A 57,671-nucleotide genomic window follows, 5' to 3' on the forward strand; every position below is an offset into this window, starting at 1 on the left:
CGGGCCGACCAGGGACCGGGGAGCGGGGCCGTTGCCATGCTGAACAGACCGGCTTGACACCAAATCCATCCACCATCGATTCTACGGCCGCGCCCGCCCGCACAAAAGTGCCTCTCGCTGCCGAAAGACCTTGCCAGGTCACGACTTTCTCCTCGTTGGCGGAAGGCTGGCGCCGCCCCTCCGTCGCCCAGACGGCACCGAACTAGATGAGGTCAGCTGACGGCTCCACAACCCCCCATCTCTGCACCCGCCCCGTGATCACGAACGTGCTCGAGGGCTATGCCGTCATTGATCATCGGGGCATTGTGCGCCGCCTCGGGCCGTAGCCGGGCCGGACGCGCCGACTTCGGCTGAGCACCTGACCATTGGGCGCCTGCGCCCATACCCACGACTCCGAAAGCTGACGCTGCCTGCGAACGCCGATTTCCCCACAGATCCGAAAGATCACCGATAGGGGCTGGCCTTGCATCGATCCGCCCGGGTATCGACCGCATGCAGCTGCTAGCTGTCCTCGCGAAAATTTTTGCTTGCTCGTGCTATTTTTGCTTGAGTAAGCAAAATTGCAAGTGGATGCACTGGAGTGGTCATGACGTATGCGCCGGACAGGGAATCGCTTGGGGCGCGGCCGATTCCGGAGTGGTATGGGCAGGCGAAGCTGGGCATCTTCGTCCATTGGGGCCTGTACTCGGTGCCTGCCTTCGCGGAGCGCACCGATGCGGACTATTCGGCGTTCATGCAGAACCTGGCGGCGGGCAAGACCACCGCTGACCGGATCCCCTATGCGGAGTGGTATCTCAACTCGATGCGGGTGCCGGGCTCGCCGACGGCGGTGCATCATGCGGCAACCTACGGTGCGGAGGTTCCCTATGCCGATTTCCGATCAGCGTTCGACGAGGCGGCGGGGTCGGTCGACTTCGCCGACTGGGCGCGGCTCTTCGCCGAGGTGGGTGCCCGGTATGTCGTCATGGTCACTCGTCATCTGGACGGATATCCGTTGTGGCCCACCGGTATCGAGAATCCACATGTCCCCGGCGCCTTCCGTTCCCGTCGCGATCTGGTGGGTGAGCTGACCGAGGCGGTGCGGGGACAGGGCATGCGGATGGGGCTGTACTACTGCGGCGGGATGGACTGGACGTTCCGGGAGCAGCCGCTCAGGACTATGACCGACCTGATCCGGCATCAGGCGCTGGGTCCGCGATACGCCCGGTATGCGGCCGCGCAGTGGCGGGAGCTGATCGACACCTATCGGCCCTCGATCCTGTGGAACGACATGGGCTGGCCCGCCGAGATCGACCCGCACGAAATCATGGCCCACTACTACGACACGGTCGGCGACGGCGTGGTCAACGATCGCTGGATGCAACCGAACCTGCCAGGCAACCGCCTCGCGCGCGCGGCGTATCTCGGGTTCATCGGTATCGCCCTGAAGGCAATGGCGAAGCGGGGCAGCGGGATTCCCGAGCCGGTCAAGAACTTCCACTACGACCTGGCAACCCACGAGTACTCTCCGCCCGCCACCGCACCGACCGGGGCCTGGGAGCTGACCCGGGGTCTGGGGAGGTCTTTCGGATACAACGCCGAGGAGACGAGCGCCGACACCCTCACGGGAACCGAGTTGATCCATCTGTTCGCGGACGTGGTCGCCAAAGGCGGCAATCTGCTGCTCAATGTCGGTCCCGATGGCGCCGGCCGGATTCCGGAACTGCAACTGCGCCCCTTGCGTGCGCTCGGCGCCTGGCTCTCACGAAACGGGGACGCGATCTACGACACCACCCCCTGGGAACAGACTGCGACCACCACGACCGCAGGCGATCAGGTCCGGTTCACACGCAAGGACGACACCATATTCGCGATCGTGCTGGCCGACCAGCACACCGGCGAGATCACCCTGCGCGACCTTCGAATCCCGCCGTCGTCCACGGTCGAACTCATCGGCGAGGCCGCGGAACTGCGCTGGCACCAGCACGATGACGACCTCACGATCCAATTACCGCCCGACGCGAATCCCCAACAGCACGCCTACGTCCTGACGATCACCCGGCCATGACGAGAAAGCAGGGGGAGCCCACGGCCATCGAGCGGGCCCGCCGGGCGCAGATCGTGCGGGCCGCGATCGACACCATCGCGGAAATGGGTTACGCGCGTGCGTCATTCAGTGCCATCGCGCGCACCGCCGGGTTGAGTAGCACCGGCCTCATCTCCTATCACTTCGCGAGCAAACAATGCTTGATGGCCGAGGTGATGCGCACAATCCTGGCCGAATTCACCGCGTTCGTCGCCGCGCGCAGCGACCACGGCACCCCGGCCGGACGCCTCGCCGCTTTCGTGACGGCCAACTGCGAGTTCATGCAAGGTCACCGCAACCACCTGGTGACGATGCTGGACCTGCAATCCGCCGCTCCGGATACCGAATCCCGTGATCGGCAGGCGAACTCGGATCGAGCGAAACTGGCCGAACTGCTGACAGACGGGCAGCACGAAGGCGATTTCCGGGACTTCGATCCGGACCTGATGGCCGGATTCATCCTCTCGCTCCGCAACGGTGTCATCCTGCGCGCCGCCTCCCAGCCCGGGTTCGATCTGGCCGCTTGCACCGACGAACTGCTCACCACGATCCAGCGCGCCACCAGCCCACAGCCAGCGCCACCAACGGCTTGATACATGAGTGAATGCCGACACGGCAGGAAGTCAGTGGCGTTACCCCGACGATCTGGAGTGGCACCGGAGCCACTACCTTTCGGCACAGTGTGCACGCTCTTCGGAATGGCGGTGCATCCCGCCGCGGTGCCGGCCTGAGGCGTTCGGCCGGGCGCTCAGCGGCATAGAGCGGACGTTGACTTTTGGTCATAGGGCTGACATTTCGGGCTCACCGACGATCGTGAGACCGACCTGCGCGGCCAGCCATGCCGCTCGTTCGGGATAGAAGGGGGCGGCATGGATATGGACGGTGTGATCGGTGCTCGGCTCATCCGGCCAGATGGTGCGCGCATTGAGGCTGACTGCGAGGTAAGCGCATTTCCCAGAGGTTCACCGAGCTGGTCGGGTGCGCGATCAACGGCGTCGAGAGCCAGGCTACGCAGGGTGCCCGGATTCAGAGTGCGATGAGTCCCGCGCTGGTCGACTGGAATCCGCAGGCGTCGAAGTAGAACGTCCGTAAGTGATCGTCGAAGTCGACGTGCAGCCATTCACACCGCGCAGCGCGCGCTCCCCGGACGGCGGCGGCGACAAGTTCGGCTCCGATCCCGCTCCGGCGCAGCTCACGGCTGACTAGAGTGTCCAGGACGAACGCATGGACGCCGCCGTCCCATGCGACATTGACAAAGCCGACGAGTTCGCCATCCTGCCGAGCACAGACCCAGCCGAGACTGTGGCCGTGGACCTGCGTCAGCCAGTCGATGTCGAGGACCGGGTGATCGAAACCCTCGGCATGCAGTATGTTGACGGCCGAGTTCTCGAAGTCGCCTCGCCACTCGTACGCGATCGTCATATCGCTAACCTAAGTCACATATTGTTTGCGACACAATTGATTTCCGTCGAGCGAAGTGTGTGCATTATTCCGCGAGTCAGACGGCCCATAAGTGGTGTGGCGAGTATGGTTGCGGCCGCCGAACCCATCAGACTCGAGGCCACCGGGCTGAAGGCGTCGTTAGCTTCCGCGCGGTTTCCAGCGCGGCCCGCGAAAGGTCAACGGGCCGAGCGATTCCCGACCACCGACAGTGCGCGCTCGTCATCCGCCAAGCAGTCGCCATACGACCAGAACTTCTGCGTATCTGCCTGTATGCGCGTGGGATTGGATGCACGTGCTGAGCGCGGCCCCGACTCATCCGTGGATGAACCGGGGCCGGGTAGTGGTCACGTCAGGGGTTGGCGAAGAATTCCTGTCGCGCTGTGGCGGCGTGCAGTGGATCGGGTTGGTCACGGGCCGCGAAATAGGTTGAGAAGGCTTGGTATTGCTGAATGAGTTCGGTTGATCCGGCCTTATACGCAAAGCTTTGTCAGACGGTCGGTGGCCTCGTGCGGGGTCAAGTCGACACCCTGTCGATAAGCGGCGTCGTAGTCGGTGCGGCCGAGCAATTTCGCGAGGACTTCCGCGCAGGCGCGCAGCTCGGTGTCGCCGTGGTCGAAGGAGCCGCGGATGGCCTGACTCAGGCCGAGCGCGGTGGCCGCGCCGGCCGGATCGCCCTCCAGCAACAGCAGTCTGGCCAGGAGTTGTGCAGCGACGGGGGCATCCATGATCGCCTGCGCCGCGTCGGCGGCGCGGGGCAGTAGTTCGCGGGCGCGTACGGCATCGCCTGCGGTGAGGAGGTTGGCGACCCGGGCAGGGAGCAGTCGAGCTTCGATAGTATTCGTGGGCAGGGTCAGCTTGCCGAGGAGTGCCTCCATCCGTTCGAGTTCTCGATCGGCGCGGTCGATATCTCCGGAGCGGCGATACAGTTCGGCCAGGATGCCGAGAATCTCGATCTCCAGCACCGCATGACCTCGCTGCGAGGCGGCTCGCTTTGCGGTGTCGATGTCGCGCTTGGCGCCGGAGAGGTCGCCGGCGCGCATCCGTTCGGTGGCGAGCCCGAGCCGGGTGGAGACCTCGTCCTGCGAGCCGAGGTCGGTGGCGATCACGATGCTCTGCTCGTAGGCGGCGATCGCCTGGGCGTGGTCACCGGCGATGGTGTGGATCTGGGCCAGACCGTACAGCGTCTTCGCAGTCCACCACCGATCGCCCAGCTCCTCGAACAGGCGCAGCGCCGCGGCCATCGCGGTCATGGAATTCTCTCGGGCGCCCCGTTCGCGATGCAGCATGGCTTCGATCATGAAGGTGCAGGCGATTGCCCAGCGGTCCGAACCGCTGCGCGCCCGGGCGACCTCCCGGGCGAGCAGTTCGTCCAGCCCGAGCATCGCCGCCAGCACCACCACGGTCGTCAGCAGCATCGGATAGCGGCGCAGCGCGCCGGTGCGCGCGCAGTCGTCGATGACCGCGCGCAACCGCTCGGGGTCGGTGAGCGGCCGGCCCTCGACGCCCATCAGGTGCAGGGCGGTGAAGGCGGCCCTGGCGTCCGGGGGGAGTGCGTCGCCGAACTCGGCGACCTTGGCGATGTAGTCCTCGGCCCGAGCGTCGTAGCGGAGCATGACCCAATACCAGTACAGCGGCCCGAGAATCCGGGCGGCGCTCGAAGCGTCACCGCTGTCGATGGCTGTCTGCAGGGCGAAGATCAGATTGTCGTACTCGGCCTGGAACAGCCGCAGCGAACCCAGCTGCTGGTCGGAGCGCAGCAGCGGCTCGTGTTCTTCGGTCAGGTCGGCGAAGTATCGGATGAGCCCGCGCCGGACGGCTTCGTCCTCGCCGGCAAGCCGGAGCTTGTCCGCGGCGTAGGCGCGGATGGTTTCCAGCATCCGGTACGCGTCACCGGCGCGTTCCACGATGGACTTGTCGACCAGGGAGTCGAGGAGGTAGACGATCTCGTCTGCGGGTAGTACCCCCGCCGAATCGGCGCAGACCGCCTCGATCCCGGCGGCATCTGCCCACGCCGGAAATATCGACATCCGGGCGGCCAGCGCGCGCTCTTGCGCGCTGAGTAGATCCCAGCTCCATTCGATGACCGCGTGCAGGGTCCGCTGGCGCGGTTGCGCGGTTCGGTTGCCGGTGCTGAGCAGCCGGAAGCGGTCATCCAGCCGTCGCGCGATCTGCTCGGCGCTCATGGTCCGCAGGCGCGCGGCGGCCAGTTCCAGGGCCAGCGGTAGCCCGTCCAACCGGCGCACGATGTCCAGAACCGGGGCCGCGGTTGTCCGGTCCAGAGCGAAGCTGGGTTGTACGGCCGCGGCCCGGTCGAGAAACAGCCGCACCGCGGCCGACTCGGAAGCGCGAACCGGATCTGCGTGCGCCGGGGGAAGATCGAGCGGGCCGAGGCGGCACAGCGTCTCACCCATGACCTCGAGCGGCTCTCGGCTGGTGGCCAGAATGGTGAGGTCCGGCCGGTGCTCGAGCAGATGCCCGGCGAACTCCGCGACGTGCGCCGAGATCTGTTCGCAATTGTCCAGTACCAGTACGCCTTCCCCGCCGGCGAGCAGGTTGACCACCCGCTCCAGCGGCGTGCCGGATAGCTGGGGATCGGCGGCGCCGAGGGTGCCCAGCACCGCCTCCGGCAGTCCGTCGGCCGTGCGCACTCCAGCCAGGGCAACGAGCCAGACCCGACCGCGCCGGTGAGCCCGATGCCGGCTCACCGCCTCTACGGCCAGCCGGGTCTTGCCCACTCCTCCGGGTCCCACGACGGTGACCAGCCGGGAGGTTTCCAGCGCTCCGGCCAGCAACTTCAGCTCGTCCTCCCGGCCGACGAAGCTGGTCAGCTGGGCGGGCAGACGTCCTCGCACCGCCTCCGGTCGAGATTGTTCGGCCCGGGGCTCACCCCGGAGTACGGCGAGGTGGGTGTTGCGAAGGTCCGCGGAGGGGTCGACGCCGAGCTCCTCGGCCAGCGTCGCGCGGACCTGCTCGAACACGGCCAGCGCCTCGGACTGGCGACCCACCGCGTGTAAAGCCCGCATTCGCAGCCCGGCCAGCCGTTCCCGCAACGGATGTGCCGCGGCCGCCGCGTCCAGATCGGCCAGGATCTCGCCGTGCCGGCCGAGCCGCAGCTTTGCCTCGAAGCGGTCTTCGACGGCCCCGGCACGCAGCTCTTCCAAGCGCGCGCCGGCCGCCCGGGCGAACGGGATGTCGCGCACGTCGGCCAGCGCGTCTCCCCGCCACAGCGCCAGCGCCTCGTCCAGCAGCGGGGCCGCCCGCTGCGCCTCGCCGGCGGCCAGTTCGCGGCTGCCTCGCTTCGCCAGTTCCTCGAACCGGGCCGCGTTGACCTGTTCGGTGCGTACGCGCAGGCGATACCCGCCGGCCACCCTCTCCACCACTGCGGCGTCGCCCAGGGCCTTGCGCAGCCGATGCACCAACGCGTGCAAAGCGTTGACGGTGCCGCCGGGCCCCCACAGCGCGTCGAGCAGCGCGTCGACCGACACCACTTCACCTGCGGCCAACGCCATTCTGGCCAGCAGCGCACGGATCATGGTGCCGCCCAGGTCGATCGACTCGCCCTCATCGGTATACGCCAGAACCGGCCCCAACACCTCGATCCGCACGCGCTCCAGGTTACCGATCGAGCACGGCCTTATGGCCCGCCTACGGGGCTGGAAGCGGGATATAAGCCGTCTGTCAGAGCTGCCGGAGATCGTTGCGGGACATCGGAAGAAACAACCCGGAAGGCAATGCAATGGCAGCGAACGAGAAGGTACAGCGGGTGCTCGACTGGTCGGTGGCCGAGATCGCCATCCCCGGCATCGTCGCCGAGGTCAAGAACGGCGACCAAACCTGGTTCGGCACCGCGGGCGTCGCCGACATCGAGACCGGCTCCCCGCGGGTGCCGGGCGAATACCTGCACACCGGCAGCAGTGGCAAAGCCTTCACCGCCACGACGATGCTGGCCTTGGAGGCCGAGGGCCGCCTCAGCCTCGACGACACGGTCAACACCTATCTGCCTGGCGTGCTGGACGTCGACGGCTACGACGGCGACAAGATCACCATCCGGCACCTGCTCAGCAACACCAGCGGACTGTTCGCCACCGGCCTGGCCCCGGAGGTCAGCTACCGCTACGCCACCCGCTCCGGTTTCGACCAGCATCGCTACGACACCTTCAGCACCGAGGAACTGCTGCGGGTGGCAGTGTCCCAGCCGCCGGTCTGTGCGCCCGGCGAACGCTTCGAATACTCCAACGGCGGCTTCTATATCGCCGGCGCGATCATCGAAAAGATCACCGGCAACAGTTATGCCGACGAAGTCGACCGCCGCGTCGTCCAGCCCCTCGGCCTGACCCACACCTGGGTACGGCCTACCACTGACACCGACTACCCCACTCCGCACCCGCACGGCTACTCACATCAGTTCCTGAAGGACGGCGCCGACCCGGCCACACTCACCCCCGAGAACTGGCAATCGCTGATGGAGGAGCCCGGCCTGCCGCCCCTGGACGTCACCGTGCTCAACTCCTCCCTGGGGTATGCGGCGGGGAACGTCGTCTCCACCACGGGTGACATGATCCGCTTCTTCAACGCGATAACCACCGGCAGCCTGCTACCGCCCGCCCAGCACCGGCAGATGTGGACCACCGTCTCCACCGAGGGCGGCTACTGGATGCCGCATGCCCGCTACGGCCTCGGTGTGTTCGAGTTCGACAAGCAAGCGACCGGTGGCCGGATGCTGCGCGGCATCGGCGGAAGCTTCTGGGGCACTTACTTCTTCGCGGTCGGTACCCCGGACGGTCAGCACACCGTCGCCGTCCACACGAACACCGAGTGGAAGTCCTGGGAGCCCATGCTCGAGATCATCGAAGCGGAGTTCGGCGTTTCCGTCGGCGCGTAAGTCCCCAAAATAGAAGACCCCGTCGCCCAGGGCGACATCGCCTTATGCGGCGGATGCGCTGGGGAGCCGACCTGCCGGTATGGCTTCTCCAGCGCGCCAGCACTTTTCGATTGCTGCCAAACCTGAGCACCGTTAGAGGAGTCCCCGACCATGCCCGCCTTTGCCCCCCTCGCCGCCCTCGCAACCGTGTCGATCACCGCGACGATTGGCCTGGCCGCCCCTGTCCAGGCGGCTCCGCCCGCCGAGTCCGACTCAGTGCCAATCGGTTTCACCGCCGATGCCAACGACACGTCGGCCATCATCACCCTCGACTCCGGCGCGCTCACCATCGAACATGGCGTGCTCGCGGTCGAAACAGCCACCGGTTCGGTGGTCGCGGGGACCGAATTATCCTTTCGTATAGACGATTTCGTTTTCCCCATCGACGCCGAGATCGATGGCCGTACCGCTACCTTGACCCCACTGCTGGATCCGGCGCACGCGGTCTACCGACCGGTCGCCCTACCTTTCGAGGACACCGCGCCGTTCAAGACACCGTACGAGCGTGAGCAGGCCGCCTGGGCGCGGATGGTGAGCACCCTCGGCGTGGGTGCAAGCATCGGCACCCTGGTCGGCGGGATCGGCGGCGCGGCCGTCGGCTGTGTGCTCGGCGGAATAGCCGGCGCCACGGTAGCGGCAGCGACCATCGTGGGCTTGTTCGGGCCGTTCATCCCCGCCGCCGCAGTCGGCTGCCTCGGCGGGATCGCCGCGCTCGGGGCCCTGGGCACCGTCGCCGGGCAACTGCTGGTGACCGCACCCATAGCAATCGCGGCAGCCGCACAGTATTTCGCCACCATCAACGCACCGATGCCGTCAGCCCCGGCTCCCTGAACGCGGAACCGGCGATGCTGGCCCGAGATGCCTTATGGGTCAACGGTTCTGATATCGAGATACCCAGAATGGCGCGGCCACCGTGCTATTGATCAGCGCCACGGTTTTCGACAGAAACCCACGAGATTCTCGAGGGCACTGCGCGACGAGTCCAAGGTGATCTGGCTGTCGCAGACCATCTGCTACGCCACCCAGAACCGTCAGGTCGCGGTGAAGGCGATGGCGCCGGAGTGCGATCTGGTGATCGTGGTCGGCTCCCGCAATTCGGCCAATTCGAGGCAGTTGGTGGCGGCGGCCAAAAGCGCCGGTGCGGCTGCGGCTCACCTGGTCGACTTCGCCCGCGAGGTGGATCCGGCGTGGCTGGTGGATGCGCGCACCGTCGGCGTCACCTCCGGTGCGTCGGTGCCGGAAAACCTGGTGCAGGGTGTGCTGGAAATGCTGGCCGAGTACGGTTTCGACGATGTGCGATCGGTGACGACCGCCGACGAATCCGTGGTGTTTGCGCTACCACGTCAGGTCCGGGGAAAGTGAGTTCGGTGCTGGATCCGTCGTCGCAATCATGAAATCCCGCAGAGGCCGCGGGGAGCTACGCTGCGTGTAGCCGTATCGGATTGTGCAGAAATCCGCGGCAAAGACCTGGAAGCGCAGCGGCACACAACAATTCGCCGCGCGGCGAGCACGTTAGACTCACGTGCAGCCTTGCTTGACGAAAGGTGATCCAGTGGCTGTCGATGATTTGGCTTGGGCGGACGGTGGGGAACGAGATTCGCTGGGGGAGATCTACTGTCTCACCTTCATCCGTGATGTGGATGCTGCGGAGGCGTTGCGGCGAATGGGCGGTCTGCCCGGTACGTTTGCGACCCGCACGTGGTCCGATGTCGGGGACCTGGACAACTTCGACGATGGATATCCCGAGATGGCGATGGCGTTACCGCTGGGTGGATGGACCGTCGTATACGAGTCGTACGGGTTCAACGGCATCAGCCTGACCTCCGCGCTGTCACACGGAACCGAGGCGCTATCGGTGCTGCGGCACGACTACGCGTCTGATGCGTTCGCTTATGCAGTCGATGGCGTGTTGATCACTGGGTTCGATCCGACCTGCCCTTACCCGCACCTACGGTACGGCGCCGATCCCGACCGCCTGCTCTCCCACATGCTCGACGTCGGATTCGCTATGGGAGACAACAAGGACGACGCGGACGACATTTTCGACGAGGATGGCGATTTCTACGAGGACGACGCTTTCGACACCAATCACGACCGCCCCCAGGGGCGTTGCCTACGGTTGATCGAACAGTTCACCGGCCGTCTGCCTACGTTCGAGGCACTCGAGGGCCCCTTGATGAGTGCACAGATCGAGCCCTGGTTCGCCCAAGCACGCAACGATCCGGCTGTTCGACCCGGCTACGACGGCCCTGTCGATGCGGTCACCGAAGTACGACGGCTTACCAGTCTGCACGGCTTGACCGACACTCCCGGCCTCGCTGACGCACTCGCCGCAGCAGAACGCGGAGAGCCGGTCTCGATCGCCCCCGACAGTTCACTCGGTGAGCATGTGCGCAGCTGGCTTACCGAGGACCGGCGCGCCCATAGGGCATTGAATGGCGGTGCAGGACGGTGGCGGATGACCGAGATCGAACGTGACCGCGCGTCCGACCTCGGGTTGTTCGCCCGCGCTCTCGGCGCCGCCATCCAACCCGGCCGCACCGCTGCGGGTTGACCGCACCAGAGCTGATCAACTCGGCAGAGTTCGTTTTCGGAAAGGTCCCAGCCCTGCGCGCGGGCGCGTCCGGGCATCTGGCAGCGCTCAATCTCGCCGCCGCACCGGAGCGGATGCGTCCGGCGGTCACTTTCCTGACCCTGTTCGTAGGTGTCGCTGCGGGCACCCTCTCCATGCAGGGCATCGAAAACCAGTACGGCGCCGCGGGCGGTGACGGGCAGCCGATGGCCGCCGTCAACTATCTGGTGGTGATCCTCATCGCCGCGTTCATGGCAATCGCGCTGTCCAACAACCTCATTGCCTCCATCGCCCGGCGCCGCACCGAATTCGCCTCGAGGCACTTGATCGGGGCAACGGTCGAGCAGTCGCGGCGGATGCTCGTCTGGGAAGCCGCCGCCGCCATCACTGTCAGCGCCGTCGCGGGCTGCCTCGGCGCGTTCGCGGGCACCGTGCCTTTCGCGATCGCCAAGACCGGCGACCCACTCGCAGCACTGGCGCCGCTGCCGTATTTGCTCGCTATCGCCGTCGGCACGGGCATCACTCTCGGTGTGACCGCACTGGCGGGCCGCCGCGTAATCGACACGGCCGCTGCATGACCGGAGGCCCGGACTGATTCTATGGCCTCGGGCAGATGAGGACCAACGCACGCACTGCCGATGTGCGTTCACTGATCCGTGTGATGTGGCGCCCGGCGTGGTGAGCTGATCCTCGTCGATGGTCATCGTTGACTGGACCTATGACCGCTATCGCTTGTGGAAGGAATCGATCATGAGCAGAGCCCGAACCAAATTCGTCGGGCCGGTTGGAATGGGATCTCGTCGGCGGGGGATGTGCACGGCGTTGGCGGTGACCGCGGCGATGTTGTGTGCCGGGATCGGTGCCTCGGGACCCGCCTATGCGGAACCCCCGTGGGAGGGTAAGTGCACGGGCAAGTACGTTTCGAAGGCGTCGGAGAAGGGGTTTGTCATTCAGGCGTGTCAGCGCGCTTACAGCGCCGCCGCTCGCGCACTCACCATCGCCGAAAATGAAGCCGTCGCCGAAGCCGTCGCCGAAGCTCTCTTCAAGGCCGATGAAAGTGCCGAGAACGTTCGCAAACTCACTCAGCAGCTTCTCGTGCATGCGGCAGATGCCTCACAGGCCGCCGACCGCGTCGACGAATGCTTCGACGCCGCCGGTGCCGTCGACGCTGCCGCGAACGCCGCCATCGAGGCCGCCGACCAGGTCGATATCATCATGCGAGCCAAGGCCGCCATCGACCTCAGCGGTGCTCGCTCTGCCGCCGACGCCGCCCAGAAGGCTCAGGACGAGCCCACGGATTCGGCGCTTGCCGACAAGGCAGCGGAGGCAGAGGAAAAGGCTGTCGAAATATTGAATAAGAGTGCGGGTAGTCCTGAGCTGGTGAGAATCCCGCGCCTTACTCCCACAGAGTAGTTGAGCTTTAGGGGGCATGACCAACGCCCGCAAGTCAGCGTAAGACGAGCGCTGAGTCGCATCCGCGGCCGTCCGCATCGGCCGAGTTGAGTGCGAAAGCTGGTGGCGCGGGGCTCTTCCCGCGCCACCCCAAGCTCACGACATCGGGCTGCTTCACAGTCAGTTTGTTCGGTGCCTTACTGTCCCCGGGAAGCGTTCGCGGCCTTGATGAAATCGATCTGGGCTGGTGACGGACCGCGGAACTCGTTCTGGATTCGTTCTGCGTTGTCGGCTTGCATCCGGTACAAACTGTCGCGCAATCCGGTATCACCACCGTGGAACTCTTCCAGCAACCGCATCCATCGCGCGGCCAATTGCTGAGCCTGCGGAGATGCCGGGTCCAGCCCGGCCTCGATTGCCGCGTCGACCTGCGAGATCAATTCGCCCCATCCTGCTTCGACCTGCTCGACGTGGGGCTCGCCGGATTGCTCCCGGCGGTGAGCGAGCTGTGCCAATTGCTCTTGCGTGAAATATTGCTTGACCGTGTCGTCGACCATGACAGTCCTCCTGATCAATTCCAGAAAGCGATCCGCGGAGATGTCGGGCCGGTTCTGCGCCGTTGCCGCAAGCGCGGCCACCAGAGCGTGCAGGGCTTGCGTCGCAGAGACCTGAGCAGCCAGAAAATCGCGATGCGCGGCCAGCACCTGGGTGATTGCCATGGTGCCGGCGAGCACGTTCGCGATCTGGTCCAGTCCCAGGCCCAGTTGACGCAAGGCCACCACCTGATACAGGTGCTGGACATCGGCTTCGGTATAGAGCCGGTGCCCGGTATTGGTGCGCCCAGCCGGGCTTACCAAGCCGATGCGGTCGTAATGATGCAACGTCCGGACCGTCAATCCGATCTCGGACGCGAGCTCACCGACCTTCCACACCTGCCCATTTCCCGGCTTGTCCATCCGCTTCCACTCGCTTCCACCGCCGCACCTCGCGCCGGTAACGCCGACGCTATGACCTGACGCTACGTCAGGAGCAACCGCGAATTTTCTGCTGGACCTCACAACAGCAGCGGCATGGAAACATCCAGCGGGCATGGTCCGGCACTGGCTGCGTACTCGGCTCGGTTAAGCATCGAGGGCGCTTGCCGGAAGTGCTGGATGGTTACGCGCCTATGGGCGTTTTGCAGTCGAACCCAAACACATTGCCATCTCCCTCGCCCGCATCCACGTCATTGCAAGTTGTGCCGAACATTTGCTTGTATTCCGTTTTCGTTTCATCTTTCCAGATAGTTTCAGCATTCTTGCTGAAGAATGACGCCATCCCAACCTTGCCGCTGGCAGGGGTTGAATCATTAGATGGCTTGCAACCTGTGGCGAGAAGAGTGTAGGTGGGGATAGTTACCGAGTAGTCCACCTTCTCTTTCTTGCCATATACGGTGGCTGAACCGGAACGCTGCTCCTGCACCGTGCCGCTCTCTGTTGCGGTCACCATTTCGCATCGATACTGGTATCGATCGTCAGCATTCGCCGTAGCTGACGGCACCACTAATGCTGCTGCGGCGGACAGCATGGCGATACTCGAACAGGTCCTCGAGATGATCACTGGCGCGCTCCTTCGTCGATCGAATAAAAGCGTCTGACCTGCGCAGAGTATCCCTAACTGCCATAACCAGCCGAGGCGACATTCGCCACTGGCGAGACACATCCGACGACGTCCCGCCAACCTGTCCAACCTGTCCAGCGCCGCGTCCGTGTCACAAGGAAGAACTCTTCGCCTCGCGCTGACCGAAAGCCCCGAGCAAGGTCGCCGCCGCGCACGAGGCGATCATCGCGGCACATCTCCACGACGGAGTCACGGCCGCGAACGCCGGATCCGGCGTCCCTCGGGCAATTGACGTCGCCCCACGCGAAACGCAAACGAGCCGGGATGTATCGCGGGAGTCCGGATTAGGATATGCCGGTGGCTTCTGATCTCGGGTCGGGTCAGATCGCTCGATGGCAGCTACCTGTTCTAGCTGGCGGGCCGCCACGCTCGTCTTGTCGGGTCCTACGCCACGGGCGATCGTCGACAACGTGGCCTCCGATTGATCAGATGGCGGCATCAAGGCACGCCAACTCGACTCATCAGCGCCCTTTTTGGACCGTGAGGCGAGTGATGCTACCGACTCAGCGCGGACCCGAGCACCTGAGGCCTGTTCTTCCGGAGGCGATTTCACGATCTTCACCCGGCTGGAGTTCGCAGCGATTAGGTTGTGCGACCGGGGTAGCCGAGCTGTGATGAGCAACGAAGGGATCGTGTGTCTGTGCGCGTTGTGATCCGGAAATCCGCAAGGCGAGTGTTGGCTGTCGCATGGGTCGCAGCGTTGGCGGTCGCTCCGGCGGCGTGCTCCGGCGACAGTGATTCGCCCTCGGCGGCCCCGTCGTCTCCGGCGACAGTGATCGTCACTGTTCCTGTGTCGGGCCCCTCCACGACTGTCTCGGGTCAGCCGACGAAGACTGCCTTCGTCGCGGCGCCCGGGTCGGTGCAGGGTTTCGCCGCCCCGCGCAGTGTCGTGGTGGTGGACAACACGTGGTTTGTCTCGAACCTCGGGCTGAATCCTGCGGTTCCTGAAGGCGCGGGATTTCTGTCTGTGCTCAGCGACGCGGGAACGGTCACCAACCGCACCGCTGTGCCGCGGGCGGGCGAACCGCCGCTGACTTCACCGTCGGGGATGGCGTATGTGAACGGGACTCTCTACGTGGCCGACACCGACCGTGTGGTCGGGTTCGATCCGCGCACCTATGCCCGAGTCTTCGACGCGCCGGTCGGCGGTGCGGCTCCCGCGCGATTGTCCGGAATCGCTGCCCTCGATGACAAAACGCTTCTCGTGACCGATTCCGTAAGCGGCACGGTCTACCAATTGCACACCGAGGACAACAGATTCGATGTGCTTGCCACCCAGATCCCGGGCGCGAAGGGTATTGCTGTCGACCAGGCTCACCGCGTGGCCTATGTCGGGGCGTCCGGGTCGCAGTCCGAAGGCGGCGACCTGTACCGATTGGAACTGGGCGCCGGGACCGTCACGTCGAAGAAGGTCGGCAGCGTCCGTGGTCTGCTGGATGGAGTTCTCGTGCTGCCCAACGGCAATATCGCCGTCTCGGACTGGGTAGGCCCTGACCAGCCGGGCACGGTGCGGGTTTATCGCCCGGATGGCACGGAAGTCTCGAAGGTGTCGTTGCCGGCCGCCCTGCGTGGGCCGGCCGGAATTGCCGTCGATGCCGCCGGCAAGAATCTTCTGGTGCCCGCCCAGCCCGATAACACGCTGACCATCGTCGCGCTGAACTGAGCGTCGTCGCGTCGCGTCGCGCGAGTCGACGACCGTGGTCGTTGGCATTACGACCCGATAGTTGCCGACCCGCGGTGCGGGAAGTATCCAAGGTGGCCCAGTACCGCCTCGAACGCCTACTGCACCCTTCACCTCGAAAGGGCAGTGCGCCAACCGAACGCAGTGAGCTTCAACTGGGCACTGGCTCTTGATAGTCAGCTTGACTTTCTCGCTACGTCAATTTCTAGCGTTCGGTGGTGTGAGCCAGCTCCACCCCTTTGTGATCACGGCCGACCGCATCTTCGATGGCATGACCGTCCGCACCGAGACGCACCTGCGTGTGGATCGGGGTGTTGTCGTGGCGATCGGTGGGGCGGAACTGATCAGGCTCGGTGATGAGATCGTCGATGGTGCGGGTGCGACGTTGCTGCCGGGCCTGCTAGACGCACACGTGCACCTGGCGCCGGAGTGCACTGTGCTCGGCGCTCAGTTCGGGGTGACGACGCTGATCGACCAGTTCAGCAAGCCGGATGTTATTGCGGCTGAGCGCGATACGGTGCTGACCGTAGGCGGGCCGGCGCGCGCGGACTTCGTCACGTCGAGCATCGGTGCGACGGCTCCGGGTGGGCATCCCACAATGGTGTACGCGCCCTTCCCGTATGTGACAGGGCCCTGCGATGCAGGGCCGTTCGTGGCTGGGCGGATAGCTGAGGGCGCGACGCATCTGAAAGTGTTCTATGACGAGGGGCGGGGATCGATGCTGGATCTGCCCACTCTGGATGAGGCCACAATCCAGGCACTGGTTACCTGCGCTCACGAGGCGGGGCTGCCGGTCGTCGCCCATGTCACGAGTGCCGGGGGAGCGGTCGTAGTTGCTCGGTGTGGGGTCGACATGCTCGCGCATGTGCCGTTCGTTCCTATGAGCGAGGGCCAGCTGGACGAAGTGGCCGCGGCCGGGCTCGCCGTCATCGCTACTTTGTCGATTGTCGACGGCTTCGCGCCCGCGGGTGTGATGCCGCTGCGCGAAGACGCACTGCTCGATGCCCGCCTGACCGCGGCTTGGCGCGAGGTACTCGACGACCAGGCCCGCGGGTGGATGCCGCCCACTCGTCCGGATTCGGTTGCGGCTTCGGCCAATGTCTTCGAACTCGCGCGCCGCGGCTGTGCGGTCCTCGCCGGCACAGACACTCCGAACCCCGGTCTGATCTTCGGCGCCAGCTTGCACCGTGAGCTCGCATATCTGGTGGCCGCCGGCATGAAACCCGTCGATGCCCTGCGCGCGGCGACCTCGATACCCTCGCGTCTGTTCGGTCTCGAGGATCGCGGGGTCCTTGGCGCGGGGAAACGAGCTGACCTTGTCCTTGTCGACGGCAACCCGCTCGCGGTCATCTCCGATACCGCTCGAGTGCGCCGGACGTGGGTCGAAGGGCGGGCTGTGGATCCTGTGGGCTACGCGGGTAGTTCGAGCGAGACCGCGACCATCACGTGGTTGTCCGAGACCCAGGCGAAGATCGTGGCCGCCGTCACCGAAAGATGGCCGGAGTTCCCCGGCTACGGATCTGGGCGACCCGATTGATCCCACCGGATGCTGCTGCCACCGCACATTTGCTTGCGGTGACAGCACAGCCGTGCGCTAGCGTCCCGTTCCCCGCTGTGAACAGGCCGAACACGGCGTCGCGGGCCGTGTCAGCTTCGTGTCAGGGCGGTGTCAGGCCAGACGCAGATAGTTCTCGGCATGACACAGAGCAGCACCTCTCCCGAGACCATCACCCTGACCGACCATGACAAGGCCACTCTGCGCAACGCCGCCTACGGGGCGGTGTCGCTGATGGCCGCCGCTGATGCCACCGGCAAGCCCGGCAAGGTGGCCGTGAACGGTTCCATCGCCTTGTCCTCCGCTACCGGGCTGGTCGGGCACGTGCTCGCGGCGAAGTCGAAGGACATCAAGCTGGACGGTAAGTCTGTAGCCGAACTCGCCGATCACGTACTGCCGGCCCTGACTGCCGCCATGGGTCTGCTGAAGAAGCTCGACTCGTTCGAGGCCGACAACTTCCGCGGCACCGTCCTCGTCGCCATCGAAGCAGCCGCCGGCACCCACCCGGGTGGGGCCAGCCCAATTCTGGCCGAGATGACCCGCAAGATCACTGCTGCCCTCGACGCTGTTTGACGGGATCCGTCCCACTCGGCTGCGGCGAGAAAGCTTGAAGCGTCACTGAGTAGTAGGGAGGTGGTTAATGGGCATGCCCGCGACCGTCAAGGCCATCCACCCGAATTCGCTGTGCCAGAACCGATCACGGCTACGTCGACCACCACGGCTGCCGGATTCAGGTTTCGGATCTCTAGATAGGACGACAGTATGGAACGCACAACCAGCGGGGGACCCGGGCATGGAAGCTTTGGGCGCAGAACCCTGTTCAAAGGCGCACTGAGTGTCGGAGCGTTAGCCGGCTTCACAAGTCTCGCCGGCTGCGGCAACGACTCCGGGAGCCGTGGTGACAATCGGGGCGGTGTCGAGGAAGGCTGGGGAAAGGTTGCTGACGCGTTCCGCGCGAACTTCAACCGAAACCCCGGCGAGATCGGCGCAGCGTGCTGCGTCTATGTGGGCGGCCGCCGTGTCGTCGACCTGTGGGACGGCCTCGCCGATCGCGCCGCGAACCGACCGTGGGTTGAGAACACTACTGTCCGAGTGGCATCGACGTCGAAAGGCGCTACCGCGATCTGTGCCCACCTGCTGGCACAACGCGGTGAGCTGGACCTGGACGCCCCGGTCGTCCGATACTGGCCCGAGTTCGGCGCTGCCGGCAAAGAGCGGATTCCAGTGCGCTGGTTGCTGTCCCACCAAGCCGGTCTGCCGCTCATCGACGGACCCCTGACATTCGCGCAAGCGTGCGCATGGGACCCGGTCATCAAGGCACTCGAAGCGCAGCCGCCACTGTGGCAGCCGGGCACCGAACACCTTTATCACAGCGTCACTTTCGGTCATCTGGTCGGCGAAGTCGTACGTCGAATCTCCGGCAAGTCGCTCGGCAGATTCTTCGCCGACGAGGTGGCTACCCCGCTCGGGCTCAGCGCGTGGATCGGGTTGCCCGAGCGTGAAGAGCACCGACTGGCACTGGTCGAATACGCCGCTCCGTTCAGTCTGGAGGAACTGATCGCCGGGCTGGTGCAGGCGACCGGGCTCGACGCGGACACGGTCAACGCCTGGATCAAGTCCGGGTGGGGTCCGAACTCGGTCGAAGCCCGCGCAGGCTCACTCGGCGGAGCCTTGGACAACGCAGCGGACCCCGCGACCGCGTACTACACCACGCGCGCCTGGAACGCGGCAGAGTTCCCTGCCGCGAACATGATCGCGGACGCACGATCGGTGGCCCGGATGTATGCCGCCACGGTCAGCGATGTCGACGGCGTTCGACTGCTCGACCCGTCAACTGTCCAGCGGGCCACCGTCGTTCAGACCGACAAGACGCGCTTGCACGGGCTGCCGCCGGAGCTGAACCTCCCGGCCGACCGCTCCTTCAATATGTCGCTCGGCTTCTGGCGGGCCTGCCCGCCGTATCCGATGGTCGGGCCAGGGTCCTTCGGCCATCCGGGCTCCGGCGGATCGGTCGGCTTCGCGGACCCCGATGCCGGTGTCGGCTTCGGCTACGTCACGAACCTCTGGAACCTGCGCCCAGACGACCCGCGAGCGGCGAGCCTGTCCGAGGCCGTCAGGTCCTGTCTCGGCTGACCGCGGCTTCCCGCACCACCAATTAGTCATACCTCCAACACATCTCACGCCTAGCCAGAGGAACCACTGCTGTGTCCGCACTCGCCCCCGCCACCACGATCGCCGCCGCGCTGATCACCGCGACCGTCGGCATCGGCGCGGCTACCGCGCAAGCCGCACCCGACGCCTCGGCGCCGGTCGGCTACACCGCCACCGCCGATACCAACTCCACCACCATCACCGTCGACTCCGGGACGCTGACCGCCGCGGACGGCGTGCTGACGATCAAGGCCGCCGACGGTACCGTGCTGGCGGGAACCGAATTGTCCTTCCGCGTGGACGATTTCGTCTTTCCGATCGCCGCCGAGATCACTGACCGCACCGCCACCCTGACCCCGCGCTTGGATCCAGCACACGCGGTGTACCAGCCGGTCGCCCTGCCGTTCGAGGACACGGCGCCGTTCCGGACACCCTACGAACGCGAACAGGCCGCCTGGGCGCGAATGGCCAGCACAATCGGACTCGGTGTCAGTATCGGCGCCCTGATCGGCGGACTCGGCGGCGCCGCCGTCGGCTGTGTGCTCGGTGGACTCGCCGGCGCCACCGTGGCAGCCGCGACTATCGTCGGCATGTTCGGGCCGTTCATCCCGGCGGCCGCGATCGGCTGTCTCGGCGGGGTCGCCGCTGTCGGCGCGCTGGGGACGATCGCGGGGCAATTGTTCATCACCGCGCCGATAGCCATCGCCGCCGCCGCGCAGTACTTCACCACGATCACCGCGCCGATGCCTTCCGCCGCGCGGTGAGGGAAGCGCTGCCACTGGCCGGGCCACGTAGCATCGTTCGGTGTCAGCTTTAACGCCCCGTCAGTCGTTTCGGGATCCTGGCCAGCCGGATGCGGCATTGACGCGTGTGCCCGGCCATGGGCGGGTGATCGTGGATTGTGCGGTCTATGTCGACGGATTCCGGCTGCCCGGTCTGCTCACTCCTGCCGACGCACTGGCGGAGGTGCGTTCGCGCGGAACGGGTTTCGTGTGGGTGGGACTGCATGACCCCGACGAGAAGCAAATGACCGAGATCGCGAGAACTTTCGGGCTGCACGCGCTGGCGGCCGAGGATGCGGTCAAGGCGAATCAGCGGCCGAAACTCGAACGCTACGACGACACCCTGGTGTTGGTGATGCGCACGGTCGCCTACGTCGAGCACGAACTGCACAGTGTCAGCGAGATCGTGGAGACCGGCGAAATCCTGCTGTTCACCGCACCGGAGTTCATCATCGCGGTACGGCACGGCGAACACTCCGGCCTGGCCGGTGTCCGCCAGGAGCTCGAGGCCGATCCCGATCGGCTCCGCCTGGGTCCGGGTGCGGTGCTGCATGGGATCGCCGACTATGTGGTCGATTCCTACCTCGAAGTCGGCGAATCGGTGGAGCTCGACATCGATGCGATGGAGGAGGAGGTTTTCACTCCGGGGCGTTTCGTGGCCATCGCCCCGATCTATCACCTCAAACGCGAGATCGTCGAACTGCGTCGCGCGGTCACCCCGCTGGCGGTCCCGCTGCAACTGCTGGGCAAGCCGGGTGTGCCGCTGCCCAAGGAGGTTCGCCGCTACATTCGCGATGTCGCCGACCACCACACCAAAGTCGCCGAACGCATCAGCGACTTCGATGAGGCACTGACCACCTTGATCAGCGCCGCGTTGGCCAAGATCGCCGTCCAGCAGAGTACCGACATGCGCAAGATCTCCTCCCTGGTCGCCCTCGCCGCGGTTCCGACGATGATCGCCGGGATTTACGGCATGAACTTCGACCACATGCCCGAACTCAAACAACCCTGGGGATACCCGGCAGTCCTGCTGGTGATGGTGACCATCTGCACCGGCCTGTTCCTGGCCTTCAGGCGCAACCATTGGCTGTGACCGACAGTTGATTCCGGTGACCGAATGCCATCAACCCTTTGCGGTCGATCGACCGCAGATGTCGGCCAGGGCTTGATAGGCGTGCTTGGGCGCGAGGGAATGGTCGGGCATGACCTTGCAGACGCCGAAGGAGGCCAGGTCGGTGTCATATTGCGGGTTCGGATGGTGTGGGAGGTGGAAGCTGGCGAAGGTGTGCCAGAACGCGGTGTCGACCGACTCGGCCTCGAAGAAGTCGAAGAGTTCGCGCATATAGCGGACCTGTTCGTCCTCATCGCGGCGGTAGTCGCCCTTGGTGCGGGGCGGGTCGGTGTCGTAATCGATGATGTCCCAGCCGAATCCGCTGAGTTCGGCGGCGCCGCGGTAGGTGCAGCAGCCGACCTCGGTCACTGCGATCGGCTTGCCGGCCGCGCATAGGGCTTGCAGGCCCTGGCGGTATGCGGGGTGGCCGGGGTCGCCGTAGGCGTCGATACCGATGATGTCGAACGGTGTCCAGTCGATGTCTTCCCAAAGGCCTGCGGCGTAGGTGAGCTTGCCGCGGAAGCGCTTTCGCACCGTGGCCGCGGCATCGGCCAGTGCGGAGTTGATCCGGGCGTTGGCGTCGGACAGGCCGGCCAGCACCGTTGGATCGCCGCTGGTGAAGGTTTCGATCCTGGCCAAGGTGTCCGGACCGGGCAAGAAGCCGGAGCCGAACAGACTCAGTTCGCAACCGGCGACGAATACCTCCGCCCCTACCGCTTCGGCGCGTTCGGCGCAGTCTTCGAAATACGGCAGCAGCTGCTCGTGGGTCAGTTCACAGGGGAATGGTGAGAACCAGACCTCGAGCCCGGCATCGACGGCGTGCTGTGCCGCGACGGTCAGGCGTTCAGGGTCGCCGCCGGTGATGCGCACGGCATCGCAGTGCAGTTCCTCGGCAATGATGCGCAGTTCCGCGCGCGCCGCATCCGGGTCGAAGAACGACCGCGTGCTGCGCCCGCTCGGAGTGCAGCCGGTGTCGTAGGTGATGCCTCGTGCTCGCATCGGCGAGCTCCTTCCAGTGATTCGCCCACCTCCTGGGCTGGTCCGAACCTTAGGATCAATCGAAAGATCAACTCAATCGAGCTCGGGTGGTATCCGGCGCATATCGGCAGTTAGTGGCGCTATTTGCCGTTGCAACGACAGTGCCGATTAATGCACAAAGGAGCAGGGGCATTGCAACGATCGGCGATGGGGCTACATACTGGCCCGGTGCCAGGACGCAGATTGACCAGGACCGACCGGCAGCAGATCGCCAGCGGTTTGGCGCACTGTCTGGATCACGCCGAAATCGCCCGCCGGCTTGGCCGCCCGACCTCGACGATCAGCCGCGAGATCGCGCGCAACGGCGGCCCGGGCCGCTACCGCGCGGACCTGGCGCAACTCGCCGCGACCCAGCGCGCCCGGCGCAAACCACGCCCCGCCGAGGCGGCACCGATCATCGATAACGCCGGTCCAGGACCCGAAGTCGCGGCCGCGATCGCCAGCGACCTCACCGCGGCCCTCATCGCGACCGGCGTACCACGCACCGCCGCAGGTGTGATGGCCTGCCTGTACACCGCCGAGACCGGCAGTCGCACCGCCGCCGAACTCGCCGGTCAGCTCCAGGTCAGCGCGGCCACCATCTCACACGCGGTCGGACTGCTGGAAGAGCAGGGCATGCTGCTGCGCGGTAGCGACGAAAACACCAGGCGCCAACGGTATTTCATCGACGCGGACGCGGGCTTGCGCACCGTCGTGGCCAGCGCCCGCGCCAACCAGCGGATCGCCGCGGCCACGCTGCGCGGCGCGCACGCCTTCGGCCCCGATCATCCCGCCGGCGCCCGGCTTGCGGCAGCGGCCCAGTTCCTCGAACAAATCAGTACCGACATCATCCGCTCCGCCGAACGCTGGCTTGGCGCGGGCGGCTTGCGGGACGGGCCAGGTGTGGCGCGCTCCATGCCGCTAACCGCTCACGCTGAATGAGGTTCTCACTGGGTGGGTTCACGGTTGTAGAGCTTCTTGGCCCACAGGTAGCCGCCCAGGGTGATGACGGCGCACCAGGCGATGGCGAGGATCGCGCTGTGGCCGATCGGGGTGCCCATCAGCAACCCGCGCAAGGTCTCGATGAACGGGGTGAACGGCTGGTACTCGGCGAACCATCTGAGCCCGGCCGGCATCGAGTCGGTGGGAACGAACCCACTGCCCATCATGGGCAGGACCATCAGCGGCGTCAGCATGTTGCTCGCGGCGGCGACGCTCTTGGCGACCATGGCCAGTGCGACCGACAGCCAGGTGAGTGCGAGGATGATCATCACGAGAACACTGACCGCGCCGAGCCATTCGCCGAAGTCCGCGGTCGGCTCGAATCCCACCAGCAGTGCGACCCCGATGACGGCAGCGATACTCAGCAGGGTCTGGAGCAGGCTGCCCAACACATGACCGGTGAGCACCGAGACGCGGGCAATGGCCATGGTGCGGAACCGAGCGACGATGCCCTCGGTCATGTCGATCGCTACCGAGATCGCAGTGCCCTGGGCCGCGGTCGCCACCGTCATCAGGATGACGCCGGGGACGACGTAGTTCACGTAGGCGTCCCGGCCGCCCGACGGCCCGCCGAGGCCGGTGCCGAGGATGCCGCCGAGAACGTAGACGAACAGCAGCAGGAAGACCACCGGGACCCCGGCCGCGGTCAGGATGAGCGTCGGATAACGCAGCATGTGCCGCAACTGGCGGCGCAACATGGTGGCCGAGTCGGCAAAGGCGTTGGAAACAATACTGGAAACGGTACTCATCGGGCGGGCTCCTGTTCGGTGACTGGGTTGCCCGTCAGAGCGAAGAAGACGTCATCGAGGTCGGGGGTGTGGACTTGGAGTTGGTCCACTGTGAGCGAGGCGTGGTCGAGCCGATCCAGCAGCGCGCGCAACGACCGGACATCGCCCTGGCTGGGGATCTGGAGGGTGCATGCGTCATCGCTGCGGGACGCCACGCCCAGCATCTGGGCCGCGTGGTCGTAATCGCGTGGGTCGGCGAACCGCAGGGTGATGTGGCCTCCGCCGACCTGTCGTTTGAGCTCCTCCGGGGAGCCCTCCGCGACCAGTTTCCCCTGGTACAGGACCGCGATCCGGTCGGCGAGCCGGTCGGCCTCTTCGAGGTACTGGGTGGTGAGGAAGATCGTGACGCCTTCGTCGGTCACCAGACCGCGGATGATCTCCCACATGGTCCGCCTGCTGCGCGGGTCCAGCCCGGTGGTCGGCTCGTCGAGAAAGATCACGCGGGGCCGGCCGACCAGAGTCATCGCGAGGTCCAGGCGGCGGCGCATCCCGCCGGAATACGTCGCCGCGGGCTTGCGGGCCGCGTCGATCAGATCGAACCGCGCCAGCAGATCAGCTGCACACTGCCGCCGTTGTTTGCGGGGCAGGCGGTTCAGGTCGGCCATCAACAGCAGGTTCTCCTCGCCGGTGAGGAAGCTGTCCACCGCCGAGAACTGGCCGGTAACCCCGATCGCGGCACGGACCGCGTCCGGATTCCGGACCACATCGTGGCCAGCGACCCGCATTTCTCCGGCGTCGGCGCGGATGAGCGTCGACAGGATCTGCACCATGGTGGTCTTGCCGGCGCCGTTCGGGCCGAGCAACGCGAAGATAGATCCCGCGGCGATGTCGAGGTCGATACCGCCCAGCACCACGTGGTCGCGATACGCCTTGCGTATCGCAGTCGCCGCGACCGCCGGTTGATCGAGCTTGGTATTCATAAGAATTTCACTTCCTTCGCTGGAATCCACAGTCACGCGCGACCGATCATGATGTCGCCGCGGCGTCCTCGTGGACGCCGAAGGTCGGCCTCCCGACAGGTGTATGGTGATGCCCTTGGCGCGCAGGTGATCTCTCCTACCGGAGACGTAGCTCACCGAATGATGTTGTCCGGCTGCTGGACCCGAACGTTAGAGCCGAGTCGAAATACCGGTCAACGGCGATGCTCCCGGATTCGAATCGTTTGAGCTGATCAACCCTGCAATCATCGATTGCAACGACGATGCCCGCTAATGCATGTCGATGCATTGCGCTGCAACCGGTTACCTGTTCGCTGCGATCGACGGGCTACCGTTGCAGTCATGACCGATGCAGAGTTGATCGAGCTGCGCAAGCGAGCCGCTGCAGGCGATACTGATGCTTGTCCAGCTTGCGTCTGAGCGTGGTGACGAAGCCGAACTGCGGCGACTGGCCTCCGCCGGCAACCAGGATGCGACAGACGAACTCGTTCAACTCGCCTCAGAGCGCAACGATGTCGGCAAACTGCGTCAGTTCGCCGCTGCGGGCAATCGCGACGCCGCCGACCTCCTCGATGAACTGAGCGAGGAGTAGTCGGGTCACCGTCGCGTAGACCATCGTCATATACCGCCACTGGATCTACTGGGGTGATCACAGCAACTCGGGACGGTATGGATATGACCGACATCACCGGTCCCCGGCCGTCAGCATTGCGTTAAGCCCTCTGGTGTGTGGCGGGTGGAGCGCTGAGACTCGCGCAGATGACCGATTTGTTGTCGTCCGCGAAGACCGAACCGAAGAAGCGCGGCTTGACCGTGCCGACCGGTCTGGCCGGACTCTCTCTCGATGCGATGGCGTCTGTGTCCTATGGGCCGGAGGCCATTGTGCTGGTGCTGGCCGCCGCAGGTGGTGCGGGGTTGGGGCTCACGGTGCCGGTGACGCTCGCGATCGCCGCGTTGCTCGCGGTGCTGGTCGCGTCCTATCGGCAGGTGATCGCGGCGTTCCCGGACGGTGGCGGCGCCTACGCGGTGGCCAAGGCTTACCTGGGCAGGCGTACCAGTCTCACCGCGGCGGCGTCGCTGATCGTCGATTATGTGCTCAATGTGGCGGTGTCGATCGCGGCTGGTATCGCGGCGCTCACTTCGGCGTTCCCGGTGTTGCACGGATACACGGTGGAGATCTGCCTCGCGGTGCTGGTGGGCATCACCGCGCTGAACATGTTGGGCATCACCGAGAGTGCGCGGGCGTTCATGGCTCCGACGGTAGTGTTCGTCGCCGGTATCATGCTGGTGATCGTGGCGGGACTGGTCCGAGGCACCCCCGCGGTCACCGTCACCGGGTCCGCTGCGGTGCCCGCGGATTTGCAGACCGTCGGTGTGCTGCTGCTGTTGAAAGCATTCTCGAGTGGATGCGCCGCACTGACCGGCGTCGAGGCGATTGCCAACGCGGTACCCAGTTTCCGGGCGCCGCGGGTGCGCCGCGCACAGGGTGCCGAGGTGGCGCTGGGCGCGCTGCTGGGTGTCATGCTGGTCGGGCTGGCGGTGTTGATCGAGAAGTTCCAGGTGCATCCGATCGAGGGCACCACTGTCCTGTCACAGCTCACCTCGGCCGCGCTCGGCGACGGAATCGGTTACTACATAGTGCAATTCGCCACCGTCGTGTTGCTCGCGTTGGCTGCGAACACTTCCTACGGTGGATTGCCCACGCTGACAAGAATTCTGGCGGACGACAATTGCCTGCCGCACCGATTCGCGGTGAGCTCTCGCCGGCAGGTGTATCGGTACGGTGTGCTGACGCTCGGTGTCAGTGCGGGTGTGTTGCTGATCGGGGCGAATGGCGAGATGAATGCGCTGGTGCCGTTGTTCGCGATCGGCGTGTTCGTCGGTTTCACCATCGCGCAGGCCGGGATGGTCCGGCACTGGCTGCGTACTCGCGGCCCCGGCTGGCGGTGGCGGCTCGCCCTCAACGCTTTCGGCACGACACTGACCTTTGCCGCCGCGATCATCACCGCAGCGATGAAGTTCACCGAGGGCGCCTGGCTGGTCGTCGTCATCTTGCCGACCCTGGTGGTGGCTATGGAACGGGTGCGGCGCGCCTATCATCGGATCGGGGAATCCCGTCGCGCGGTGGATGATTCGCGTCCCGGCATGCCTGCCCGTCCGCAGCCGGGTGCGGCGGCGCTGGTCGTGGTTCCGGTTTCGGAGGTCTCGGAGCTGAGCTGCCAGGCGCTGTCGGCGGCGATGTCGATCGGACGCGACGTCGTCGCGGTGCACGTCTGTCTCGACGGCGGGCCGGCGAAGGCATTCACGAAAGCTTGGGAGGCTTGGCATCCCGATGTTCGGCTGGTGTTGCTGGAAGACAGTGACGCCACCGTCGGCGGACCAGTCGCACGCTATGTCCGCGAAACTTTTCCGGGCCGGCGCAAAGTCGTGGTGATCGCCGAGCTCGACCCGCCAGGTGGTTGGCAACGGGTGCTGCCCAGCCACCGCAGCCAGGAACTCGAGAAGCAGCTGCGGCGACAGCCCGACACTGTGGTGTGTCATCTGCGCGTGCCTGTGGAATGACCAGACGATGACGCCGCGGATCCCGGGACGGGTCCGCGGCGTCGCCACCTTCCTCGTTCTCCGTTCCGGTTCAGGCGGCCAGGGTGAGTTGGTTGGTCCACGTCGCCAGCCGCGCGCGCGTCCGCGAATTGCGCACCAGGGCAGCTGATTTAGCTGGCTCGGGACCCTCGTAGTAGCCGCCGTTCACAACCACCGTCTCCGGCGCACTGAGGACGGTCAGCAATGCCGCCGGGCCATCCAGTGGAGCCTCGCGGTGGATGCGGTTGTCCGGCATATCGATTTCGAAATCGGCTGGGTCCACGTTCACCACGGTGAGTCCGGCCGGGCCGGTTTCGGCGAGGCTGCGGCCGAACATGGTCAGCGCCAGTTTCGACTGTGCGTACACCGCCAGCGGGGTGTAGATACCGCGGCTGCGATCCAGATCCGAGTAGTCGACATTGCCGGACAGATGCAGCCGCGAGGTCACGTTGACGATCCGGCCCTGCGCGGCGGCGATCTTTTTCGCGAGCGCCATGGTCAGCCGCTGGGGTGCGAGATAGTTGACCTGGAAGGTCAATTCGTGGCCGTCCTCGGTGTGGTTCTTGCGCTGCGTAGCCGGGCTGGACGCGGCGTTGATCAGGGCGTCCAGGCGGGGGATGGTCGCGAGTAGTCTGCCGAGTTCATCAACCTCGGCCAGTTTGCGGAAGTCGGCGTATACCGGGCACAGCCGAGCCCGGAGCGCGCCGTCGTGGACCAGGCGGCCGATCGCCTCGTCGGCCTCGGCTTCGGTCTGAGCGTGCACGATGACATTGGCGCCGTCCACCGCCAGGCGCAATGCCGCCGCGTAACCGAGACGCTCGTCGCCGCCGGTAACTACTACGGTCCTGGCATCGGACGAGAATGTGGACATGATTCTCCCATCGGGTGTGGGCGCGCGCGGCTCTCCGATCGAGGACGCCGACTGCGCGCGAAGGTATTCGCGGAGGAAAGCCGCGAAGTATCAATTGAATTCACGCACCAGCGCGAAAATGACCGGGACTGCTCAGCCGCGACTCGGCGGCTCGTCCTCGCTCCCGAAACCCACCAGCTCCAGCGCAGACGGCACTGCCAGACGATATGCGGCACTGCCGGATTCCGTGCGGCAGGCACGGGGTCCGGAAGCTGCGGTCATGTCAGTGATCCAAGCTGATGGCATTCCGGCAGGCAAGATCCGCGCGACCGTATTGACGAATTCCTAGCGGTCGCTGCGCTGATGCGGGCGGCCATGCGACTCGGCAGCCGGAGTGCGAGACCCGTCAAGGATCTGTCAACAATCGCCGATGACGCCGGCTCGGCCTGCGCCCTCGAGACCAGCGGATTCGGACTTGCGTTCGAGGTTGCGGCTGCGGCAGCCGGGTGTCAATGAGTCGCAAATTCGAACTCCCATGTCTGGCAACGGAATCCGGTGCCATGTCATCGTCTGACACCGACTCGTGGTGAAAGGGATGTCGGTGACGCTGAAGGTCGGGGTGACCCCGGGGCAATTGCGCAGTGCCGCAGGCAAAATGGGCGATCTGCGGGATCAGATGAATGAGATTCTGCGCACGTTGGAGCACGCACTGGCCGCGAAGGGGGCGGCCTGGGGTGGCGACGGCTACGGCAGCACCTTCGCCGACGGTCCGCAGGGATATCTGGCTGCGTGGGAAAACCTGACCGAGGGGATCGGCAACACCGCCACGACCCTGGACTCGTATTCCGACGGGCAGTACGAGGCCGCGAAGCTGCTCGCGAGTACAGACCGGTTCTCCGCGCAGAATCTCCGGTAACGGGGTGTCGATCACCATTCCCGGCGAGCTCGAGTGGCTCGGCTGGCTCGCCGGCTCGGACTGGCCCGACGGCGACGAAGACAAAGTGTGGGCGATCGCCGAGGATTGGCGTAAAGCCGCCGCCGACATCCGCCAACTTCTGCCCGAACTTGCCGCGGCCCGCAAAGCGACCCTGGAGGCATACCCCTGGGGCGCGGGTATCGAGGCCATCACCGCACGCCTCGACGAACTCGACCACGGCCCGCAGTCGCTGGAGCGTCTGGCCGAGGTGATGGATCTGGTGGCCGAATCCGCCGACGCGCTGGCCACCGAAATCGAGTACACGAAAATTCTGGTCATCAGTTCGCTGGCCATGCTGGCCTTCGAAATCGTTGCGGCATGGGCGTTTCCGCCTACCGCGCCGTTGGTCGAGGCAGCGGCGATCGCGTTGACCCGGGTTGCGGTGCGCCTGCTCGGTCAGCGAGCAGTCAGTGCTATCGCCGGGTTCGCCGCCAAAACCGGTATCGCCGCGCTGACCAAGTTCCTGGCCAAACATGTGGCTTTCAGTACCGTGCTCGGCGCCGGTCAAGATCTCGCCATCCAGGCTTATCAGGTCGGTGCGGGCAGCCGCGACGACATCGACTGGAAGCGCGTCGGAACCACCGCCTACACCGCCGCCGCAGCGGGTGCGGTGGGTGGGCCCGCCGGTGGCCTGCTGGCGAAGGGGGCGGCGAAAGTCACGCTGCCAGGCGGACGTTGGGGCGATGGATTGAAGGGCGCGATGGTTGGAGCGGGATCGGGGATGGCCGGTGCGCTGGGCGCATGGGGCGTCGGCGGGATCGAAAACGGGTGGACCTGGGATCCCCGTCTACTCGCCAGCGGCGGGGCATACGGTGCGTTGACCGGCGGCAGCAAGGGCTTCCGCCATTCCGTATCCGGAACACGCCCCAGCGCAGGCGGTTTCGACGCGGCCCGTCCGGCGGACTTCCGTGGTGACGGCAGCGCACCCGCCGTCGCGCCCCGCAATGGGGCTTCGGTGGGGACTCAGCCCGGTACCTCGACGACCAGCAGTGGCGGCAATCCGATTGGGGCACCGCCGAACTCGGGCAGCGCTGCCCGCGGCGGCACCTCGACGGACGCTTCCAGCGGAATCCAGAGCGGAGTTCGTGGCAATGAGTCACCTACCGCCGGTCTGCGGACCCCCGCAGGAGATATCTCTAGTAATGGTGCGGGCAATAGCCGGGGCGAGGGGGTCGATGGTCGCGCTGGAACACCGCACCCGGCAGCCACGAACGGGTCCGACGCTTCGCAGGCCGATGCCGGGATTGTGGCAGGGCACAGGGAAACTCCTGCGCCTGTCTCAGGTGACGGAGCGGACGCTGCTATGCCACGCGAGGTCACCGCGCAGCCGCCCGCCCAGCCACAGTCGGCCACTTCGGCCGCCCCTGCGGCAGGGGAGAGTGTTAATCCGTTGGCAAGCGAGCACGGACCGTCCGAGCAATCGCCGGAGCCGGCGCAGCAGGCGTCCGAACAGTCTCCGGGGAGTACCCGCGGGGACGGAACAGCAGACGTGAAAGAGCGCTCACTTGACCAGAACTCACCAGCCACGCAGGGGCAGGCACCCGCGCCGACTGTCGGCGACGGCAGTCGGCCGCAACCACTCGCCGGTGTGGACGGTGGCACGCCCACCCCGGAGGCCCGGACCGGCGACGCTGGTGGCGTCCGAGCCGCCGCGACCAACGACAGCCGCCTACCCGCGGGCGAGGCACGCACTCAGGCCAGCCCCGGCGCCGCGCAGTCGGCGCCGAGGACCGGGACCAGCGAAACCCGCCCAATCCCGGTCGAATCGCGTCCAGGCCTACCCGAGCATCGCCCCAGCACCACAGCAGCCGGTCCAAACCAGGCTGGATCGCCCGGCGAGGGTGGCAGTCGTGGCAGCGTCGGTGATTCGGTTCGGAATGGGTTGCGGCAGTTGGGTGTCAATCCAGATGGCATGACTCCCGAGCAGATGCGGCAGGCGGGCGATGCGGCCCTGGCGCATGCGGTAGACGGTTTCGCGGAGAGAATCGCCGCGCTCGAGGGCGCCGGGCTGCGCCCCGGCGAGTTCGCCGTCGAGCGCAGGCAACTGCAGCATCAGATCAACGAATTCCTGGGCCTGCGCCAGGCTTTGCGGGCCGATCTCAACCAGATCGGCAATCCGGATGTACCGCGGCTAGACACCGGGATGGCGATCGAACCTGCGCAGACAGCCGCGCCGGAACAGGTGCCTGATTCCCATGGCGCATCTGAGGGTGAGCCCGCAGGCCGGGGTCTTGCTGACACGACTTCAAAAATTCCGTACACACCAAGGTATTTCGGTGTCTCGCCGATACCGGAATACGAGGCTGCCTCCCCGCCGAACGAGTCCGTTTGGGCACCGCGCCACTCGAGCGAACCCCAGCCGGCGCCCGATCCGCGCCCGGAGCCCCACCCCCAGCCGGAACCGGAACATCGGCCGAAACCGAAACCGACGGAGCCGAGGCCCGAACCGGAGCCAAAGCCTGAACCCGAGCCGGAGCCCGAGCCGGAGCCGGAGCCGGAGCCCGACCCGGAGCCGGAGCCCGAGCCCGAGCCCGAGCCGGAGCCGGAACCGGAACCGGAACCGGACCCCGACCCCGACCCCGAGCCGGAACCGGACCCCGACCCCGAGCCGGAACCCGAGCCCGAGCCCGAGCCGGAACCCGAGCCGGAGCCGGAACCCGAGCCCGAGCCGGAGCCCGAGCCGGAGCCCGAGCCCGAGCCCGAGCCCGAGCCCGAGCCCGAGCCCGAGCCCGAGCCGGAACCTGAGCGGCGCGAGCCGCAACCGAGGCCAAAAGCCTGAGCTGAAAGGGGATTTGAGCCAACATGAAACCGACCTGGGGTGCTACACCGCACCTGGGCCCGCTCGCTGTACTCACACAACGACCGAATCACGATCGGTCGGCCTTGCCGACGTTCACAGTTCGTCAACCGCCCGGGGCGAAAGCGGCGCGGCGCGGTGGGACGTGCCTGCTCCGACTACGCATGATGAGGCACGCCGCACGGCGGCCGTGGTACCGACTGACCGTTATCCCGTAATACGCCGCTGATAGTGCCCGCTGGTACTCACGTCTCCGTGGCTCCCGGCGCCGCTCGGCCGCCGGGCATCGGGGTTCTGACTCACTGCTGGAAGCGGTAGCCCATGCCCGGCTCGGTAATCAGATGCCGCGGCTTGGCGGGATCATCTTCGAGTTTGCGCCGCAGCTGGGCCAAATAGACACGTAGGTAATGGGTTTCGGTTGAATGCGCCGGGCCCCACACCTCGCGCAGCAGTTCCTTGCGCCCGACGAGCTTGCCGCGATTGCGGACCAGCATTTCGAGCATGCCCCACTCGGTGGGTGTCAGATGTACGCTCGCACCGTTTTTCGTGACTTTCTTCAGGGCGAGGTCGACGGTGAAGGTCTCGGTTTCGATCACGGGCTCGTGTGTCCCGGCCTCGGCCGCGCCGCGACGGATCGCGGCGCGGAGCCGGGCCAGCAGCTCGTCCATGCCGAAAGGTTTGGTCACATAGTCATCTGCGCCCGCATCCAGCGCTGCGACCTTGTCAACCGAGTCGGTGCGGGCCGACAACACGATCACCGGAGTCGAGGTCCAGCCCCGGAGCCCGGCGAGTACCTCGATGCCGTCGATGTCAGGCAGCCCGAGGTCGAGGATCACTACGTCGGGTTGTTTGTCGGCGGCGATGCGCAACGCCGCGGCGCCGGTACCCGCGGTGAGCACCTCGTAGCCGCGTACCGACAGGTTGATCCGCAGGGCACGCACGATCTGGGGCTCATCGTCCACGACCAGCACTTTGGTGGCGAGGGCGCCCTTTTCGGGGTCAGCACGGTCATCCACTTTCGTCATTGCGGGTCCATCGGATCGTTGGCTGGGCGTCGGGCCTCGGCCGTGGTGAGTTCGGGCCGGGCGGTCGCCGCCGAGTCCGGCGCGGCACCCGTCGGCAGATCCACCAACATGGTGAGGCCGCCGCCCGGTGTTTGTTCGGCCTGCACGGTGCCGTCCATCGCCTCCACGAAGCCCCGCACCACCGCCAGGCCGAGCCCGACGCCACTGGTGTTGTCGCGGTCGCCGAGACGTTGGAAGGGTTCGAACAGTTGATCTTCTGCACCCTTGGCGATGCCGGGCCCGGTGTCGGCGACCGCGATCGACACCCGTTGCCCCTTCGCGTCGGCGGTGACCCGTACCGGTGCATCACGTGGGGAATGCCGTAGCGCGTTGTCGAGCAGGTTGGCCAGGACTCGTTCGAGCAGTCCGGCGTCGGCCTGCACCGAGATCTCGCCGACTTCGACCTGTACTCGGTTCATCGCGGCGCGCCGCAACCCGCGCGCACCCATCCCCACACTCACCAGCGCCCGGTGCACGACCTCATCCAGATATACCCGGCGCAGCTGCGGCGTCACCACCCCGACGGCGAGGCGGGAGGAGTCGAGGAGGTTGCCGACCAGTGCGGTCAGCTGATCGACGGATTCCTCGATGGTTTCCAGCAATTCGGCGGTGTCTTCGGTGGAGAACTCGATGTCGTCGCTGCGCAGGCTCGATACCGCGGCCTTCGCCCCGGCAAGCGGGGTGCGCAGATCATGGCTGACGGCCGAGAGCAGCGCTCGCCGCAGCCGGTCGGCTTCGAGTAGTGCCGCCGCCGCTCCTGCTTCTTCGGACAACCGGGCTTGGCGCACCAGTCCGGCAGCTTGATTGGCAACGGCGCCGAGCACGGGCCGGTCTCCGGATTCGATGGCACGCCCGGCCAGCAGCAACTGACTCGAGGCGTCCCTCGCTTCGACCGTGGTCTCGGCGTCGGAGGGTCGTTGCGGCGGGTCCTCTCCGACAGTGGCGATCACCTTCTCACCACAGAGCAGGCTTACCGCGCGCTGACCGTAGGCTTCGCGGACCTGTTCGAGCAGATGTGGAAGATCCGCACCCTGCAATACCGCGCCCGCGAACATCGTGAGCAGCTCGGCCTGGCGAGAAGCCTTGCGGGCCTGTCGAGTTCGCATCGCCGAGGTGTCCACCAGAGCGGCCACCGCGACCGCCACGATGAGCAGCACGACAACGGTGACGAAGTTGTCCGGTTCGGCCACCGCGAAGCTGTGACGCGGTGGGGTGAAGAACCAGTTCAGCAGCGCGCCGGACAGCAGCGCCGAGCACGCCGCCGGCACGATGCCACCCAACAGGGCGACGGCGAGCACACCGATGAAGAACACTGCGCTCAGCCCGCCGAGCTCGAGGTGTTGCTCGATCAGCAGCACGCCGAGGGCAGTGATGGTGGCAGGCACCGCGACAGCTGCGACCCAGGCGAGGACCGATTGCCGCGGTTGCCAGGCGCGCCGGCGCTTGCCCACGTTGGCGTGTTCGTGGGTCACCATGTGCACGTCGATCTTCCCCGATCGCTGCACGACGGTGGATCCGATGCCCTCGTCGAGCATGCGCGCCCAGCGGGAGCGTCGAGACGTGCCGAGGACCAGCTGGGTGGCGTTCACCTCGCGGGCGAATTCCAGTAGCGCGGTAGGTACATCGGACCCGGTGACGGTGTGCAGGCTCGCGTTCAGACTGGCTGCCAGCTCGCGCAGCCGGTTCAGTCGCTCGGTGGATACCCCGGCCAAGCCGTCGCCGCGGACTACGTGCAGCAGGACCAGATCGGCGCTCGACTTGGTGGCGATGCGGCTGGCGCGGCGCACCACCGTCTCCGATTCCGGGCCGCCGGTGACGGCGACGACTACGCGTTCGCGGGCCTCCCACAGTTCGGTGATCTTGTGGTCCGCCCGGTATTTTGCCAATGCGGCGTCGACCTGGTCGGCCAGCCACAGCAGCGCCAATTCCCGCAGGGCGGTGAGGTTTCCGGGCCGGAAGTAGTTGCGCAGTGCGGCGTCGACCTTCTCGGCCTTGTAGACGTTGCCGTGGGACATCCTGCGCCGCAACGCTTCCGGTGTGATATCGACCAGTTCGACCTGTTCGGCGCCGCGTACCACCGCGTCCGGCACCGTCTCCTTCTGCTGGATGCCGGTGATCTGCTCGACCACATCGTTGAGGGACTCCAGATGCTGCACGTTCACCGTGGAGATCACATCGAGGCCGGCCTCGAGCAGGACTTCGATATCTTGCCAGCGCTTTTCGTTGGTGCTGCCGGGAGTGTTGGTGTGCGCCAGTTCGTCCACCAGCACCACATCGGGTCGCCGCGCGAGTACCGCCTCGACGTCGAGTTCGGGCAATTCGGTGCCGCGATAGACGAGCATCTTCGGTGGTATCCGCTCGATACCCTCGAGTGCCTCGGCTGTCTTGTGGCGGCCGTGCGTTTCGACTACCGCGGCCACCACATCCGCGCCCCGTTCGATCCGGCGATGTGCCTCTCCGAGCATCGCGTAGGTCTTACCGACTCCGGGAGCCGCGCCGAGGTAAATGCGCAGCTGGCCGCGTTTCACCGGTTCAGAATCGCGCGACCGACGGTAGCCGGCTGCCGCCGCGCTGACGCATCTGCTTGGTCCATGCGGGCACCGATCACCCGCAAGGCCAGCAGGCCACAGAAGAACCCAACAATCACGATCACCGCGACAGCCGACATGGCAAAACCTTTCACATCCGAAGGCCGAGCGCACTGACGCAGTCCGGCACTCACTTCTTACCTGCACGGAACGGCATCATCAGGATCTTTACGGTGTGTTGACGCTTCCGTCGGCTTCTTTGACGGCATCCTTTCAACAGCCCGCCGGTGCGTGTCAACGAAACGTAAATGCGGGGGACCACAGCGCTAAAGACTCGTAAGAATCCTCGGTTCCACGCGGTTCGGGAGCTTCACTCACCTTGGCGCACCCCACACCCGGAGGTGCGAATGGAGGTTAGGAATTCATGTCTGTCGTGGTGTTCACGGTCCTCACCGTGGCGATTTTCGCGCTGCTGGGATTGATCCAGCGCGGGGTGGAGAAGCTGTGATCGCGAATCTGATCGGTCTGATTCTGGCCGTCGGTGTCGCGGTGTACATGGTCGCGGCGCTGCTCTTCCCCGAGAGGTTCTAGGTGAACACGACAACCGCAGGGATCGTTTTCCTCGTCTCCCTGATCCTCGCGCTCGCCCTGGTGCATGTGCCGCTGGGCGACTACATGTACCGGGTCTACAACAGCACCAAGCATTCCCGCTTCGAGAAGATCATCTACAAGCTCGTGGGTGCGCAGCCCGGCGTGGAGATGACCTGGGGCGTCTACGCCCGCAGCGTGCTCGCGTTCTCGGCAGTGGGCATCCTGTTCCTGTTCTTCTTCCAACTGGTGCAGGGCAAGCTGCCGCTGCATCTGAACGATCCGGCCACCGAGCTCACCCCGGCCCTGGCCTGGAACACCGCGGTCAGCTTCGTGACCAACACGAACTGGCAGAACTACAGCGGTGAATCCACCCTGGGACATCTGGTCCAGATGGCCGGTCTCGCCGTGCAGAACTTCGTCTCCGCGGCCGTCGGCATGGCGGTGGCGATAGCGCTGGTCCGCGGCTTCGCGCGCCGGCACACCGGCGATCTCGGCAACTTCTGGGTGGACCTGGTGAGGGGTACCATCCGGATCCTGCTCCCGATCTCCTTCGTCGCGGCCGTCGTGCTGGTCGCGGGCGGTGCGGTGCAGAACTTCATGCTGAACGACCAGGTCGTGGAGACCATCACCGGTGGCACGCAGACTCTGCCCGGCGGGCCGGTCGCCAGCCAGGAAGTCATCAAGGAACTGGGCACCAACGGCGGCGGCTTCTACAACGTGAACTCCGCGCACCCATTCGAAAATCCGAACACCTGGACCAACTGGCTCGAAATCTTCCTGCTGCTGGTGATCGCCTTCTCGCTGCCGCGCACCTTCGGGCGGATGGTCGGCAGCAAGAAGCAGGGCTTCGCGATCGTGTCCGTGATGAGCACCATCGCGATCATCAGCACCTCGCTGACCATGTTCTTCCAGCTGCGCAGCCACGGCACCGTCCCGACCGCGATCGGTGCGGCGACCGAAGGCGTGGAAACCCGTTTCGGCGTGGGTAACTCGGCGGTCTTCGGAGCCGCGACCACACTCACCTCGACCGGCGCGGTCGACTCCTTCCACGACTCCTACACCAGCCTCGGCGGCATGATGCTGATGTTCAACATGCAACTCGGCGAAATCGCTCCCGGCGGTGTGGGTTCGGGGCTTTACGGCATGTTGATCCTCGCTGTGATTACGGTGTTCGTGGCGGGCCTGATGGTCGGGCGCACCCCGGAGTACTTGGGCAAGAAGATCACCCCGCGCGAAATCAAACTCGCAGCGACCTACTTCTTGATCAGTCCGCTGATCGTGCTGGTGGGAACCGCGCTCGCGATGGCGCTGCCCGGACAGCGGGCGTCGATGCTGAACAGCGGACCGCACGGGCTCTCGGAAGTGTTGTACGCCTTCACTTCCGCCGCGAACAACAACGGTTCGGCTTTCGCCGGGCTCACGGGCAATACCGAGTGGTTCAACACCGCGCTCGGGTTGGCCATGGTGTTCGGCCGGTTCCTGCCCATGATCTTCGTGCTCGCTCTGGCCGGTTCGCTGGCCCAGCAGGGTCACACTCCGGAGTCGATCGGCACGCTGCCCACGCACCGGCCGCAGTTCGTCGGCATGGTCGTCGGGGTCACGTTCATCCTGGTCGCGCTCACCTTCCTGCCCGCGCTCGCGCTCGGGCCGCTCGCCGAGGGAATCCACTGAAATGTCCAGTCCCACAGTAGAAATGCCTGCAGTCGCCACCCAGGCCGCAGCACCGAAACGCAAAGGCCCGCGAAGCGGGGTCTTCGATCCGAAACAGCTGCTGAAGTCGGTTCCGGACGCGGTGCGCAAACTCGATCCGCGCATCATGTGGCGCAATCCGGTGATGCTCATCGTCGAGATCGGCGCGGTCTGGTCGACCGTGCTCGCCCTGATGGATCCCTCGTTCTTCGCGTGGGCGATCGTGGTGTGGCTGTGGCTCACCGTGGTCTTCGCCAACCTGGCCGAGGCAGTCGCGGAGGGGCGCGGCAAGGCACAGGCCGACACGTTGCGCAAAGCCAAGACCGATACCGTGGCCCGGCGGCTGGTCAACTGGTCACCCGGTGCGCGGATCATCGAGGAGAAGGTCGGTGCACCCGACCTTCAGCGCGGCGACTTCGTAGTGGTCGAAGCCGGCCAGATCATCCCCGGTGACGGCGATGTCGTCGAAGGCATTGCGTCGGTGGACGAATCGGCTATCACCGGTGAATCCGCCCCGGTGATCCGGGAATCCGGCGGTGACCGTTCCGCGGTCACCGGCGGCACCACCGTGCTCTCGGACCGGATCGTCGTGCAGATCACCCAGGAACCCGGCGCCAGCTTCATCGACAAGATGATCGCGCTCGTCGAAGGCGCATCGCGGCAGAAGACGCCGAACGAGATCGCGCTCAACATCCTGCTCGCCGCGCTGACGATCATCTTCGTGTTCGCTGTGGCCACTCTGCAGCCGATGGCGATTTTCTCCAAAGCGAACAACCCTGGCGTTGCGGATACTTCGGCACTCGATCAGTACGGCATCACCGGCATCGTGCTCGTCTCGCTGCTGGTCTGCCTGATCCCCACCACCATCGGCGCGCTGCTCTCGGCCATCGGCATCGCGGGCATGGACCGGCTGGTGCAGCGCAATGTGCTGGCCATGTCCGGGCGTGCGGTCGAAGCCGCGGGTGATGTGAACACGCTGCTGCTCGACAAGACCGGCACCATCACCCTCGGTAATCGTCAAGCCTCGCAGTTCGTTCCGGTGCCCGGCGTGCTGGACGACGAAGTGGCCGATGCCGCGCAGCTGTCCAGCCTGGCCGACGAGACGCCCGAGGGACGCTCGATCGTCGTCTACGCCAAACAGGTATTCAACAAGCGCGAGCGCACCCCCGGCGAGCTACTCGGCGCGAACTGGGTGGAGTTCACCGCGCAAACCAGGATGTCGGGTGTCGACTTGGCCGACGGGCGCCAGCTGCGCAAGGGGGCAGCTAGCGCGGTCACCGAGTGGGTGCGGGCCCAGGGCGGCAACGTTCCGGCCGAGATCGGCGAGATCGTGGACGGGATCTCCGCCTCCGGCGGCACACCACTGGTCGTGGGGGAGTTCCACGACGGTACTGCCCGGGTCCTGGGCGTCATCCATCTCAAGGATGTCGTAAAGCAGGGCATGCGTGAGCGTTTCGACGAGATGCGCCGCATGGGTATCCGCACTGTGATGATCACCGGCGACAACCCCATGACAGCGAAAGCGATCGCCGAGGAGGCCGGTGTCGACGATTTCCTCGCCGAGGCCACCCCTGAAGACAAGCTGGCGCTGATCAAGAAAGAGCAGGACGGCGGGCGGCTGGTCGCGATGACCGGCGACGGCACCAACGACGCGCCTGCACTGGCGCAGGCCGACGTCGGCGTGGCTATGAATACCGGCACCTCGGCCGCCAAAGAGGCCGGCAACATGGTCGATCTGGATTCGGATCCGACCAAGTTGATCGAGATCGTGGAGATCGGCAAGCAGCTGCTCATCACCCGCGGTGCGCTGACCACGTTCTCCATCGCCAACGACATCGCCAAGTACTTCGCGATCATTCCCGCGCTGTTCGTGGCGTTGTTCCCGGGCTTGGGCGTGCTCAACGTCATGCGGCTGGCGAGCCCGCAGTCGGCGATTTTGTCCGCGGTCATCTTCAACGCGCTGGTCATCATCGCGCTGATTCCGCTGGCGCTGCGCGGTGTGAAGTACACGCCGTCGAACGCCTCGAAACTGTTGAGCCGCAACCTGACCATCTACGGGCTGGGCGGCATCATCGCGCCGTTCATCGGTATCAAGTTCATCGACCTCGTAGTCCAACACCTCCCTGGGATGTCCTGAAATGCGCATGTCAACCTGGATTCGCCAGCACCTGGCCGCACTGCGTGCGCTACTGGTGCTGACCGCGATCACCGGAATCGTTTATCCGCTGGCGGTTTTCGCGATCGGTCAGATCCCCGGCCTGCACGAGAAGGCGAACGGGTCACTGGTGGAAGTCGACGGAAAGGTGGTGGGCTCCAGCCTGATCGGGCAGTCCTTCACCGATGCCGACGGGAAAGCGCTGCCGCAGTATTTCCAGAGCCGTGCGTCGGCTGCCGGGGACGGCTACGACCCACTGTCCACCTCGGCGTCCAACCTCGGTCCCGAAGACATCGTGGACAGCATGGGCACCGACGACGACGGCAAACCGGAAATCAAGGCCAGTCTGCTGACCACCGTGTGCAGCCGCAGCATGGAAGTCGCCGACCGCGAAGGGGTCGACGGAGCCCGTCCGTTCTGCACCAAAGGCGGTGTCGGCGCAGTACTTTCGGTACTAGGCCCGCGCGCGGCCGATGGTGAGGTGGATCATCCCACCAAGGTCGTCAGCGTCAACGAATTCTGCTCGGTGACCAAAGAGCCGTTCCTTGCCATCTACAAGGGCATGTCAGTCGTCTGCAACGACGGCGAGGACTTCTCGACCGGCCGCATCATCCCCATCTACGGTGATGCTCCCGCGGATCCGGCCGTGCCTGCCGACGCAGTCACTGCCAGCGGCAGCGGACTGGATCCGCACATCTCCCCGGAATACGCCGCCATCCAGGTGGACCGAATCGCCCAAGCCCGCCGCATCAACCCCGACCAGGTGCGTGAAGTTGTCGCGGCGCACACCAAGGGACGCACGCTCGGTTTCCTCGGCGAACCGCGCGTGAATGTCCTCGAGCTGAATTTGGACCTGGACCGCCGGTACCCCTTCCAAAGCTGATTCGAGCGGAAACGCCTGCGACCGGTGATGTTTGGTCACCGGTCGTTCGGCGTCGCAGATTGTTCGACCGGCACGCGGTCAGGGAGTCAGACGACGTGGTACGCCCGACAGCTGGCTGTCGGCACGCATCATCGAAGCCAAACGCGAAGGCTGGCTCGGCGAAGTGGAGGGTCTCCAAGTCAGCTACGGCGGCGTCAAGACCAATCGCCCAGATAGACGCCACGCTCAGGCGACGGCGACAGGAACCGAGCTCGGCATCCCTACGTTCGAGGCCATCTCCGGACGAGCTACTGCCCCGTGACAGCATCTTCATCCAGCCATCAAGGCTGGTGCCATTTCTCGGCTGAGGAACGGCCACGGCGACGACGCGCTTGAGGAAGCATGTAAGAGCATTGGAGCCCGCCTTCGCCAACTGAGCGGTGTCGTCGACCAAGACGGGGCCGTTCTTGTCGGAGAGACACTAGGGCGAAAGAGGCTGATTGCCCTCAACGACGGCGTCACGCAGACGGAGATCAGTGAGCAAGAGGGGTACATGTTCCTCGGTATGGCGTTGTTCCGTGCTGGACGTAACCCTCGTGCCCATAGGCCGGCCGACCCCGACTTCGACCGAGACGAGATTGTCGAATGGCTCCACGTTGCGAGCGTCATGCACCGAGCCCTCGATCGAGCGAAGATCCAGCCTTCCTGATAGCCGAGATCTTCTGAGGGCACTGAGACCTGTCGGGAGTACTCGAACGCCGGCTGGCGGAATCCGGCTCGTCTTGCCACACTTTGGAGATGACTGACGTGGATGGCCGATGCCGGGGCAGCTTGCACCTGCTTCAGCGGATCGCCGGTCACGCCGACAGTCGAACCACCGAGAAGTATCTGCATCCCGATCACACCGCGATCGGAGCCGCTGGCGATAAGTTCTCCGAGCACTTGCGGTCCCGTTCTGGTCCCGCTCTTCGGGTGGTCGGGAAATGAAGAACCCCTTCCGACCAAGGTCGGAAGGGGTTTTCTGTCGGGCTGACAGGATTTGAACCTGCGACCACTGACCCCCAGTCAAAAGTAGGTACCCGATAAGGACATTTCACGCACGGAACGCTCGTTGTTCCCGCGCGCATAGCGAGCATACCCGCTGGTCACGGGTGTTACGGGCAGAACGGGTGGTCCACGGGTGGCCCACAATCTGCTGGGTCGTATCGTCTCTGGTCCACAAATGGTCCACGGATTTCTCCGTCCGGTGAGGGTTCAGCCCGTGTCCGGTACAGAGCTCGATGGTGCGTGACCGGCTCGAGGCGCACGTGCTTTCCCGTCAGGGGATGGCGCGGTGAAGCTGGCGGGGAGTGTGTCCGGTCCAGCGGCGGTAGGCGCGGCTGAAGGAGGCTGCGTCGTGGTAGCCGAGGCGTCCGGCGATCTCGCCGAGGGTGATGCCGTCGATGGTGAGTAGATCATCGGCGAGGGTGGCGCGGATTTCGTCGATGAGTTCGCGGAAGGTGGTGCTCTCGGCGGCGAGGCGGCGGCGCAGGGTGCGCTCATCGAGGTGCAGGCGGGCCGCGATGGTTTCCATGCTGGGTGAGGTGTCGAGTTCGGCCAGGATCAGGGAGCGGACGTGGCCTGCGGTGCCGCGGCGTTGGTGCCGCAGGGTCAGTAATTGGTCGCATTGTTGTTCGAGTGCGCGGGCGACGACTGAATCCGACTGGGGGAGAGGGGCATCCAGGATGGCGGTGTCGAAGACGATGGCATGGCGGTGGGTGCCGGTGGTGAGCGGTATGGCGCCGATCCGTTGGCGTAGGGCGCTCGCGCGGGCGCCGGTGAAAGAGGTCTCTATTCGAACCCCGCGCCGGGGGCCGACGATGACCGGGAGCAGGGTGGCGATTTTGGTGAGCTCGCGTTCGACGAAGAAGGCGCACACATCAGGCGGGATCTCGGCATCGTCGAAAACCACCGCGGAGTATTCCTCGCCGGGCTCGACCATCGGTTTGATGAAGGCGAAGGACAGTTCGGCGTAGCGGACGCCGAGCCGGATCATTTCGCGCACGCTAGGGCTGGACAGGATGGCGTAGCCCCAGATGCCCAGCGCACCATAGGTATAGCGGCTTCCGGCGTCCGCGCCGAGGCCGGGAACATCACCGAGGCGGCACAACAGATTGCGGGCGATCGTCAACTCTTGACCAGCCTCGACCTGGGTGTCCGGATCGATCAGGTCGGCGGGCGACAATCCCGATCCGACCAGGCATTCGGTTGCGGTCCTGCCATGATCTACTCCCAGTTCGACCAGTATTCGCGCGGCCGCGGGGCCACGGGGGTGATCCCATGCGGGCATACTCCGCGACTCCTCGCCTGTGACTCCCGGCACTATTGTGTCCGCGAATGTCAAAGATACGCCCTGATGTGACAACGACGTCACCGCGTCCTGATTCTTACTCTGCCCAGCATGAAGTCTTCGATACCCCGGGTCGGCATTATCGGTGCCGGCTTCGGTGGCCTCGCCGCCGCGATGGAACTGGACCGCAACGGCCTCGGTGATTACATCGTGTTCGAGCGCGGCGACTCTGTCGGGGGTGTGTGGCGGGCCAATTCGTATCCGGGTGCGGCCTGCGATGTGCCCTCGCCCATCTACTCGTTCTCCTTCGAGCTCGAGTCCGACTGGTCGCGCCGATTCGGGTCGCAACCCGAGATCCACGACTACCTGGTCCGCACCGCCGATAAATATGGGGTGACACCCAAGATTCGATTCGGCACGGAGGTCATCGCCGCGTCGTTCGATGAGGACGCGGGACAGTGGCAGGTCCGGCTGGCCGGTGGTGAAACGCACCGGTTCGACGCACTGATCTGCGCGACGGGCCAGCTGTCCCGGCCCAAGATTCCCGATGTCGAAGGGCGCGAGGAGTTCTCGGGAATCCAGTTCCACTCTGCGGAGTGGATTCATGGCGTCGATCTGGTGGGCAAGAAGGTCGCGGTGGTCGGCAGCGGCGCGAGTGCCGTGCAGATTGTGCCCGCGATCGCGGACCAAGTCGGCGAGCTGCATGTGGTGCAGCGCTCGGCGTACTGGATCGGCAATAAATGGGATCACCGCACGAATCCGGTGTTGCGTCGCCTACTCGGGACGATCCCCGGCCTGGCTCGCCTGCAGCACAATATCGAGTGGATCTGGTACGAGTCGCGTGCCCCGCTCATCTCTCGCAAGGCGTATCCGCTGCAGCTCGGCTTCGAGAAGTGGCTGCGGTTCAAAATGTTTCGTGAGATCCGCGATCCGGAGCTACGTTCGAAGGTGCGGCCGGACTACCGCTTCGGCTGCAATCGAGTCCTGGTGTCCAACAAGTGGTACCCGACGTTGGATCGCGACCACGTGTCACTGCACACCGAGGGTGTCGAGCGAGTGACCGAGACGGGCCTGGTGCTGACCGACGGTTCGCACGTCGAGGTCGATGTCATCGTGTGGTGCACCGGATTCACCGCCAGCGAATACCTGGCGCCGATCGATATCATCGGCCGAGACGGCCGCGACCTACACGCCGAGTGGAAGCGCGGACCCGAAGCGTACCTGGGTATTTCGGTGGCCGGATACCCGAACCTGTTCATGATGTACGGCCCGAATACCGGTTCGCTGACCAACACTGTCATCTACCTGCTGGAGAAACAAGCCCGCTATGTGCGGCTCGCGTTGCAGCGGATCGCCGGGCAGGGCGGCTGGCTCGACCTTCGCCAGGACGCGCAGGACGAATTCAACGCAGACCTACAGGGCAAGCTCGCCGGCACGGTATTCACCACCGGCTGTCCGGGTTGGTACCACACCGAGGACGGCAAGGTGACCGCCGTCTGGCCGGGCTCTCATCTCGCCTACGCACGAGCGACCGACACGGTGAACTTCGACAACTACGAACACGGCAGGGCGGTCTCCCGATGACGCAGCGAAAGACATTGTCCGGCAAGCGGATTGTGATCACCGGCGCCGCCCGCGGCATCGGCTTCGCCACCGCTCGCGATGCCATCGAACGTGGTGCGCGCGTGGCATTGCTGGACCGCGACGATCTCGCCGTGAAGCAGGCCGCCGAACAGCTCGGCCCGGCGGCCTGCGCCTTCGTCGCCGATGTGACGGACGCCGACCAGCTCCGTGCGGCCATCGATGCGGCTGCCGTGGCGCTCGGTGGTCTCGACGTCGTGTTCGCGAATGCGGGGGTGGCGCCGAAAATGGTCACCGTATCCGGCACCAGCACAGCGGAATTCGATCGGGTGATCGGGATCAATCTGCGCGGGGCCTGGAATACCGTTCAAGCCGGTCTACCGCATCTGCGGGCCACTTCAGGGCAGATCGTGCTGGTCGCCTCGGTGTACTCGTACCTCAACGGGGCGTTCTGCGCACCGTACGCGGTGAGCAAAGCCGGTGTGGAAGCCCTGGGCCGGACCCTGCACGTCGAACTCGCCACCGAGGGAATCGCCGTCACCACAGCGCATTTCGGATTCGTCGACACCGATTTGGTGCACGGCAGCTTCGACGGCGACCCGCTGACCGAGCAGCTCGAGGCGCTGTTTCCCGGTGCGCTCACCAAGCGCATCAGCCCCGAGCGCGCCGCCGCGGAATTGCTGCGCGGGGTCGAACGCCGAAAGTCGTGGATCGTCGCTCCCGCACCGTGGTTGCCACTGGATTGGCTGCGCGGGATATCGGGCCCATTGGGTGATGCCGCGCTGGCCCGGCTGCCGAAGTTCCGGCAGCTGGTGGCGCAGGCACGCGCGCGGGAAGACGCGGCGGAGGGCACCGCATAATGGCATTCGCGATACAGCGCACCATTGATGCGCCGATCGAGGTGGTGTTCGACTGGCTTGCCGAGGTCACGAACTATGCGCGGGTGCCCGGGATCTTTCGCGCGATATCGACCAGCCCCGGTGCACCCGACCCGAGGGGTGTCGGGCTGCGTCGTGAGGTATCGGCCGCGGGAGTGCTGTTCTCCGAGGAGATTACCGAGTTCACCCCGCCGTCGCGGATCGGTTATGTCGTGCGCCGGAGCAAGCCGTCGTTGCCGCACCGCGGCGGCACCATCGAGCTGCGGCCAGAGGGCGATCGCACCCTCGTGGTGTGGACGATCTTCTTCCAGGTCAGCACGCCTGTCATCGGCAAAGCCGCGACAGCGCTCGGAGCCGTCGCGCTCGGTGCGGGCTTTCGATTGATCCTGGCTACCGCCGCTCGTGAATGCCGTAGGGGTGTCCGCTCGTGACCGATATCGACATCCTGGATCCCGCCGACGGGGCCCTGTTCGCCACCGTTCCCGACCAGGCCGAGGACATCGCGCGCATGGTGGGCGAGCTGCGGCTGGCACAAACCGCCTGGGAGGGGCTGGGCGCGGCCGGTCGCGCACGTTGGCTGGGCCGTCTGCGAGATTGGCTGGTGGACAACACTAACGGCGTGGCCGAGGTGATCCGCCGCGAGTCCGGCAAGCCGATCGGTGAGGCGTTGCTCGAAGTGGCGATCGCCGTGGACCATATGACCTACTACGTGCGCAATGCCGAACGATTTCAGCGTGCGCGTCGCCCGTGGCCGCACGGTCCGTTGACCGCGCTCAAGCGACTGAGCGTGACCTACCACCCGTATCCGGTCGTCGGTGTCATCACCCCGTGGAACTTCCCGCTCGCGCAAGCCACGCTGGATCTGGTGCCCGCACTGCTGGCCGGTGCCGCCGTGATCGTGAAACCGTCGGAGTTCACGCCGCTGGCCATACAGGAGCTGGCCGTCGGATGGGCGGAGATCGGCGCGCCGACGGTGTTCGCCGCGGCTACCGGTGCGGCGGCCGCAGGTGCGGCGGTCGTCGACGCGGTCGACTATGTCCAGTTCACCGGTTCCACCCGGACCGGACGGCAGATTGCCGCGCGGGCGGGTACGCGACTGATCCCGTGTGGCCTCGAACTCGGTGGCAAGGATCCCGCGATCGTGCTGCCCGATGCGGATCTGGCCTTCGCGGCCAAAGGCATTGTCTGGGGCGGACTGGCCAACGCGGGACAGATGTGCACCGCCGTCGAGCGTGTCTACGTGCACTCCTCGGTGCACGAGGAGTTCGTTCGGCTGCTCACCGCCGAGGTCGAGCAGCTCACCGTGGACACGACCGGCGGACCAGCGACCGATATCGGGCCCCTCACCACACAGGCCCAGCGCGCGATCGTGGAATCCCAACTCGCGCAAGCCCTCGACGCCGGAGCCCACGCCCGGACCGGTGGGATACCGACCGGAGACGGAACGCTGGTCGCGCCCACCGTTCTCGTCGATGTCGACCACAGCATGGTGGTGATGCGGGAGGAAACCTTCGGCCCGGTACTGCCGGTCATGGCCTACGACAACCTCGATGAGGCCATCCGGCTGGCGAATGACAGCCCATACGGGCTCTCTGCCAGCGTCTGGACCCGGGATCGGCGCGCGGGTGAGCAGGTCGCCGCACAGCTACAGGTCGGTGCGGTGGACGTCAATGATGTGCAAGCGCATTTGCTCTGCTTCCCACTGCCGATGCACGGGTGGAAGGAATCCGGGATCGGCGGACGCCACGGTGGTGCCGAGGGAGTGCTCAAATACTGCCGCCCCCAGTCGATTACGACGCCGAGGGTCTCACTGCACCGGCTCAACGTACTGATCTGGTTTCCCTACACCCCCTTCAAAAGCGCCCTGATCGCCCGCACGGTGCGCCTGTTCGATGCCAGTGGCGTGCCGCGCCGACTCGGCCTGAAGTAGACGGAGTTTCCGCCGATGACAAAGACTTTCGCAGCCGAGGCCACCACCATGTGCGCGGCGTTCCAAGCAACCATCGCCCGCCGCCGCCCGGATGCCGTGGCGATCCGCACGGTCGGCGGTGCCACGACCCTCACCTTCCGCGAGTGGGGTGAACGGGTCCGCGAACTCGCGGGTGCGCTCAGTGCCCTCGGTGTCGGACACGGCGACCGGGTCGCGTTGATGATGGCCAATCGGCCGGAGTTCTACCCGATCGACGTCGCCGTCCAACACCTCGGCGGCACCCCGTTCTCCATCTACAACACCTCGGCGGTAGAGCAGATCAACTACCTGCTGTCCGATTCCGGGGCACGAGTCGTGTTGTGCGAGAGCCAATTCGCCGATCGCCTGCTGGCCGCGATACCGGGCACCGCGGTCGAGCATGTCGTCTGTATCGACGCCGAACTCGCGGGGACCATCAGCCTGGACGCCGCTATCGCGATGACCGACCCGGCATTCGACTTCACCGCGGCTTGGCAGGCTGTGCGGCCCGATGACGTGCTGACCCTGATCTACACCTCCGGCACCACGGGCAATCCTAAAGGCGTTCAGCTGACCCATGCGAATGTGCTCGCGCTGATCGACGCGTTCGACGAACTACTGCGTATCGACCACAACGGCCGGATTGTCTCCTATCTGCCCAGTGCGCATATCGCCGACCGGTGGACCGCGCTCTACACGATCGAGGTCTACGGCAATCAGATCACCACGGTCGCCGACCGCAAGGACTTCGCCGCCGCACTGGCGGACACCCACCCCACGGTGTTCGGCGGAGTCCCGCAGGTGTGGCAGAAACTGAAGGCGGCGGTCGAGGCCAAACTGGGTGAGGCCACCGGAATCAAAGCGGCACCGGCGAAGTGGGCCGTCGAGGTCGGCCGTGAGACATCCGATGCGCGCCTGGACGGCAAGTCCACCGGCCTGGCGTTGCGACTGCAACACCAACTCGCGGATCGCCTCGTGCTGGCGAAGCTGCGCTCGGCCCTGGGGCTGGACGGTCTGACGCTGGCGGTGTCCGCGGCTGCGCCCATCTCGCCGGATGTGCTGCGCTACTTCAACGGTCTCGGGATTCCGGTCGGCGACACCTGGGGTATGTCGGAACTTTCCGGGGTCGTCACGCTCAATACCCCCGACAATCTGCGCCCCGGCACGGTCGGCCGTCCCGTGCGCGGTTGCGAGCTCCGTATCGCCGAGGATGGCGAAATCCTGGCTCGCGGACCGTTCGTGATGAAGGGCTATCTCAATCAGCCCGAGAAGACCGCGGAAACGATCGACGCGGACGGCTGGGTGGCGACCGGCGACGTCGGCGCCATCGACGCGGACGGCTATCTGACCATCGTGGACCGCAAGAAGGAACTCATCATCAACGCGGCCGGCAAGAACATGTCGCCGGGCAATATCGAAAGCTGGATCAAGGCCTTCTCGCCGCTGATCGGCCAAGCCATCGCGATCGGCGACAACCGAAAATACAATGTCGCACTGATCGCACTGGATCCTGATGCTGCCGCGATTTACGCCGAAAAGACGGGTGTCGCAGCCGATCCCGCGACCCTGGCGAAGGATCCGGGAATCCGCGCAGCAGTCGAAGCCGCGGTCGAACTGGCCAACGCCAAACTCTCCCGCGTCGAACAGATCAAGAAGTTCGCGATCGTCCCCGACTTCTGGGAGCCGGGCAGCGACGTTCTCACCCCGACCATGAAGCTACGGCGCAAGCCCATCAACGCCAACTACGCGGAAATGATCGAACACCTCTACGCGTGACGACGTTTCGCAGGGTGCCCGACCCACACATCGAAGGAGCTCAACGGTGAGACACCCCGAGGCCGCCGTCCTGCCCGCGACTCGGCGCAGCGACCTGGTCGGAAGGCTCTGCCGGACAATGCGCACCCGAATAGATGATTGGACGCTGACCGACCGTAGCGTCCGAATAATTCGTCTGCTCGCCGATTCCACCGGGATATTGCGCAACCCGCTCACGGCGCGAAGCCGGTCGGTGCGCACGGAATCGATACGCGGCCAATGGGTTCACGCGGGTCGAAGGTCGTCAGCCGGTGTTGGTGCCATTCTCTACCTGCACGGTGGCTGCTACTTCTTCGGTTCCAGCCGTTCGCATTACGGAATCGCCAAACGGCTGTCGCAGCACGCGGGTTGTCCGGTATTCCTGCTGGATTACCCGCTCGCTCCGGAACAGCCATTTCCGGCAGCACAGGACGCCACCCTCGCCGCCTACCGTTTGCTGCTGGACACCGGCCTCGCTCCGGAAAGTATTGCCATAGCGGGAGATTCGGCGGGCGGTCACCTCACCGCCGCGCTACTGAATGATATCCACCGACTCGGCCTCCCCATGCCCGCGGCGGCCGCGCTCTACTCCCCGGCGGCCGACTTGTCCGGGGAACTCGCCCGCCAGGCCAACCTGCGCGCCCCGGATCCGTTGTTACCGTTCGCCTTCTTGGCTGAGGGCGCTGCGTCCTACCTCGGTGGCGTGCCCCCCACCGACCCGCGCGTCGACATCCTCGCTGCCGACAAACGACGCTGGCCACCCATCCTGATCCAGATCGGCGAACTCGACATCCTGCGAGACGACGCCCACGCTCTTGCCGAATCCCTGCACGCCGCCGACCGCGACTGCGCACTGCAAATCTGGCCGGGCCAGCCGCACGTCTTCCAAATCCTGGCCGGCGTACTGCCCCAGGGCCGGGCTGCGATTCGCTGCTCCGCGGACTTCCTCCGCAGCCGAATGGTTACCGGTCCGGCCGGTCACCGACCGGACGAAGAACAGGGCCCTGCCGCTGAATAGCCGCAGGGCCGGAAATCACTGCACGCAAGAAGCATTGGTGATTCCGGCCCCGGTGTCTCGGCGGCGCGATCAGCTCGATCTATCGCACCGTGCACGCGCGTGTCAAGTCCGCGATCTCGGACTCCGGCAAACCCCAGGCGGTCAGGGCTGCTGCGATATCGCGCCCGCCGGTATCCATGGCTACTGGTTCATCGAGCTGCGAGCGGCTGAAGCGCGGGGCGGGAGCGGGCTGGATCATTCCGCCGACTTCGACGAATGCCTTGCGCGCCTGGTTGTGTGGGTGTTCGTGTGCCTCCCACGGTGACAGGACCGGGGACACGCAGGCATCGGAATCGGCGCAGAGGCTGGCCCATTCATCGCGGTTCTTTGTTCGGAATGCTTCTCCGACCAGCTTTTTCGTCTCCTCGAACCCGGCCGGGTCCATTTGGAACGGCAGTCCGGCAGCGTCGATGCCGAGCTTGTCCAGCAGTTGAGCGTAGAACTGCGGTTCCACGCAGCCGACCGCCACATACTTGCCATCGGCGGTCTCGTAGGTGTCGTAGAACGGGGCGGCGCCGTCGAGCATGTTCTCCCCGCGCGGGTTCGGCCACATGCCGCCCGCGCGCATGCCGTGCAGGAACGACATGAGGATATTCGCACCGTCGACCATTGCGGCGTCGATGACCTGGCCCTTGCCTGAGCGTTCGCGCTCATAGAGCGCCGCGAGCACACCCAGAGCCAGGAATGATCCGCCACCGGCGAAGTCGCCCAGGAGATTCAGGGGTGCGTGGGGGCGTTCTCCGGCACGGCCGATCGGCTCGAGCGCACCGGCGATGGCGATGTAGTTGATGTCGTGTCCGGCTCGCGGAGCCAGTGGACCTTCCTGGCCCCAGCCGGTCATCCGGCCGTAGATCAGTCGCGGATTCACCGCCAGCAACTCGTCGGGTCCGATGCCGAGTCGTTCGGCGACGCCGGGGCGGAAACCTTCGATGAAGACGTCGGCGTCTCGGACGAACCGCTTGACCGCGGCAACCCCTTCGGGGCTCTTGAGGTCCACCGCGACGCTGCGGCGGCCGCGATCGAGGGGACCGGCCGGCGGGGTCACCGCGGCCGATCCGCTCGCCCGATCTACGCGCAGGACCTCCGCGCCCAGATCGGCGAGGATCATGCACCCGAAGGGAGCCGGTGCGAGACTTGCGATTTCGACTACTTTGACTCCGGTCAACGGGCCCATGATCGCTCTACTTTCTGGTTGAGATAGGTAGGGGCACTACAGGCTTCGCGAAATCAGTTCCTTCATGATTTCGCTGGTGCCGCCGTAGATCTTCTGGATGCGGGAGTCGGCGTACATGCGGGCGATCGGGTACTCGACCATGTAGCCGTAGCCGCCGAAGATCTGCACGCAGCGGTCCACGACGATGCACTGCTGTTCGGTGAGCCACCATTTGGCCTTGGCGGCTGTGGTGATGTCGAGTTCGCCGCGCAGATGCTTCTCGATGCAGCTGTCCAGGTAGGTCCAGCACACCGAGGCGAGGGTGTCGCATTCGGCGAGGACGAATTTGGTGTTCTGGAAGGCGAAGATCGGTTTGCCGAACGCGGTGCGTTCCTTGGCGTAGTCGACGGTCACCTGGACCGCCTTCTCGACGGTGGCCGCCGCCGAGACCGCGAGAATGAGCCGCTCCTGCGGGAGCTGCTGCATGAGCTGGATGAAGCCCTGCCCCTCCACCCTGCCCAGGACATTGGCCTGGGGCACCCGCACGTCGACGAAGTTCAGCTCGCAGGTGTCCTGGCCGTGCTGGCCGACTTTCTCGAGGTTGCGCCCACGCGAGAATCCGGGGAGATCCTTGGTTTCCACGCCGATCAGCGAAACATCGCCGATCCCACCGGCATCGGCGGTCTTGGCTACCACGATGACGAGATCGCACAGGAACCCATTGGAGATGAAAGTTTTCGCGCCATTGATGACGTAGTCTCCGCCCTCTTTGACCGCCCGCGTCTTGATCGCCTGCAGATCGGATCCGGTACCCGGCTCGGTCATGGCGATGGCGGCGACCATCTCGCCGCTGGCCATCTTGGGCAGCCACGCGAGCTTCTGCTCGTGGGTGCCGTACGCGTTGATGTAGTGCGCGATGATGCCGCTGTGCAGCATGCCGCCGAAACTCGGTGCGAGAGTGCGGACCTGCTCGATGCCGATGGCCGCCTCGTGGGCGAAGTTACCGCCGCCACCGCCGTATTCCTCGGGGATGCTGGCACACAGCAGGCCGAGTTCGCCCGCCTCGTACCAGACGTCCCGGTCTACGTGCTGCTGCTTGGACCACCGGTCCTCGTGCGGCACACAATATTTGGTAAAGAAGTTGCGGGCCAGTTCGGCGACCTGGTCGAGGTCGTCGTTCATCCACCCGGGGCGGTGCGCGGTCACGAGATCTCCCTGGAAGTGTTCGAGATGCCCGCCATTTCCCGGACCAGCTGGGAGACAGCAGAGGTGGCATCGAGTTGGGGGCAATGCCCGGCATGCGGCAGCACGACAAGTCGGCTGCCGGGGTTGGCGTCGTACAGAATTCGACTGGCCGAGACCGGAACGAGCCGGTCACGGGCACCGTGCACGGCGACCAGTGGGACACGCACGTCGCCGTGATCGGTCGTGCGGTCGAGCTCGGCCTTGAATCGGGCGCCCAAGCGTAGGAGCCGGTGGGTTTCGGCGGGGTCGGATGCGACCGCCGCGAGTTGTGCCACGACCTCGGGAACAACTGCGGATTTGCGCCCGTACAGCAGCGATTGCGCGGCTCTGGTGGCCAAGGATCGATGCACTCGCTCGGGGCAGCCAATAGCGGCGTAGAGCTGATTCGCGCTGACGATCGGATCGAGCCCGATCGAGACGAGCCGCCTCCAGGTGATCCCGGCGGTATCGAGGGCGACCACCGCATTGACAGGCAGGTCGACCGCGCGCCCGGCCCGGAGCGCCATGGCCGCGCCGAGTGAGTTGCCCACCAGTACAACACCGTTGGAACCCGCGTAGCGCCGAATCACCTCTCCGAGAAACCTATCCAGCTGCGGCACCAGGCTGCCCGGTAGCAGCGGATCGGCCTTCCCGAAGCCGGGCAGGTCGACGGCTACCGCCGCCCGCCCGGCCCGGTGCAGGAGATCGAGAAGGGGAATCCAGGTCTCGGCCGCGTGTGCGAAACCGTGCACCAGCACGATGGTGGGGCCGTCACCGGCCACCACCAGTTCACGAGTGCGGTACTCGGAGTAGGTGGCCCGTCGCTCGACGCTGAACGACGTGGGCATCAGGACCAGCGATCGAACTGCGCGGGCAGCTCGTCCAGGACCCACGGTCCGTCGACTTCGACCGTCTCGGCGAAGGTCCAGCCTTCGAGTAGCGAGACGGCACCGCCCTGCACCGCGAGCACCTTGCCATTGAGCGGGCACTTCTCACTCGCCAGGTAGGCGACGATGGGCGCGATATTGGCCGGGCTGAAGGCGTCGAATTCGCCCTCGGGCACCTCTTCGGCGAAGATGGCGGCCATGCCGGGGGTGGCCAGGGTAAGCCGGGTGCGGGCCACCGGCGCAATCGCGTTGACACGCACCCCGTACCGCGAGAGTTCTTCGGCGGCAACGAGAGTCATCGCGGCAATGCCCGCCTTGGCAGCGGCGTAGTTGACCTGTCCGGGCAGCGTCGAGAAGGTGCCCGAGGCGGAGGCGGTGTTGATCACCGAGGCATTGCGCGGCGTTCCCGCCTTCGACTGCTCTTTCCAGTACACGGCCGCGTGGCGCAGCACATTGAAGTGGCCGTTCAGGTGCACACCGATCACCGATTCCCACTGCGCGCGCTCGATGCCCGCGATGAACGCGTCGCGCAGGATGCCCGCGTTGTTCACCACGATGTCGAGACCGCCGAACTCTGAGATCGCCTGGTCGACAAGCTTCTTCGCACCATCCCAGTCGCTGACGCTGTCGGTGTTGGCGACCGCCCTGCCGCCCGCGGCGATGATTTCATCGACGACCTGCTGTGCCGGGCCGGCGTCGGAGCCGGCGCCGTCATTGGACCCGCCGAGGTCGTTGACGACCACGGCAATACCTTGCGAGGCCAGCAGCCGCGCGTGTTCGCGGCCGATGCCGCGTCCCGCCCCGGTGACGATCGCGACGCGTGAAGAATCTGTTGCACCCATGTGAGTTCCCTTGTCTAGGTGTGGAAGTGGGTGATCAGGCGACGAGGTCGGCCAGCTTGAGCAGCGAGGCTTCCAGCTCCTTGAAGGCGGTGCGCTCGATGGCCTTGCCGATCGCGCCGACCATCATCTGGCTGATGAACTCGGCGTCGATCTTGGCGATCGACCCTGCACCGTTGGCTTCGACGGACATGGTGAAGGTGACCTTGGCGTTTGCCATGCCGGCCCCGGAGATGGTGAAGGTATTGGGGGCGTCGTACTGGGTGACCTCCCAGACGATCGTGTTGGGCATACCCATGATCGAGACGACTTCGCTCATCTTGTCGCCCTGGGCGATCACGGTCGGAGCTTCGCTCTTCCACTTGTCGTGCAGGGTGTTCCATTCGGCATTGCGGCTCGGGTCGGCGATGATCGCCCACACCTTGTCCTGCGAAGCCGCGATTTCCTTGGAGGCCGATGCCAGTGCCATGAGTTGATTCCTTCTCGAATGTGTATGTCGGAGTGTGGGATTGCCGCAGCGCGGGATCAGCGCTCGGCGGGGCGGTAGGCGGTTACCACGGCGGATCCGCCGAGTCCGATGTTGTGGGCCAGGGCGACCTTGGCTCCGGCGACCTGGCGCTGGTCTGCCTGACCGCGCAGCTGCCAGACCAGCTCAGCGGTCTGCGCGAGGCCGGTCGCGCCGAGCGGGTGGCCCTTGGAGATCAGGCCGCCGGACGGGTTGACCACCCAGCGACCCCCGTAGGTGGTGTCGCCCGCGTCGAGAAGCTTGTGCGCCTCGCCCTCTGCGGCCAGGCCGAGCGCTTCGTAGGTGAGCAGTTCATTGGGGGCGAAGCAGTCGTGCAGTTCGATGACGTCCACGTCATCGGGGGTGATCTGCGCCTGCTCGTAGACCCGCTGGGCGGCCAGGCGGCTCATATCCGCGCCGACCAGGGTGATCAGGCTCTTGTTATCGAAGGTGCCCGGTACGTCGGTGACCAGCGATTGACCGACGATCTCGATCGCCTGCGCCGAGAGATCGTTCTCGATGACGAATCGCTCGCTGGCCAGGATCGCCGCACCCGAACCGTCCGAGGTGGGCGAGCACATCGGCCGGGTGATTCCCGCCGCTCCGTAGACCATCTTGGCGGTCTTGATCTCGTCCTCGGTGTAGCTGTCCTGGAACTGGGCGTACGGATTGTTCACCGAGTGGCGGTGGTTCTTGACCGCGATCTGGACGAAGTGTTCCGGTGTGGAGCCGTACTTCTCATTGTGTTCCAGCCCCGCCGCGCCGAACATCCACGGCGCGGGCGGGAACGCGATCTCCCGCAGTTCGGCCATGGCCAGCAGGTGTCGCTGCATGGGCGGCTCACGGTCTTCGTAGGTGTTGCCGAGCGAGCCGGGCTGCATCTTCTCGAAGCCGATGGCAAGGGTGCAATCCGCGAGCCCGCCTCGAATGGCTTGGGCGGCAAGGTACATCGCGCTCGAACCGGTCGAGCAATTGCTGTTCACGTTGAATACGGGAATGCCGGTCAGGCCGAGTCCATAGACGGCGCGGTGGCCCGAACACGAATCGCCGTAGCAATAGCCCGCATAGGCCTGCTGCACCTTGTCGTAAGCGATTCCGGCGTCTTGCAGCGCCTTGGTGCCGGACTCGAGTGCCATGTCCGGGTAGTCCCAGCCCTCGCGGCGGCCCGGCTTCTCGAATTTCGTCAGGCCGACGCCGATGACGAATACGCGGTTCTTCATCGTTCAACTCCTATGAATTACGCTGTGGGGCAGGGGAATCAGGCGATCTCGGCGATGCCGTCCTTGATGAGCGCGGCGCCCTCGTTGCTCGCGCTCTCGAAGGCGTAGATCTGCCGCCCCTCGGTCTCGCCGGTGTGCCAGATCGAGGTGGTCATCGTCTGTTCCGGTCGCGCGGGCTTGCTGAACCGCACCGCCAGGCGCTTGAGCCGGGTCGGATCGTCGACCGCGACCTGGGACAGCACCGCGTGCGAGGTGAACGCCATGGTGCACAGGCCGTGGATGATGATGCCGGGAAGGCCCATCTGCCTCGCGAATTCATCGTCCAGGTGGATCGGCATCGGATCACCGGCCGGTTCGGCGTAGCGGAAGGTCTGGTCCTTGTCGAACTGCTGCTCGACCATGAAATCGGCCGCGCGGTTGCGCAGTGATTCGTCGAAAGAGTGTGCGGGGGCGAGGGTTCCGGCCTCGTGCGGCCATACCCCACCCTTGAAGAATCCGGAGAAGTACTGCTCGTTGACCAGTTCACCGGCCGCGTCGCGGGTTTCGCCGATGGTGGTCACCACGACGCCGGTGGACTTGCCGTGAATGCCGAGGACCTTGGATCGCACGTGCAGCGTCTCGCCGGGAACGATCGCCCGGTGGAAGCGGAAGTCCTGCTCACCGTGCAGGATCCGGAACACCAGCTCGTCCGGGACGACCGACATGGTGTGGTCGGCCATATCCGTCAACGCGGGAACGACGGCGAACACCGGGGGAGCGTAGGTGCCGTCGAGGTGCTGCGAGATCGGGTCGTTGGTGGCCTCGGCGTACGCGATCGTACGTTCCTTCTCGACCGGGAATTCGATCTCGGTAGTCCAGCTGCCGATACCGTCGACGTTGAACGCGTGCTCTGACAAGTGCCGTCCTCCTCGGAGAAATAGTTCGCGTTTCACGGCCGGGCGACGGCGTGCTCGCTGATATTTCGAGGCTATGAACGGCGGAGCGTGGCGAGAATGACTCGTCCTCGCGCGGTTCGTGACAGAAACGCGCATGGTCCGCTGATACGTTGCAGTCTCGTCGATCCAGGAAGGAGCATGATGGCGAATCG

At 65.6% G+C, this 57,671-nt stretch carries 48 protein-coding genes and 2 pseudogenes (1 of these 50 running past the window's edge); 30 read left to right on the forward strand and 20 right to left on the reverse strand.

From position 1 onward, the window contains the following. Positions 1 to 586: 586 nt before the first annotated feature. Positions 587 to 2,047 carry an alpha-L-fucosidase gene (locus tag IBX22_RS34940; RefSeq protein WP_194820115.1) on the forward strand — a complete coding sequence of 487 codons (1,461 nt, stop codon included), beginning with the start codon at positions 587 to 589 and terminating at the stop codon, positions 2,045 to 2,047. Beyond that, positions 2,044 to 2,658, forward strand: coding sequence for a TetR/AcrR family transcriptional regulator (locus IBX22_RS34945; protein ID WP_194820116.1), 615 nt, complete (start codon positions 2,044 to 2,046; stop codon positions 2,656 to 2,658). Before IBX22_RS34940 ends, IBX22_RS34945 begins: the two co-directional genes overlap by 4 nt. 433 nt (positions 2,659 to 3,091) lie before the next feature. On the opposite strand, the gene IBX22_RS34950 is transcribed toward IBX22_RS34945, so the two are convergent. Together IBX22_RS34950 and IBX22_RS34955 are read right to left on the reverse strand one after the other, a co-directional pair. Beyond that, complete coding sequence (locus tag IBX22_RS34950) at positions 3,092 to 3,487, reverse strand: GNAT family N-acetyltransferase (protein WP_194820117.1); 396 nt, start codon at positions 3,485 to 3,487, stop codon at positions 3,092 to 3,094. 491 nt (positions 3,488 to 3,978) lie between these two features. Beyond that, positions 3,979 to 7,113, reverse strand: coding sequence for a BTAD domain-containing putative transcriptional regulator (locus IBX22_RS34955; RefSeq protein ID WP_194820118.1), 3,135 nt, complete (start codon positions 7,111 to 7,113; stop codon positions 3,979 to 3,981). Positions 7,114 to 7,244: 131 nt separating this feature from the next. Between IBX22_RS34955 and IBX22_RS34960 the strand changes: the two genes are divergently transcribed. The 6 genes and pseudogenes from IBX22_RS34960 (at position 7,245) to IBX22_RS34985 (ending at position 12,414) form a co-directional block, all read left to right on the forward strand. Next, a complete protein-coding gene (locus IBX22_RS34960; protein ID WP_194820119.1) occupies positions 7,245 to 8,390 on the forward strand; it encodes a serine hydrolase in 1,146 nt (381 codons plus the stop codon). A 150-nt stretch (positions 8,391 to 8,540) separates the two neighbouring features. Continuing rightward, positions 8,541 to 9,260: a hypothetical protein gene (locus IBX22_RS34965; RefSeq protein WP_194820120.1), complete on the forward strand. Its 720-nt coding sequence runs from the start codon at positions 8,541 to 8,543 to the stop codon at positions 9,258 to 9,260. Between the two features lie 138 nt (positions 9,261 to 9,398). Further along, positions 9,399 to 9,791 (forward strand): annotated as a pseudogene (locus IBX22_RS34970) (4-hydroxy-3-methylbut-2-enyl diphosphate reductase); the annotation flags it as partial. A 190-nt stretch (positions 9,792 to 9,981) separates the two neighbouring features. Beyond that, positions 9,982 to 10,983 (forward strand): DUF6461 domain-containing protein, encoded by a 1,002-nt coding sequence (locus IBX22_RS34975; protein ID WP_194820122.1) that lies wholly within the window; start codon positions 9,982 to 9,984, stop codon positions 10,981 to 10,983. Next, the gene (locus tag IBX22_RS34980; protein ID WP_194820123.1) at positions 10,980 to 11,579 is read left to right on the forward strand and encodes an FtsX-like permease family protein; all 600 of its coding nucleotides are present in this window, start codon (positions 10,980 to 10,982) and stop codon (positions 11,577 to 11,579) included. The genes IBX22_RS34975 and IBX22_RS34980 overlap by 4 nt, the downstream gene beginning before the upstream one ends. A 118-nt stretch (positions 11,580 to 11,697) precedes the next feature. Continuing rightward, entirely contained in the window at positions 11,698 to 12,414 is a 717-nt protein-coding gene (locus IBX22_RS34985) for a hypothetical protein (RefSeq protein ID WP_194820124.1), read from the forward strand. Positions 12,415 to 12,590: 176 nt separating this feature from the next. Here IBX22_RS34985 and IBX22_RS34990 read toward each other — a convergent pair whose 3' ends face one another. After that, positions 12,591 to 13,349: a MerR family transcriptional regulator gene (locus IBX22_RS34990; RefSeq protein WP_194820125.1), complete on the reverse strand. Its 759-nt coding sequence runs from the start codon at positions 13,347 to 13,349 to the stop codon at positions 12,591 to 12,593. Between the two features lie 202 nt (positions 13,350 to 13,551). Then, positions 13,552 to 13,992 carry a hypothetical protein gene (locus tag IBX22_RS34995; RefSeq protein WP_194820126.1) on the reverse strand — a complete coding sequence of 147 codons (441 nt, stop codon included), beginning with the start codon at positions 13,990 to 13,992 and terminating at the stop codon, positions 13,552 to 13,554. Between the two features lie 736 nt (positions 13,993 to 14,728). Between IBX22_RS34995 and IBX22_RS35000 the strand changes: the two genes are divergently transcribed. From IBX22_RS35000 to IBX22_RS35025, 6 genes are all read left to right on the forward strand, one after another. After that, a complete protein-coding gene (locus IBX22_RS35000; protein WP_194820127.1) occupies positions 14,729 to 15,715 on the forward strand; it encodes an SMP-30/gluconolactonase/LRE family protein in 987 nt (328 codons plus the stop codon). A gap of 238 nt (positions 15,716 to 15,953) precedes the next feature. Beyond that, the gene (locus tag IBX22_RS35005) at positions 15,954 to 17,270 is read left to right on the forward strand and encodes an amidohydrolase family protein (protein WP_194820128.1); all 1,317 of its coding nucleotides are present in this window, start codon (positions 15,954 to 15,956) and stop codon (positions 17,268 to 17,270) included. Positions 17,271 to 17,429: 159 nt separating this feature from the next. After that, a complete protein-coding gene (locus tag IBX22_RS35010) occupies positions 17,430 to 17,861 on the forward strand; it encodes a hypothetical protein (protein ID WP_194820129.1) in 432 nt (143 codons plus the stop codon). A gap of 189 nt (positions 17,862 to 18,050) precedes the next feature. Further along, positions 18,051 to 19,421, forward strand: coding sequence for a serine hydrolase domain-containing protein (locus tag IBX22_RS35015; protein ID WP_194820130.1), 1,371 nt, complete (start codon positions 18,051 to 18,053; stop codon positions 19,419 to 19,421). 71 nt (positions 19,422 to 19,492) lie between these two features. Beyond that, positions 19,493 to 20,203 (forward strand): hypothetical protein, encoded by a 711-nt coding sequence (locus tag IBX22_RS35020; protein ID WP_309234920.1) that lies wholly within the window; start codon positions 19,493 to 19,495, stop codon positions 20,201 to 20,203. A gap of 97 nt (positions 20,204 to 20,300) precedes the next feature. Beyond that, entirely contained in the window at positions 20,301 to 21,314 is a 1,014-nt protein-coding gene (locus tag IBX22_RS35025) for a magnesium and cobalt transport protein CorA (RefSeq protein ID WP_228540128.1), read from the forward strand. A gap of 30 nt (positions 21,315 to 21,344) precedes the next feature. On the opposite strand, the gene IBX22_RS35030 is transcribed toward IBX22_RS35025, so the two are convergent. Next, on the reverse strand, positions 21,345 to 22,331 hold the full coding sequence (locus tag IBX22_RS35030; RefSeq protein ID WP_194820132.1) for a hypothetical protein: 987 nt from the start codon (positions 22,329 to 22,331) through the stop codon (positions 21,345 to 21,347). Between the two features lie 222 nt (positions 22,332 to 22,553). On the opposite strand from IBX22_RS35030, the gene IBX22_RS38635 reads away from it, so the two are divergent. Beyond that, the gene (locus IBX22_RS38635; protein WP_375540313.1) at positions 22,554 to 23,291 is read left to right on the forward strand and encodes a helix-turn-helix domain-containing protein; all 738 of its coding nucleotides are present in this window, start codon (positions 22,554 to 22,556) and stop codon (positions 23,289 to 23,291) included. Positions 23,292 to 23,296: 5 nt separating this feature from the next. On the opposite strand, the gene IBX22_RS35040 is transcribed toward IBX22_RS38635, so the two are convergent. The 3 genes from IBX22_RS35040 to IBX22_RS38090 all read right to left on the reverse strand — a co-directional run bounded on the left by IBX22_RS35040 (position 23,297) and on the right by IBX22_RS38090 (position 25,699). Then, complete coding sequence (locus tag IBX22_RS35040) at positions 23,297 to 24,100, reverse strand: ABC transporter permease (protein ID WP_194820134.1); 804 nt, start codon at positions 24,098 to 24,100, stop codon at positions 23,297 to 23,299. Beyond that, on the reverse strand, positions 24,097 to 25,059 hold the full coding sequence (locus IBX22_RS35045; RefSeq protein WP_194820135.1) for an ATP-binding cassette domain-containing protein: 963 nt from the start codon (positions 25,057 to 25,059) through the stop codon (positions 24,097 to 24,099). Before IBX22_RS35045 ends, IBX22_RS35040 begins: the two co-directional genes overlap by 4 nt. A 517-nt stretch (positions 25,060 to 25,576) precedes the next feature. Then, positions 25,577 to 25,699, reverse strand: a complete 123-nt coding sequence (locus IBX22_RS38090) for a hypothetical protein (RefSeq protein WP_255526558.1) — start codon at positions 25,697 to 25,699, stop codon at positions 25,577 to 25,579. Between the two features lie 137 nt (positions 25,700 to 25,836). Here IBX22_RS38090 and IBX22_RS35050 point away from each other — a divergent pair, with 137 nt between their 5' ends. Further along, positions 25,837 to 27,639 (forward strand): APC family permease, encoded by a 1,803-nt coding sequence (locus IBX22_RS35050; protein ID WP_194820136.1) that lies wholly within the window; start codon positions 25,837 to 25,839, stop codon positions 27,637 to 27,639. Between the two features lie 70 nt (positions 27,640 to 27,709). Here IBX22_RS35050 and IBX22_RS35055 read toward each other — a convergent pair whose 3' ends face one another. Further along, positions 27,710 to 28,528, reverse strand: a complete 819-nt coding sequence (locus IBX22_RS35055; protein WP_194820137.1) for an SDR family NAD(P)-dependent oxidoreductase — start codon at positions 28,526 to 28,528, stop codon at positions 27,710 to 27,712. A gap of 574 nt (positions 28,529 to 29,102) precedes the next feature. On the opposite strand from IBX22_RS35055, the gene IBX22_RS35060 reads away from it, so the two are divergent. Together IBX22_RS35060 and IBX22_RS35065 are read left to right on the forward strand one after the other, a co-directional pair. Continuing rightward, positions 29,103 to 29,423 (forward strand): WXG100 family type VII secretion target, encoded by a 321-nt coding sequence (locus IBX22_RS35060; protein WP_194820138.1) that lies wholly within the window; start codon positions 29,103 to 29,105, stop codon positions 29,421 to 29,423. Between the two features lie 4 nt (positions 29,424 to 29,427). Then, positions 29,428 to 32,262: a hypothetical protein gene (locus IBX22_RS35065; RefSeq protein WP_194820139.1), complete on the forward strand. Its 2,835-nt coding sequence runs from the start codon at positions 29,428 to 29,430 to the stop codon at positions 32,260 to 32,262. A gap of 317 nt (positions 32,263 to 32,579) precedes the next feature. Here IBX22_RS35065 and IBX22_RS35070 read toward each other — a convergent pair whose 3' ends face one another. From IBX22_RS35070 to IBX22_RS35080, 3 genes are read right to left on the reverse strand one after another with little or no spacing between them, the layout of a single operon-like run. After that, on the reverse strand, positions 32,580 to 33,305 hold the full coding sequence (locus tag IBX22_RS35070) for a response regulator (RefSeq protein WP_194820140.1): 726 nt from the start codon (positions 33,303 to 33,305) through the stop codon (positions 32,580 to 32,582). Then, positions 33,302 to 35,872 (reverse strand): sensor histidine kinase KdpD, encoded by a 2,571-nt coding sequence (locus tag IBX22_RS35075; protein ID WP_194820141.1) that lies wholly within the window; start codon positions 35,870 to 35,872, stop codon positions 33,302 to 33,304. Before IBX22_RS35075 ends, IBX22_RS35070 begins: the two co-directional genes overlap by 4 nt. Then, positions 35,869 to 36,012 (reverse strand): hypothetical protein, encoded by a 144-nt coding sequence (locus tag IBX22_RS35080; protein ID WP_194820142.1) that lies wholly within the window; start codon positions 36,010 to 36,012, stop codon positions 35,869 to 35,871. Before IBX22_RS35080 ends, IBX22_RS35075 begins: the two co-directional genes overlap by 4 nt. A gap of 364 nt (positions 36,013 to 36,376) precedes the next feature. Here IBX22_RS35080 and kdpF point away from each other — a divergent pair, with 364 nt between their 5' ends. From kdpF to IBX22_RS38640, 5 genes and pseudogenes are all read left to right on the forward strand, one after another. Continuing rightward, positions 36,377 to 36,463: a K(+)-transporting ATPase subunit F gene (gene kdpF, locus IBX22_RS37790; protein ID WP_309234928.1), complete on the forward strand. Its 87-nt coding sequence runs from the start codon at positions 36,377 to 36,379 to the stop codon at positions 36,461 to 36,463. Beyond that, positions 36,464 to 38,134 (forward strand): potassium-transporting ATPase subunit KdpA, encoded by a 1,671-nt coding sequence (gene kdpA, locus IBX22_RS35090; protein ID WP_194820143.1) that lies wholly within the window; start codon positions 36,464 to 36,466, stop codon positions 38,132 to 38,134. Between the two features lies 1 nt (position 38,135). After that, the gene (gene kdpB, locus IBX22_RS35095) at positions 38,136 to 40,289 is read left to right on the forward strand and encodes a potassium-transporting ATPase subunit KdpB (protein WP_194820144.1); all 2,154 of its coding nucleotides are present in this window, start codon (positions 38,136 to 38,138) and stop codon (positions 40,287 to 40,289) included. A gap of 1 nt (position 40,290) precedes the next feature. Further along, on the forward strand, positions 40,291 to 41,190 hold the full coding sequence (locus IBX22_RS35100) for a potassium-transporting ATPase subunit C (RefSeq protein ID WP_194820145.1): 900 nt from the start codon (positions 40,291 to 40,293) through the stop codon (positions 41,188 to 41,190). A 316-nt stretch (positions 41,191 to 41,506) separates the two neighbouring features. Continuing rightward, positions 41,507 to 41,878, forward strand: a pseudogene (locus IBX22_RS38640) (TIGR02391 family protein); the annotation flags it as partial. Positions 41,879 to 42,487: 609 nt separating this feature from the next. Here the strand turns inward: IBX22_RS38640 and IBX22_RS35110 are convergent. After that, a complete protein-coding gene (locus IBX22_RS35110; RefSeq protein ID WP_194820146.1) occupies positions 42,488 to 43,498 on the reverse strand; it encodes an AraC family transcriptional regulator in 1,011 nt (336 codons plus the stop codon). A 111-nt stretch (positions 43,499 to 43,609) separates the two neighbouring features. Here IBX22_RS35110 and IBX22_RS35115 point away from each other — a divergent pair, with 111 nt between their 5' ends. From IBX22_RS35115 to IBX22_RS35140, 6 genes are read left to right on the forward strand one after another with little or no spacing between them, the layout of a single operon-like run. Further along, complete coding sequence (locus IBX22_RS35115; RefSeq protein WP_194820147.1) at positions 43,610 to 45,082, forward strand: NAD(P)/FAD-dependent oxidoreductase; 1,473 nt, start codon at positions 43,610 to 43,612, stop codon at positions 45,080 to 45,082. Then, entirely contained in the window at positions 45,079 to 45,939 is an 861-nt protein-coding gene (locus IBX22_RS35120; protein WP_194820148.1) for an SDR family NAD(P)-dependent oxidoreductase, read from the forward strand. The genes IBX22_RS35115 and IBX22_RS35120 overlap by 4 nt, the downstream gene beginning before the upstream one ends. Next, complete coding sequence (locus IBX22_RS35125) at positions 45,939 to 46,388, forward strand: SRPBCC family protein (RefSeq protein WP_194820149.1); 450 nt, start codon at positions 45,939 to 45,941, stop codon at positions 46,386 to 46,388. The genes IBX22_RS35120 and IBX22_RS35125 overlap by 1 nt, the downstream gene beginning before the upstream one ends. Continuing rightward, positions 46,385 to 47,887: an aldehyde dehydrogenase family protein gene (locus IBX22_RS35130; RefSeq protein WP_194820150.1), complete on the forward strand. Its 1,503-nt coding sequence runs from the start codon at positions 46,385 to 46,387 to the stop codon at positions 47,885 to 47,887. The genes IBX22_RS35125 and IBX22_RS35130 overlap by 4 nt, the downstream gene beginning before the upstream one ends. A gap of 15 nt (positions 47,888 to 47,902) precedes the next feature. Further along, positions 47,903 to 49,681, forward strand: a complete 1,779-nt coding sequence (locus IBX22_RS35135; RefSeq protein WP_194820151.1) for a long-chain fatty acid--CoA ligase — start codon at positions 47,903 to 47,905, stop codon at positions 49,679 to 49,681. A gap of 46 nt (positions 49,682 to 49,727) precedes the next feature. Continuing rightward, positions 49,728 to 50,717, forward strand: a complete 990-nt coding sequence (locus tag IBX22_RS35140) for an alpha/beta hydrolase (protein ID WP_194820152.1) — start codon at positions 49,728 to 49,730, stop codon at positions 50,715 to 50,717. 79 nt (positions 50,718 to 50,796) lie between these two features. Here the strand turns inward: IBX22_RS35140 and IBX22_RS35145 are convergent, their stop codons facing one another. From IBX22_RS35145 to IBX22_RS35175, 7 genes are read right to left on the reverse strand one after another with little or no spacing between them, the layout of a single operon-like run. Continuing rightward, positions 50,797 to 51,930, reverse strand: a complete 1,134-nt coding sequence (locus IBX22_RS35145) for a CaiB/BaiF CoA-transferase family protein (RefSeq protein ID WP_194820153.1) — start codon at positions 51,928 to 51,930, stop codon at positions 50,797 to 50,799. Positions 51,931 to 51,966: 36 nt separating this feature from the next. Next, complete coding sequence (locus IBX22_RS35150) at positions 51,967 to 53,091, reverse strand: acyl-CoA dehydrogenase family protein (RefSeq protein ID WP_194820245.1); 1,125 nt, start codon at positions 53,089 to 53,091, stop codon at positions 51,967 to 51,969. 20 nt (positions 53,092 to 53,111) lie between these two features. Beyond that, the gene (locus tag IBX22_RS35155) at positions 53,112 to 53,981 is read right to left on the reverse strand and encodes an alpha/beta fold hydrolase (RefSeq protein ID WP_194820154.1); all 870 of its coding nucleotides are present in this window, start codon (positions 53,979 to 53,981) and stop codon (positions 53,112 to 53,114) included. After that, complete coding sequence (locus IBX22_RS35160; protein ID WP_194820155.1) at positions 53,981 to 54,862, reverse strand: SDR family oxidoreductase; 882 nt, start codon at positions 54,860 to 54,862, stop codon at positions 53,981 to 53,983. Before IBX22_RS35160 ends, IBX22_RS35155 begins: the two co-directional genes overlap by 1 nt. A gap of 34 nt (positions 54,863 to 54,896) precedes the next feature. Next, positions 54,897 to 55,328 carry an SRPBCC family protein gene (locus IBX22_RS35165; RefSeq protein WP_194820156.1) on the reverse strand — a complete coding sequence of 144 codons (432 nt, stop codon included), beginning with the start codon at positions 55,326 to 55,328 and terminating at the stop codon, positions 54,897 to 54,899. A gap of 56 nt (positions 55,329 to 55,384) precedes the next feature. Beyond that, positions 55,385 to 56,584, reverse strand: coding sequence for a lipid-transfer protein (locus IBX22_RS35170; RefSeq protein WP_194820157.1), 1,200 nt, complete (start codon positions 56,582 to 56,584; stop codon positions 55,385 to 55,387). Positions 56,585 to 56,622: 38 nt separating this feature from the next. Beyond that, complete coding sequence (locus IBX22_RS35175) at positions 56,623 to 57,480, reverse strand: MaoC/PaaZ C-terminal domain-containing protein (RefSeq protein WP_228540129.1); 858 nt, start codon at positions 57,478 to 57,480, stop codon at positions 56,623 to 56,625. Between the two features lie 177 nt (positions 57,481 to 57,657). On the opposite strand from IBX22_RS35175, the gene IBX22_RS35180 reads away from it, so the two are divergent. Beyond that, positions 57,658 to 57,671, forward strand: the start of a protein-coding gene (locus IBX22_RS35180) for an AraC family transcriptional regulator (RefSeq protein ID WP_194820159.1). 991 nt of this gene lie beyond the right edge of the window; 14 of the gene's 1,005 nt are visible here — the first part of the coding sequence; its start codon is at positions 57,658 to 57,660; its stop codon lies off the right edge, out of view.

The organism is Nocardia sp. XZ_19_385, assembly GCF_015355755.1.
Lineage (GTDB): Bacteria > Actinomycetota > Actinomycetes > Mycobacteriales > Mycobacteriaceae > Nocardia.

Bases quoted from the DNA above. Each gene is read 5' to 3' on its own strand.
- IBX22_RS35045 (WP_194820135.1), bottom strand. From the start codon at position 25,059: ATGAATACCAAGCTCGATCAACCGGCGGTCGCGGCGACTGCGATACGC.
- IBX22_RS35145 (WP_194820153.1), bottom strand. From the start codon at position 51,930: ATGGGCCCGTTGACCGGAGTCAAAGTAGTCGAAATCGCAAGTCTCGCA.
- IBX22_RS35120 (WP_194820148.1), top strand. From the start codon at position 45,079: ATGACGCAGCGAAAGACATTGTCCGGCAAGCGGATTGTGATCACCGGC.
- IBX22_RS35015 (WP_194820130.1), top strand. From the start codon at position 18,051: ATGGAACGCACAACCAGCGGGGGACCCGGGCATGGAAGCTTTGGGCGC.
- IBX22_RS35010 (WP_194820129.1), top strand. From the start codon at position 17,430: ATGACACAGAGCAGCACCTCTCCCGAGACCATCACCCTGACCGACCAT.
- IBX22_RS35055 (WP_194820137.1), bottom strand. From the start codon at position 28,528: ATGTCCACATTCTCGTCCGATGCCAGGACCGTAGTAGTTACCGGCGGC.
- IBX22_RS35040 (WP_194820134.1), bottom strand. From the start codon at position 24,100: ATGAGTACCGTTTCCAGTATTGTTTCCAACGCCTTTGCCGACTCGGCC.
- IBX22_RS35060 (WP_194820138.1), top strand. From the start codon at position 29,103: ATGTCGGTGACGCTGAAGGTCGGGGTGACCCCGGGGCAATTGCGCAGT.
- IBX22_RS35110 (WP_194820146.1), bottom strand. From the start codon at position 43,498: ATGCCCGCATGGGATCACCCCCGTGGCCCCGCGGCCGCGCGAATACTG.
- IBX22_RS35135 (WP_194820151.1), top strand. From the start codon at position 47,903: ATGACAAAGACTTTCGCAGCCGAGGCCACCACCATGTGCGCGGCGTTC.
- IBX22_RS34985 (WP_194820124.1), top strand. From the start codon at position 11,698: ATGGTCATCGTTGACTGGACCTATGACCGCTATCGCTTGTGGAAGGAA.
- kdpB (WP_194820144.1), top strand. From the start codon at position 38,136: ATGTCCAGTCCCACAGTAGAAATGCCTGCAGTCGCCACCCAGGCCGCA.
- IBX22_RS35150 (WP_194820245.1), bottom strand. From the start codon at position 53,091: ATGAACGACGACCTCGACCAGGTCGCCGAACTGGCCCGCAACTTCTTT.
- IBX22_RS35050 (WP_194820136.1), top strand. From the start codon at position 25,837: ATGACCGATTTGTTGTCGTCCGCGAAGACCGAACCGAAGAAGCGCGGC.
- IBX22_RS35155 (WP_194820154.1), bottom strand. From the start codon at position 53,981: ATGCCCACGTCGTTCAGCGTCGAGCGACGGGCCACCTACTCCGAGTAC.
- IBX22_RS34960 (WP_194820119.1), top strand. From the start codon at position 7,245: ATGGCAGCGAACGAGAAGGTACAGCGGGTGCTCGACTGGTCGGTGGCC.
- IBX22_RS34990 (WP_194820125.1), bottom strand. From the start codon at position 13,349: ATGGACAAGCCGGGAAATGGGCAGGTGTGGAAGGTCGGTGAGCTCGCG.
- IBX22_RS35125 (WP_194820149.1), top strand. From the start codon at position 45,939: ATGGCATTCGCGATACAGCGCACCATTGATGCGCCGATCGAGGTGGTG.
- IBX22_RS35070 (WP_194820140.1), bottom strand. From the start codon at position 33,305: ATGACGAAAGTGGATGACCGTGCTGACCCCGAAAAGGGCGCCCTCGCC.
- IBX22_RS35115 (WP_194820147.1), top strand. From the start codon at position 43,610: ATGAAGTCTTCGATACCCCGGGTCGGCATTATCGGTGCCGGCTTCGGT.
- IBX22_RS34950 (WP_194820117.1), bottom strand. From the start codon at position 3,487: ATGACGATCGCGTACGAGTGGCGAGGCGACTTCGAGAACTCGGCCGTC.
- IBX22_RS35160 (WP_194820155.1), bottom strand. From the start codon at position 54,862: ATGGGTGCAACAGATTCTTCACGCGTCGCGATCGTCACCGGGGCGGGA.
- IBX22_RS35165 (WP_194820156.1), bottom strand. From the start codon at position 55,328: ATGGCACTGGCATCGGCCTCCAAGGAAATCGCGGCTTCGCAGGACAAG.
- IBX22_RS38090 (WP_255526558.1), bottom strand. From the start codon at position 25,699: ATGACGATGGTCTACGCGACGGTGACCCGACTACTCCTCGCTCAGTTC.
- IBX22_RS34940 (WP_194820115.1), top strand. From the start codon at position 587: ATGACGTATGCGCCGGACAGGGAATCGCTTGGGGCGCGGCCGATTCCG.
- IBX22_RS35100 (WP_194820145.1), top strand. From the start codon at position 40,291: ATGCGCATGTCAACCTGGATTCGCCAGCACCTGGCCGCACTGCGTGCG.
- IBX22_RS34945 (WP_194820116.1), top strand. From the start codon at position 2,044: ATGACGAGAAAGCAGGGGGAGCCCACGGCCATCGAGCGGGCCCGCCGG.
- IBX22_RS34965 (WP_194820120.1), top strand. From the start codon at position 8,541: ATGCCCGCCTTTGCCCCCCTCGCCGCCCTCGCAACCGTGTCGATCACC.
- IBX22_RS35170 (WP_194820157.1), bottom strand. From the start codon at position 56,584: ATGAAGAACCGCGTATTCGTCATCGGCGTCGGCCTGACGAAATTCGAG.
- IBX22_RS35030 (WP_194820132.1), bottom strand. From the start codon at position 22,331: ATGCGAGCACGAGGCATCACCTACGACACCGGCTGCACTCCGAGCGGG.
- IBX22_RS35080 (WP_194820142.1), bottom strand. From the start codon at position 36,012: ATGTCGGCTGTCGCGGTGATCGTGATTGTTGGGTTCTTCTGTGGCCTG.